We start from the raw sequence: 56,828 nt of genomic DNA on the forward strand, positions 1-56,828 counted from the left end.
GGCCATCGAGCCGGGTTTTTTATTGGCGCCGCCCGTCACGGGCGGCGGTGCGGTCACGCACGTTTTTCCGCGCGATGTTCGTCGAAGAAGTCCTGCACGACCGCGATCTCGCGGGTGCGCTTGAACGGCGGCAGGCTCTGCCAGATCCGGCGCCCGTAAGGCTTGTCGACGAGCCGCGTGTCGCAGATCATCAGCACGCCGCGATCCGTCTCCGCGCGAATCAGGCGGCCCGCGCCCTGCTTCAGCGTGATCACGGCCTGCGGCAGCTGGTGAACCGCGAACGGGCTCAGGCCCTTCCTGGTCAGCGCATCGAGCCGCGCGGCCAGCACCGGATCGTCGGGCGGCGCGAACGGCAGCTTGTCGATCACGACGAGCGACAGTGCGTCGCCGCGCACGTCGACGCCTTCCCAGAAGCTCTGGCTGCCGACGAGGATCGCATTGCCGTACGAACGGAAGCGATCGAGCAGTTCGGTGCGGCTGGCATCGCCCTGCACCAGCAGCGGCGTGTTCCAGCCGCGCGACTCGATCACGTCGCGCAGCTTCGACGCGATCCGGTCGACCGCGCGCAGCGTCGTGCACAGCATGAAGACGCCGCCGCCCGACGCCTCGATCGCCGGCAACGCAGCATCGAACACGGCGTCGGTAAACGCCGGCGATGACGGCTGCGGCAGGTTGCGCGGCACGTACAGCAGACCCTGCGTCTGATAGTCGAACGGGCTCGCAAGCGTCATCGAGCGCCGCGAGCTGAGGCCCATCTGGGCCGCGTAGTGCGTGAAGTCGCCGCGCACCGACAGCGTCGCCGACGTGAACACCCACGCGCGCGGCACGCCGGCGCGCTGCTTCGCGAAAATCGGCGCGACCGACAGCGGCGTTTCGTGCAGCTGGACGGTATGCGCGAACACTTCGACCCAGCGCACCTTCTCGTTCGGGTCGTCGGCGGCCGCCTTGTCGCCGGCCGCGGCGGCATCGGCCTTCCCTGCCTTCCCGGCCGCTTCCGCCGCACCGGGCGCGACCCAGCCCGCGAGCAGGTCCTGCAGCTCGCGTGCGCGCCGCAGGCACGCGCCGAGCGACTCGGCCCGCTCGGCCTGGCTCGCGAGCGCCGAGGCAAGCGCATCGAGCGCCACTTCGAGCGCGTCGAGCGCGCCGAACATCGGATGATCGTCGCCCAGTTGCGCGAGCGACATGCGCACGATCTGGTCGTTCGCGAACGCGAGGCGCAGGTCGCGCGCCGCACGTTCGAGATCGCCGCCGAGCTTCACCCACTCGACCGCATCGCGCGCATGGCTCAGGCCTTCGGCGACCGTGTCGCGCGCGAGTTCGAGGATCTGCGTGGTCGACAGCGTCTCGCCGAAGAACAGCGTGGCCGTCTCCGGCAACTGGTGCGCTTCGTCGAAGACCACCGTGTTCGCGTTCGGCAGCAGCTCGGCCATCCCGGTGTCGCGCAGCATGATGTCCGCGAAGAACAGGTGATGGTTGACGACGACGATGTCGGCCTGCTGCGCCTCGCGCCGCGCCTGCATCACGAAGCATTCCTTGTAATGCGGGCACTCCTGGCCGAGGCAGTTGTCGCGTGTCGACGTGACCATCGACCACACGGGCGCCGTCTCGGGCACGCTCGCGAGCTCGGCCTTGTCGCCGCTCTTGGTGATCTTCGCGAACCGGACGATTTCCTGCAGGTACGCGGTGTCCTGCCGCGACGGCAGGCGGCCGTTGTCGGCCGTGCGCTGCAGGTAGTAATGGCACAGGTAGTTCGAGCGGCCCTTGAGCATCGCGACCGTCACCGGCACCGCGAGCGCGTTGCGCACCGTCGGGATGTCGCGCTGGAACAGCTGGTCCTGCAGGTGCTTCGTGCCGGTCGACACGATCACCTTGCCGCCCCACAGCATCGCGGGCACCAGGTACGCATAGGTCTTGCCGGTTCCGGTGCCGGCCTCGACGATCAGCGTATTGTCGCTGGCGTCGCTGTCGGCGGCTGCGCCGTCCGCGGCGGACTCGGCCGCCTGGTCGCCCTCGCCGAGGCGGCGCGCCGGCCGCTTGCGGGTCTCGAAGATTTCGGGCTCGGGCATCCGGCGCGCGGACGCCTCCATCGCGGACGCGACCGCGCGCGCCATCTCGATCTGCGACTGGCGCGGGTGATAGCCGTCGAGCGCGCGCGCAAGCAGTCCGCCTTCGCCGAAGATCGTGTCGAGTTCGTCGACGCGCTTGCGGCTCAGCTCGAAGGTGCCTTCGGGCGCACGAACGCGCCCGGCGGACGACGCGTCACGCCGGGCATCGGGATTGGCTTCAAGCGGTGAATTCAAGGCAAGCGTTCCTGTGTCCAGCGCCCGGGCGGCGCCGGCGCTCGCCAGGCCGCGCTCAGGCGCGCTTATCCGGTTCCAGCTGCGATTGCAGCAAAATGATTTTGTCCTTGGCCGCCAGCTTTTCCTTCTTCAGCCGGTGCAGCGTGATGTCGTCGATGTCGGAGTGTCCTTCCTTCAGCTCGATCTCCCGAGCGAGCTGCTGGTGCTGCTCCTGCAATGCTGCCAAACGGTTGTGCAATTCCTGCTGCTGTTCCGTGGGACGGTTTTGCATATGCGCCTCCTCATCGAAGCAGCGCGCCGACTGGCGTGCCGGCACGCACGAGACTGACTCCGGATCAATCCAACCCGTTACTGCCCCTGCTGTTGCTGCTGCTTGGCCTTGTCGGCCGCTTCCTGCTGACGCCGCTCGACATCGGCCTTGTGCTGGGCGGCTTCCTTCTGCTTCTGCTCGTAGCGCGTGGCGTTGTCCGCCCGCTCCTGCGCCTTCTGCGCGCCTTGCTGGCGCGCCTGGTCGAGCTTGTGCTGGAAATCCGCCTGCTTCTGGTCGTATGCCTGCTTGTTCGCGGCGCGCTGCGGCCCTTCCGCGCCGCGCTGCGCCTGCTTCAGTGCATTCTGCTCCTGCTTGTCGCGGAACGCAGCCGCGTTCGCCGCATCGTTCGCCGCGCGCTGCGGCGCTTCCGCCGCATTCTGCGCCTGCTTCAACGCCTGCTGCTGGTCGCGCTGCTGCGCCCGCACCGCGCGCTGTTCGTCGTCGAGCGCGAGCTGCTCCTGGCGGATGCTCGCCCGCTCCTCGCGCATCTGGTCGCGCGCATTGCCGAGACAGTGATTGACGAAGAACTTGCTGTAGCAATCGTGCTCCGCCACGGCATAACGATAATCGTTTTCCGCGGAACGTTGATTGAGCACTTTTTGACGGGCGTCAAAATCCTGCGTGGCGGAGGCCGTGACGGGCGCGGCGGCAGCGGCGTCCGGCGCGCTTGCGCCCGATGCCTGTGCGTACGCGACGGTAGACCCGGCGGACAAAGCCGCGACAAGCGCTGCGCCGAGCGCGACGAGAGAAATGCGGGAAGTTGGCAACGTCGTAGGAAAGCTGCGGGACATGTGTCAAATTCTATCACCCCCGGCTGGACGCTCCGCCATTTATGGCAAAATGCCCCGCTTCACTCACCCGCGGCATCGGGTCCGGCGGGCCCAGCGAGCCCGTCATGCAGCCCGCCGCGCGCGGCCTGCCGGCCCGCGCCGCGATTTCAGCAGGCAGATCATCCACGACATGACGGAAACCGTAGCACTCAAGATCGTACAGCGCATCGCCACCGAACTGTCCGTCCAGCCGCGCCAGGTCGCGGCGGCAGTGCAACTCCTCGACGAAGGCTCGACCGTTCCGTTCATTGCCCGGTACCGCAAGGAAGTGACCGGCAACCTGGACGACACGCAGCTGCGCCAGCTCGAGGAACGCCTCCTGTATCTGCGCGAGCTCGAGGATCGCCGCGCGGCGATCCTGTCGAGCATCGACGAACAGGGCAAGCTGACCGACGAACTGCGCGCCGCGATCGACGCGGCCGACAGCAAGCAGGTGCTCGAAGACCTTTATCTGCCGTACAAGCCGAAGCGCCGCACGCGCGCGCAGATCGCCCGCGAAGCCGGCCTCGAGCCGCTCGCGCAGGCACTGCTCGCGAATCCGCTGCTCGACCCGCAGACGGAAGCCGCCGCATACGTCGACGCCGACAAGGGCGTCGCCGACGTGAAGGCCGCGCTCGACGGCGCGCGCGACATCCTGTCCGAACAATTCGGCGAAACGGCCGAACTGCTCGGCAAACTGCGCGACTACCTGCACAGCCAGGGCGTCGTGTCGTCGGCGGTCGTCGAAGGCAAGGAAAACGAGGAAGGCGAGAAGTTCCGCGACTACTACGACTACGCTGAAACGATCCGGACCGTGCCGTCGCACCGCGCGCTCGCGCTGTTCCGCGGCCGCAACGCCGGCGTGCTGACCGTCAAGCTCGGGCTCGGCGGGGAACTCGACGCGCAGGTCCCGCATCCGGGCGAAGCGATGATCGCGCGCCATTTCGGGATCGCGAACCAGAGCCGCCCGGCCGACAAGTGGCTGTCCGACGTGTGCCGCTGGTGCTGGCGCGTGAAGGTACAGCCGCACATCGAAAACGAACTGCTCACGCAACTGCGCGAAACGGCGGAAGCCGAGGCGATCCGCGTGTTCGCCCGCAACCTGAAGGATCTGCTGCTGGCCGCGCCGGCCGGCCCGAAGGCCGTGATCGGTCTCGACCCCGGCCTGCGCACGGGCGTGAAGGTCGCCGTGGTCGACCGCACCGGCAAGCTGCTCGCGACCGATACGATCTACCCGCACGAGCCGCGCCGCGACTGGGACGGCTCGCTCGCGAAGCTCGCGCGCATCGCCGCGCAGACGCAGGCCGAGCTGATCAGCATCGGCAACGGCACCGCGTCCCGTGAAACCGACAAGCTCGCGAGCGAGCTGATCTCGAAGCACCCCGAACTGCGGCTGCAGAAGATCGTCGTGTCGGAAGCCGGCGCGTCGGTCTACTCGGCGTCCGAGCTGGCCGCGAAGGAATTCCCGGAACTCGACGTGTCGCTGCGCGGCGCCGTGTCGATCGCCCGCCGCCTGCAGGACCCGCTCGCCGAGCTCGTGAAGATCGAGCCGAAGGCGATCGGCGTCGGCCAGTACCAGCACGACGTGAACCAGCGCGAACTCGCCCGCTCGCTCGACGCGGTCGTCGAGGATTGCGTGAACGCGGTCGGCGTCGACGCGAACACCGCATCGGTCGCGCTGCTCGCACGCGTCTCGGGCCTGAACGCCACGCTCGCACGCAACATCGTCGACTTTCGCGACGCGAACGGGCCGTTCCCGTCGCGCGACCACCTGCGCAAGGTGCCGCGCCTCGGCGACAAGACCTTCGAACAGGCGGCCGGCTTCCTGCGCATCAACGGCGGCGAGAATCCGCTCGACCGCTCGTCGGTCCACCCGGAAGCCTATCCGGTCGTCGAACGGATCCTCGCGAAGATCAGCAAGCGGATCGACGACGTGCTCGGCAGCCGCGACGCGCTGTCGGGCCTGTCGCCGACGGAATTCGTTGACGAACGTTTCGGCCTGCCGACCGTGCGCGACATCCTGTCCGAACTCGAAAAACCGGGTCGTGACCCACGCCCCGAATTCAAGACCGCAACGTTCCGCGATGGCGTCGAGAAAGTGTCCGACCTGATGCCGGGCATGCTGCTTGAAGGGGTCGTGACGAACGTCGCGGCATTCGGTGCGTTCGTCGATATCGGCGTGCACCAGGACGGCCTCGTCCACGTGTCCGCGATGTCGACGAAGTTCATCAAGGATCCGCACGAGGTCGTGAAGGCCGGCCAGGTCGTCAAGGTCAAGGTGCTCGACGTCGACGTGAAGCGCCAGCGCATTTCGTTGACGATGCGCCTCGACGACGAAGCGGCCGTGCCCGGCATCGCGCCGCGTGGCGGCCAGGATCGCGGCAATGCCGGCCGCGGTGCGGCCCGTCCGCAACGTTCGCGCGAACCGGAACCGGCCGGCGCAATGGCCGCCGCGTTCGCGAAGCTGAAGCGCTGAGCACGCGAAGGCTGTTGACGCATGAAAAAACCCGCCTTTCGGCGGGTTTTTTCATGGTTTCGGCGAGCGCGCTGCCGGACCGGCACGGGCCGCCTGCGCGGCCCGCGCGTCGGTCAGATCTCGATCTTGGTGCCGAGCTCGACGACGCGGTTCGCCGGGATCGAGAAGAAGTCGGTCGGCTTCGCCGCGTTCTGGTGCATCCATGCGAACACGCGCTCACGCCAGATCGACATGCCCGGCAGATGCGTCGGCACGACCGTTTCACGCGCGAGGAAGAACGACGTGTCCATCAGTTCGAACGTCATGTCGTGCGTGCGGCCGAATTCCTCGAGCACGGCCTTCACGTCCGGCGTCTCGTTGAAGCCGTACTCGGCCTTGACGATGTACAGGCCGCCGCCCGTGTCGCGCGAGCTCAGGCGCTTGTCGTCGCGCACGTACGGAATGTCGCGCGTGACGAACGTCAGGAAAATGGTCCGCTCGTGCAGCACCTTGTTGTGCTTCAGGTTGTGCAGCAGGCTGACGGGCACGAGCTTGTCGTTGCCGGTCAGGTAGATCGCGGTGCCCGACACGCGGTGCGGCGGATGCGCGAGCAGCCCCTGCAGGAACGGCTCGAGCGGGATACCGTCGGCGGCCGTACGCTCCTTGACGATGTGGCGGCCCTTGTACCAGGTCATCAGCAGGAAGAACAGCAGCGCGCCGATGCCGAGCGGCAGCCAGCCGCCCTGCGCAACCTTCAGCAGGTTCGCGCCGAAAAAGCCCAGGTCGACCGCGAGGAACACGGCGATGATCGCGCCGACGAGCAGCCGGTTCCAGTTCCACACCTTCACCATCACGACAGCCGCAAGCACGGTCGTGATCACCATCGTCGCCGTCACCGCGATGCCGTACGCGGCCGCGAGGTTGTCGGAGCTCTTGAAGCCGATCACGATGCAGAGGATCACGAACAGCAGCAGCCAGTTCACGACCGGCACGTAGATCTGGCCGATCGCCAGTTCGGACGTATGCAGCACCTTCATGCGCGGCACGTAGCCGAGCTGGATCGCCTGCGACGTCAGCGAATACGCGCCCGAGATCACGGCCTGCGAAGCGATCACGGTCGCGACCGTCGACAGCACGACGAGCGGCAGCAGCGCCCAGTCCGGCGCCAGCAGGAAGAACGGGTTCTCGATCGCCTTCGGATTCTGGATCAGCAGCGCGCCCTGGCCGAAGTAGTTCAGCACGAGCGACGGCATCACGAGCCCGTACGCGGCGATGCGGATCGGCTTTGCGCCGAAGTGGCCCATGTCCGCGTAGAGCGCTTCCGCACCGGTCAGCACCAGCACGACCGAACCCAGCACGACGTACGCCTGCAGCAGGTGGTCGGCCATGAACGACGCCGCGTAATACGGGTTGATCGCCGCGATGATGCCCGGCACGCGCACGATGTGATACACGCCGAGTGCCGCGATCACGATGAACCACAGCACCATGATCGGCCCGAACAGCCTGCCGACCAGCGCGGTGCCGTGACGCTGGATCCAGAACAGCGCGATCAGGATCACGATCGTGATCGGCAGCACGAGGTGGGACAGATGCGGCGTCGCGATCTCGAGACCTTCGACCGCCGACATCACGGAGATCGCCGGCGTGATCACGGCATCGCCGTAGAACATGCACGCACCGAAGATCCCGAGCGCCATCAGCGCGCCCGCGACACGGGTTTTCGAGTCGAGCGGCCGCAGCGACAGCGCCATCAGCGCGAGCACGCCGCCCTCGCCGTTGTTGTCGGCCCGCATCACGAACATCAGATACTTGATGCCGACCACCAGGATGATCGCCCAGAACAACAGCGAGATCACCCCGAGAATCGAGCCTTCGGTGAGCGGAATGCCGTGCGCGGGGCTGAACGCCTCCTTCAGCGAATACAGCGGGCTCGTGCCGATGTCGCCGAACACGACGCCGATGGCCGCTATCGCAAGCGCCCGCATCGAATGTTGGTGCGTCGAATGCGCATGGGCTGCGTTGGTCGCCTGGATCGTGTCGTTCATATGAAGCGTAATAATCGGGTCCGGTTCGGACAAAACGAGCGCTATTCTACTCGCGCCCCCCTGAAAAACCGTCCTGCCTTGTTGCCCTTAAACCACGTGATCCACGCTGCGCATGCAATCCTGCGCAAGCTGTGGCAGGGCTGCCATCATAGCCGGGGCCGCGCCGTCTGCCTACCGCGCGTGCCGATCGCCGTGCCTGCCGGCCCGGCGCGCCCATAAAAAAACGGCGCCGCAAGCGGCGCCGTACAAGGCTTTCCTTCGATCGGCCGGCCGCTTACGCGCCCGAACCGTCGCGCTGCGCGCGACCGCGCTTGATCCACGCCTCGATGTTGTGCGGACGAACCGTGTCCCACTCTTCGAACGGCTGATGAATCCACGGATTCGTCGGCAGAAACTGCGTGTGATAGTCCGGCTTGACCTTCGAGCAACCCTTGTACCAGAGCACGGCCGAGCGTACGGCCGTGACCGACGGATAGCGCTCCTTCAGGTGCTCCTGCACGCGCGCGAGCGTGACGCCCGAATCGACGAGATCGTCGACCAGCAGCACGTTGCCCGCGAGGTTGCCGCGCGTCATCGTGATGTACTGCGCGATGTCGAGCTCGCCCTGCTCGGTGCCGGCCGCTTCGCGGTACGAACTCGTCGCGAGGATCGCGAGCGGGACGTCGTAGATGCGCGACAGTTGATCGCCGACGCGCAGACCGCCGCGCGCGAGGCACAGGATCTGGTCGAACTTCCAGCCCGATTCATGCACCTGGAGCGCGAGCAGCTCGATCAGACGATGGTATTCGTCCCAGCCTACCCACAGGTTCTTGTCGTCGTTGCGCGGATCGGTCATCAAGTCTGCCGCCGTCATCGTGATTTGCTGCGTCATGCTGGGAATTACACCTTGAACGGATGGCGGAGCAGAATCGTTTCGTCGCGATCCGGACCCGTCGAAACCATGTCGACCGGCACGCCGGCCACTTCCTGGACACGCGTCAGATATGCCTGCGCATTCGCCGGCAGTGCGTCCCACGTCTTGATGCCGACGGTGCTTTCCTTCCAGCCGGCGAACGTTTCGTACACGGGCTCGCAACGCGCGACGTCGGCCGCACCGCGCGGCAGGATGTCCACGTCCTTGCCGTCGATCTTGTAGCCGACGCACAGCTTGACTTCATCGAGGCCGTCGAGCACGTCGAGCTTCGTCATGCACAGACCCGACACGCCGTTGATCTGGATCGAGCGGCGCAGCGCCGCTGCGTCGAGCCAGCCGGTGCGGCGCGGACGGCCGGTAACCGAGCCGAATTCCTTGCCGACGTTCGCCAGCGTGACGCCGACCTGGTCCTGGCGCTGCGGGTTGTCCGCGTCGTACAGCTCGCTCGGGAACGGGCCCGAGCCGACGCGCGTGCAGTACGCCTTCGTGATGCCGAGGATGTAGTTCAGCTTCTGCGGACCGACGCCGGCACCGGCCGATGCCGCACCCGCGACGCAGTTGCTCGACGTGACGAACGGATAGGTGCCGTGGTCGATGTCGAGCAGCGTGCCTTGCGCGCCTTCGAACAGCAGGTTCTGACCGGCGTTGTTCGCGTCGTACAGGCGGCGCGACACGTCGGCCACCATCGGCTTCAGGCGATCGGCATAGCCGAGCATCGTGTCGAGCGTGGCCTGGAAATCGACGGCCGCGCCACCCAGGTACTGGGTCAGCACGAAGTTGTGGAAATCGAGGTTTTCGCGCAGGCGGTCGGCGAAGGTTTTCGCGTCGAACAGGTCCTGCACGCGCAGCGCACGGCGGCCGACCTTGTCTTCGTATGCCGGGCCGATGCCGCGGCCGGTCGTACCGATCTTGCCGGCGCCCTTGCGCGCTTCGCGCGCCTGGTCGATCGCGATGTGGTACGGCAGGATCAGCGTCGTGGCTTCGGAGATGAACAGGCGATCGCGCACGTTCACGCCAGCCTCTTCCAGCTCGCCGATTTCCTTGAACAGTGCCTCGGGGGACAGGACGACGCCGTTGCCGATGTAGCAGGCGACGCCTTCACGCATGATGCCCGACGGAATGAGGCGCAAGATGGTCTTCTTGCCGCCGATGATGAGGGTGTGGCCGGCGTTGTGACCGCCCTGGAAACGCACGACGCCCTGAGCGTGGTCCGTCAGCCAGTCGACGATCTTGCCCTTGCCTTCATCACCCCATTGCGTTCCCACGACGACGACATTGCGCCCGGGAGTCACGTTCACTGCGCTGGCAGACATGTTGATTCGTTAGCTGGTTAAAAACGTATTCTACCTATGTTCGCGGGCGATTCCGAATTTTTCCGTTTCGCTTCAACGATATGCACGCCGAACGACGGCCCGCGAACGCCTGTTTAACGGGGTTCGACCACCCAGGCGCCGTCACGCTCGACGAGCGAACGGTCGCACGCGAACTCGTCGAGCACGTGGTCGTGCCCCGGCAATGCCTGGATCACGACCTCGCCCGCATCGCGCAGCGCCGCGACGGCCGCGCTCAGCGCGTCGTCCTGCGCCCACGGCGCGAGAATCGCGGTGCCGCGCGCCTCGACCGGCGAAATCCGCGCGAGCTCGCGCAGGTCGAGCGAGAAGCCCGTCGCCGGGCGGGCGCGGCCGTAGGCCTGGCCCACGTGGTCGTAACGGCCGCCGCGCGCGATCGCGTTCGGCACGCCGTCGATGTAGGCCGTAAACATTGCCCCGCTGTGATACGCGTAGCCGCGCAGGTCAGCGAGATCGATCGCCACCTCGACACCCTTCGCCTGGGCCGCGAGCTGCGCGAGATCGTCGAGCGCGCGCGTGATCTCGGGCAGCACCGGCAGCCGTGCACGCGCCTCGTCGAGCACGCTCGCGTCGCCGTACAGATGCGGCAGCGCGCGCAGCGCCGCGCGCGTGTCGGCGCCGAGATCGTCGGTGAGCTCGTTCAGCAGCGGCACGTCCTTGCCCGACAGCGCGTCGTACAGCGCCTCGCCGCGCTCGGCGGCCTGCGCGTCGCGCGCGAGCAGCGCCGCGAGCACGCCTGCGTGGCACAGATCCAGACGGATGCGCGACAGCCCCGCGAGATGCAGCGCATCGAGCATCAGCTGCTGGATCTCGAGATCGGCTTCCAGCCCGGCATGCCCGTAGATTTCGGCGCCAATCTGGATTTGCTCGCGCGTCGCATGCAGGCCGCGCGGACGCGTATGCATCACGTGGCCCGCATAGCAGAGGCGCGTCACGCCCTGGCGGTTCAGCAGGTGCGCGTCGATGCGCGCGACCTGCGGCGTGATGTCGGCGCGCAGGCCGAGCGTGCGGCCCGACAACTGGTCGACCAGCTTGAAGGTACGCAGGCGCAGGTCGGTGCCGCCGCTCGTCAGCAGCGACTCGAGGTATTCGAGCAGCGGCGGCATCACCATTTCGTAGCCGTACGAACGGAAACGGTCGAGCAGCCTGCGGCGCAGCTCCTCGATCTTGCGCGCTTCCGACGGCAGTACGTCGGCGATATTCTCGGGAAGTAACCAGGTCGACATCGGTACGGTCCTACGACGGGAAACAGGGCGCGACACGCGCGCCGCGAGATGAATCGGAAATCGGAAATCGGGCGGAACGAACGGCGGGTGCGCCGTCCGGGGTCAGGTGGCGAGCAGCAGCAGGACGAGCCCGAGCGCCATCACGATGAGCCCGCCGATCCGGATATGATGCGGCGGCCGCTCCGCTATTCTACGAAACGTGTCGCGCCAGGCGACGGGAAACACGAAGGGGAACGCCCCCTCGATGATCAGCATCAGTGCTACCGCGAGCAACAACGAGCCAGCCAGATCCATGCGAGCGACGGCGCCGCTCGACGCGGCGCCCCAAGGTCAGTGTTTGCGGGGAGCGGGTGCCGCCGGTGCGGCACCGCCCGTCGGGCTGCGCATGAAACGGAAAAACTCGCTGTCGGGATCGACGACGATGATGTCGTTGCGCTTGAAGGTATTCCGGTAAGCCTGCAGGCTCGCGTAGAACTGATAGAACTGCGGATCGCGGCCGAACGCATCGGCGGCGATCGACGCGGCCTTCGCGTCGCCCTCGCCCTTGATCGTCTGCGCGGACTTGTACGCATTCGCGAGCACGGCCTGCTGTTCGCGTTCCGCGTCGGCCTTGATCTGCTCGACATCGGCGGCGCCATTCGCGCGCACCTGCGCGGCCTGGTCGCGAAGCGCGGCGATCATCCGCTGATAGACGGCATCCGTCTGCGCAGCCGGCAAGTCGACGCGCGTCAACTGCACGTCGACCACGTCGACGCCGAAGCCCGATGCCGTCGCGCGCACCGCGTCGCGCGCCGCATTGGCAATGTCGCGCTGCCCGCCGAGCGCGTCGTCGAGCGCGCGCTTGCCGAACGCGTCGCCGAGTGCGCTCTTCAGCGCGCCGGCCAGACGCTCGGCCGCCGCCGCCGGGTCGCCGCCCGTCGCCGCAAAATACTTCATCGGATCGCTGATCCGGTACTTGACCGCATACGCGACGAGCAGGTCGTGCTTGTCTTCGGTCGCCAGTTGCAGCGGATCCGACGACTCGAGCGACTGCAGGCGCGTGTCGATCAACGTCGCCGTCTGCAGCGGCGGCGGCAGCTTGAAATGGATGCCGGGGCCCGCGAGTTCGGGCTGCGCGCCGTCGCGGCCCGACAGTACGGCCGCATGGCGCGGGTCGACGGTCAGGACGGTCGACGACGCCGCGAAGGCGACGATCACGATTGCGACGACGAGCGCAATGATTCGATTCATGTTCTGCGCTCCCCGTTACTTCGTATCGTCTTCACGCGAGCGGCTGCGAAACGCTTCGCGCGATCGCAGCACGTCGCTGCCCGGTGCGGGCGCCGCCGCGGCCGAAGCCGCGCTCGCGGGTGCGCTCGCCGCAACGGCGGCCGGGGCCGACGCCGCGTCGGGCGCGGAGGCGCCGGCGGGTGTCGCGGCATTCGTCGCATTCGCGGCGTTTTGTCGCCCCTGCTCGACGAGCTTGTCGAGCGGCAGGTACACGACGCTGTTGCCGCCCTTGTTGCCGACGAACACCTTCGTCGCGTTCGAATAGATTTCCTGCATCGTCTCGAGGTACATCCGCTCGCGGATCACCGCGGGCGCCTTCGAATACTGCGCATAGACCTGCTTGAACCGGTCGGCGTCGCCGTCGGCCTCCGTCACCACGCGATCGGCATACGCCTTGGCCTCGTCGACGAGTTTCGCGGCATCGCCCTGCGCCTTCGGCAGCAGGTCGTTCGCGTACGCCTGCGCGGCACGCTTCGCGGCCTCGCGGTCATCGCGCGCCTTCGCGACTTCGGCGTACGCGGCCTGCGTCTGCTCGGGCGCCGCGACGCTCTGCATCGTGACGGCCGTGACCTCGAGCCCCGACTGGTAGCGATCGAGATCGCGCTGGATCGCGGTGGACAGCTGCTCGCGCAGCGCGTCGCGGTCCTGGTTCAGCATGTCGGCTGCGCTGCGCGTGCCGACGATCGCGCGCACCGCGGCCTGGGCGGCCTGCGACACGCTGCGCTCGGGATCGACGCTGCGGAACAGATAATCGGTTGCCGAACGAATCCGGTACTGGACGACGAAGCGCACGTCGACGATGTCGGCGTCGCGCGTCAGCATCGCCGCTTCCTTCACGTTCGCGAGACGCACGACGTTGTTGCGGCCGATCTCGATCGAACGGACCTGCGACGTGTCGACGATCTCGTGCGACGCGAACGGATACGGCGCGCGCCAGTGCACGCCCTGGCCGACCGTGCCGGACAGCTTGCCGAACTGCAGCACGACACCCGTCTGGCCGTCCTGCACGACGAACAGCCCGCTGCCCGCGTAGACCGCGACCAGCACGCCGATCACGATGCCGACGCCGACACGCGCGGCCCGGCCGTTGTCGGGCCGGAAGCCGTTGCCGCCCTTGCCGCCGAACAGGCCGCTCAGTCGCCGGTTGAAGTTGCGCCACATCTCGTCGAGATCGGGCGGACCGTCGCCGTCGCCACCGGGCGGACGCTTCGATTCGTTCGCACGCGGACGGGATCCGTCGTTGCCCTTGCCTTCGCCGCGTCCCCAGCGGGGATCGTTGATCGACAGCAAGGCGCGCATCCGCCGCCAGGTACTCCGCTCGTTGTATTCGTTCACCAGAGTTTGTTCACCAGATTAGACGCCGGCGAGCCGGCCGGGACCGGTTAGCGCCCCTGTTCGGAAATCGTGTGGTCTTCGTGTGGTTCAGCGGGTGCGCCGTCGAGCGCGCCGTTGGGTAACGTCGCGCCGGAAAGGTGTTCCGCGGAGGCAATTTCGGCGATGGCGGCACGCAACGTATCAAGACCTTGACCGGTGCGCGCGCTCAAAAAGACGCGCGAAATATTACCATACTCGTCCCGCTCGACCGCGTCGCCGCGGGCCGCCAGCTCGGGCACGGCGTCGATCTTGTTGAACACCAGCACCTGCCGGATCGTGTCCGCGCCGATCTCGTGCAGCACGCCGTTCACCTGCTCGATCTGTTCGAGGCGCACCGCGCTCGACGCGTCGACCACGTGCAGCAGCAGATCCGCATGGATCGTTTCCTCGAGGGTCGCGCGAAACGCGGCCACCAGCTGGTGAGGCAGTTCGCGAATGAACCCGACCGTATCGGACACGACGATCTGGCCGGCCTCGTCGCCGAGGTACACGCGCCGCGACGTCGTATCGAGCGTGGCGAACAGCTGGTCGGCCGCATAGGCCTGCGCTTTCGTCAGCGCATTGAACAGCGTCGACTTGCCCGCGTTCGTGTAGCCGACGAGCGACACCGACATCGTGCCGCTGCGCGCGCGCTGGCGACGCTGCGTGCTGTGCTGCCGGCGCAGCCGGTCGAGCCGCGACTTCAGCATCTTGATGCGCTCGCCGATCAGCCGGCGGTCGGTTTCGAGCTGGGTTTCACCGGGGCCGCGCAGGCCGATACCGCCTTTTTGCCGCTCCAGGTGGGTCCACGCGCGAATCAGTCGGGTCGACAGATATTGCAGCTGCGCGAGTTCGACCTGCAGCTTGCCTTCGTGGCTGCGGGCGCGCTGGGCGAAGATATCGAGGATGAGGCTCGTGCGATCGACCACCCGCCTGTTAAGCGCCTGCTCCAGATTACGTTGCTGGGCCGGTGCCAGTGCGTGGTTGAAGATGACGATTTCGACGTTGTGCGCATCGCAGGCAAGCCGCAATTCTTCGGCTTTGCCGCTGCCGATGAACATCTTGGCATCGGGGCTGGCGCGACGACCCGTGAGGGTGACGGCGGGACGGGCCCCCGCACTGGAGGCGAGAAGACTGAGTTCTTCGAGACTGGCTTCGAAATCGGTCTTGCCGAAGTCGATGCCGACGAGCGCTGCGTTGATCAAATTATCGGGTGTCAAGATAAGGCGGCTGGCATCGGTCGCTCGCGGCGACCGGATGCCGGCCGCTGCGATGGGTTAGGACGAGGCTTCCGCGTCCGGGTGGAAATTCACCGGGCGCGCCGGCACGACCGTCGAGATGGCGTGCTTGTAGACCATCTGGGTCACCGTATTACGGAGCAACACGACGTACTGGTCGAACGATTCAATGTTCCCTTGCAGCTTGATGCCGTTGACGAGATAGATCGAAACGGGAACGTGCTCTTTGCGCAGTGCGTTCAAAAACGGGTCTTGTAACAATTGCCCTTTGTTGCTCATGGCGTACTCCATCTTTTTTTGCAGGTTGATCTGGATTGGCGACGAAGAAAAAGAGATCCGGCGCCAATCGCTACACTATAGCTGATTTTGTCTGCCCCGCCCGGGCCTAGGCCATGCGGCCTATACGTTGCAGGACGTGCGTGGCAGACGTGCTTCAGCCCTTGTCCGCGTACGGGTTGTTCGACGAACGGAACTCTATGCGCAATGGAGTCCCGGTCAGTGAGAAAGTTTCGCGGAATCGGTTTTCGAGGTAACGCTTGTAGGTTTCCGTCACCGCGTCGAGCGCGTTGCCGTGGATGACGATCAGCGGCGGATTCTGGCCGCCCTGGTGCGCGTAGCGCAGCTTCGGACGCACCGGGCCGCGACGGCGCGGCTGCTGGAACTCGACGGCCTCGATCAGCGCGCGCGTGAGCTTCGGCGTCGGCAGTTTCGCCATCGCCGCCGCGTACGCGTCGTCGACCGAGCGCATCAGCGCGCCGATGCCCGTCTTCTTCGCGGCCGAAATGTAGTGCGATTTCGCGAAGTCGAGGAACTTCAGCTTGCGGGTCAAATCCGCTTTCGCGCGATCGCGCGCGTGGTCGTCGAGACCGTCCCACTTGTTGACGCCGATCACGAGCGCGCGGCCCTGCTCGACGACGAAGCCGGCGATGTGCGCGTCCTGGTCGGAAATGTCCTGCTGCGCATCCAGCAGAAGAATGACGACGTTCGCGTCCGAGATCGACTGCAGCGTCTTCACGACCGAGAACTTCTCGATCGCCTCGAACACCTTGCCGCGGCGCCGCAGGCCCGCGGTGTCGATCAGCGTGTATTTCTTGCCGTTCCGTTCGAAGTCGACGTAGATCGAATCGCGCGTCGTGCCCGGCATGTCGAACGCGATCACGCGGTCCTCGCCGATCAGCGCGTTCACGAGCGTCGACTTGCCGACGTTCGGCCGGCCGACGATCGCGATCTTGATGCCGCGCGACGGATCGTCCTCGTCCGCTTCCTCGGGCTGGCCCGCGTACGCGACTTCCAGCGCCTCGTTGATCATGTCGGTCACGCCGTCGCCGTGCGCGGCCGAGATCGCGCGCGGATCGCCGAGCCCGAGCTCGTAGAAGTCCGTCGCGACCGCGGTGTACTTCATCCCCTCGGCCTTGTTGACGACCAGGAAGATCGGCCGGCCGGTCTTGCGCAGGTAGTCGGCGATCGACTTGTCCTGCGGCGCGAGCCCGTTACGGCCGTCGACGATGAACACGACGACGTCGGCTTCCTCGACGGCCTGCCGCGTCTGGCGTGCCATCTCGTGCAGGATGCCGTCCTTCGCGACGGGCTCGAAGCCGCCGGTATCGACGACCAGGTACGGCCGTGCACCGACCCGCCCTTCGCCGTAATGGCGATCGCGCGTCAGGCCCGGCAAGTCGGCGACCAGCGCATCGCGCGAGCGCGTGAGCCGGTTGAACAGCGTGGATTTCCCCACATTGGGGCGCCCAACGAGGGCAATGACCGGTTTCATCTGTGTTTTCTACGGTGATGCGCAGCAGCGGGAGGCCCGCTGCTGCGGGCGGCTGCGCTGAATGAAAATATCACGAATTCGCGCCGCGCCGGATGCGCGCGCCGGGCGCGCGTTGCGCGCCGTCGTCTTTCGTTTCGAACTGCCTTTCAAATACCGAGCGGCCGGGGACACCGGCCGCCTTCATGTCGCGCGACCGCGGCGCGCGGGACAGGCCCGCCGCACCGCGATTGCGCCTGTTGCGTGCGCGTCAGCGCGGACGGAACCCGTACAGGCCGCCATCCTTAGTCTGCACGACGAGCGTATTGCCCGCCAGGACCGGCGCCGAGGTAATCGCGCTGCCGTCGGTCTTCATTCGGGCGATGAAGCTGCCGTCCTCGCGCGACAGGAAGTGCACGAAGCCCTTGTAGTCGCCCATCACGACCGCATGGCCGAGCAGGTAGGGCACGCCGACGTCGCGGCTCTTCAGCTTGTCGTTTCGCCAGAGCTGGTTGCCGCTCGCCGCGTCGTAGGCCGTCACGACCGACCAGTCGTCGCCGCCGGCAACGACCGAATCGTCCTGCGCGAGACCGCTGCGGCTCGAGAACGCCTTTTCCCACAGCGGACGGCCCGAGTTCGCGTCGAAGCAGCCGAGCTGCCCCTGGAACGTGACCGCGCACGCTTCGGCACCCACGAGCGTCGGCGGACCGCTGACGTCGTTGATGCGCTCCACTTCGGTCACACCCTTCGGGAACGACACGGGCGTCTGCCAGAACGGTTCGCCCGACTGCAGGTTGATCGCGACCAGACCGCCGCCGGGGAAGCCCGCCAGCACGGCCGCATCGCCCGCGAACGTCATGCCGGCCGACACGCGCAGGTTCAGCGGCACCGCGCGGTTGCGGTAGTTCCACTTCTGCTCGCCCGTCTGCGCGTTGAACGCGATCACCTGGCCGTCGATCGTGCGCACGATCACGAGGCCGTTGCCGACCAGCGGCGGCGAGAAGATCTCGCCCTGCACGCTCGTCTTCCACAGCTGCTTGCCGTCGGGGCCGAGCACGAACACACCGCCCTTCAACGCGCCGACCGCGGTCAGGTTACCGTCGCTGCCGACCCCGGCCGACAGGTCCGAACCGACCTTCGCGCGCCACAGCGTCTGGCCCGTCTTCGCGTCGACCTTCTCGACCGAACCGTTCTCGCCCGCCGCGTAGACGGCGTCGCCCACGGCCACCGGCGAGAACAGGTAGCGCCCGCCCTTGCCGACGCTCGCCTTCCAGACCTGTTGCACGTCCATGACGGGCTTGAACTCGGTGAGCGGCGTCGGCACGCGGCGCGCGTCCTTCGACGACGAGCAGGCCGCCAATGCCAGGACAGCCGCCGCGCAGGCTACGGGCACAGCGTAACGTTTCAGCAAATTCATCGGTTAGCGAAGCAGAGTTAAGAGGTTGAGGGGGCCGGGATCAGCCGCCGAGCGCATCGAGCTTGAACTGCACGAGCTGGCGCGCGGACTGGTCGTCCTTCGACAGGCCGTCGAGCGCGAGCTTGTACGCAGCGCGCGCGTCGTCGGTCTTGCCTTGCGCCGCAAGCAGATCGCCACGGCGATCGGCCACGAGGCCCTTGAATGCATCGACCGGCGTGCCCGACAGCAGCGCGAGGCCCGCGTCGTACGCCTTCTCGTCGAGCAGCAGCGCCGCGAGACGCAGCCTCGCGATCTGCTTGTACTCGTCGTCCTTGGCGTGATCGACGGCCCATTGCAGCTGTGCCTTCGCGCCGGCGGCGTCGCCGGCCGCGTACAACGTCTTCGCGGCCGACAGCGCGGTCATCTGCGCATACGGCGTGCTGCCGAACTTGTCTTCCATGTCGGCGGCCGCGCGGGCCATCGTCGCCTTGTCGTTCGCGGCGGCGGCCTTCTGCACCTGCTCGTACAACCCGGAAGCCTCGGCGGCCTGACGGCGCTGCCAGTAATTCCAGCCGTTGAAACCGGCCGCGACGACCAGCGCCGCGAGCACGATCCACGTGGTGAGGTTGCCCCAGCGGGCCCACCACGCCTTGAGACTTTCAATCGATTCTTGTTCGTCGTGATAACTCATCGGCGAGCGATTCCTTCCTTTTCAGGCTTTTCTTGTCGAGCGAATGCCAGCGCGATCAGTCGTCGCCGTCTTCGGCGGATGCAACCATCGCATTGATTAGGAATTCGGTCAAGCTTTCGACCGGTACGGTCTGCTGAGCGTTCTTTTCCCCTTCGTCGCCCGCACCGCGCAGCGCTTTCACGCCCGCCGTGCCGTTCGCGACCTCTTCTTCGCCGAAGATCACCGCGAACGCGGCGCCGCTCGCATCGGCCCGCTTCATCTGCGACTTGAAGCTTGCCGGCGCGCCGTCGGCGCTGCAGTGGAAAATCACGTCGAGGCCCGTATCGCGCAGACGCTCGGCCGCGATGAACGCCTGTTCGCGCGCGGTCTCGCCCTGATGCACCACGTACACGTCGACACCTTCCTGCTCGGGTGCGAGATCCTCTTCCTTCAGCAGCTCGAGAATGCGCTCGATGCCCATCGCCCAGCCGCATGCGGCGGTCGGCTTGCCGCCGAGCTGCTCGATCAGCGGATCGTAGCGGCCGCCGGCCGCCACCGTGCCCTGCGCGCCGAGCTTGTCGGTCACCCATTCGAACACGGTCAGGTTGTAGTAGTCGAGGCCGCGCACGAGACGCGGGTTGATCCTGAACGGGATGTTGTTCGCGAGCAGCAGGCGCTGCAGCCCTTCGAAATGGGCACGCGATTCATCGCCGAGGAAGTCGATCAGCTTCGGCGCGTTCTCCACGATGTCCTGCAGCGCCGGGTTCTTCGTGTCGAGCACGCGCAGCGGGTTCGTATACAGGCGGCGCTGCGCATCGGCGTCCAGCGCGTCGACGTGCTGCTCGAGGTACTTGATCAGCTCGACGCGGTGCGCGGCACGCTCTTCGGCGAGGCCGAGCGAATTGATCTCGAGCTTGATGCCGGTCAGCCCGAGGTCGTCCCACAGGCGCTGGCACATCATGATGATCTCGGCATCCGCATCCGGGCCCGCGAAGCCGAGCGCCTCGACACCGACCTGGTGGAACTGGCGGTAGCGGCCGCGCTGCGGACGCTCGTGACGGAACATCGGGCCGATGTACCACAGGCGCTTCGGGCCGTCGTACAGCATGTTGTGCTCGATCGACGCGCGCACGACGGCGGCGGTGTTTTCCGGGCGCATCGTCAGGTTCTCGCCGTTCAGCGCGTCGGTGAAGCTGTACATCTCCTTCTCGACGATGTCCGTGACTTCGCCGATGCCGCGCGTGAAGAGCTGCGTGTGTTCGACGATCGGCGTGCGGATGTTCTGGTAGCCGTACGCGCGCAGCAGCGATTTCACGGTAGCTTCGAAGAACTCCCAGAGGCCGGCATCCTGCGGGAGGATGTCGTTCATGCCCTTGACGCCGGTGAGCTTCTCGATCTTGCGTTTCTGTTCAGTCATCGTTCGTGTGTGTGGACGAATTTAGTTCAGGGCCTCGGTGCGGCCGTAATTGCGTGCGACGTAGTCGCTGACGATCTGCTGGAATTCCTCGGCGATCCGCTCGCCGCGCAGCGTCTTGACCTTCTCGCCGTCGATGAAGACGGGCGCGGCCGGGTTCTCGCCCGAACCCGGCAGGCTGATGCCGATGTTCGCGTGCTTCGACTCGCCCGGGCCGTTGACGATGCAGCCCATCACCGCGACGTTCATCTTCTCGACGCCCGGATACTCCTTGCGCCAGGCCGGCATCTGCTCGCGCAGGTAGGTCTGGATCTGCATCGCGAGTTCCTGGAACAGCGTGCTCGTCGTGCGGCCGCAGCCCGGGCACGCGATCACCATCGGCGCGAACGAGCGCAGGCCCATCGTCTGCAGGATTTCCTGGCCGACGATCACTTCACCCGTGCGCGACGCGCCCGGTTCCGGTGTCAGCGAAATGCGGATCGTGTCGCCGATCCCTTCCTGAAGCAGCACGCCGAGGGCGGCCGTCGACGCGACGATGCCCTTCGAGCCCATGCCGGCCTCGGTCAGGCCGAGGTGCAGCGCGAAGCCGCAGCGGCGGCCGAGTTCACGGTACACGGCGATCAGGTCCTGCACGCCGCTGACCTTGCACGACAGCACGATGCGGTCACGGCCGAGGCCCAGTTCGACCGCGCGCTCGGCCGAGCCGATCGCCGACTGGATCAGTGCCTCGTACATCACGCTCTGCGCATCCCACGGCTGCGAACGCGCGCCGTTCTCGTCCATCATGCGCGCGAGCAGGTCCTGGTCGAGGCTGCCCCAGTTCACGCCGATCCGCACCGGCTTGTCGTACTTCGCGGCGGCTTCGATCATCTGTGCGAACTGCGTGTCGCGCTTCGCGCCCTGGCCGACGTTGCCCGGGTTGATCCGGTACTTCGACAGCGACTCCGCGCAGCCCGGGTAGTCGCGCAGCAGCAGGTGGCCGTTGTAGTGGAAATCGCCGACGAGCGGGACGGTCACGCCCATCCGGTCGAGCTGCTCGCGGATCGCCGGCACGGCGGCCGCGGCCTCCGGCGTATTGACCGTGATGCGCACCAGTTCCGAGCCCGCGTTCGCGAGTTCCTTGATCTGGATCGCCGTGCCGATCGCGTCGGCCGTGTCGGTATTCGTCATCGACTGCACGCGCACCGGCGCGGCGCCGCCGATCGTCACGAGCTGCCCGCCCCAACGAACATCCACCGCATGCGACACGCGACGCGGCTGATGCCCGCCGAACACCGGCTCGGTTGAACAAATCTGACTGCTGCGTGGGGATTGAGCTTCGGATTGCATCGATAGATCCATTTACGCGGAATGCGCCGCGAGGCGGCGCATGAATTGAAAAAGCGCCGTGCCCTTGCGGCCCGTCCAGGACGGGCCTGCGTCACGGCGCTTGACGTCAGGGCAGCGTGAACCGCGCCACGTTACCCCGCGCTGCCGAATATTTTGCCGGATCGACAGGTTTTCCGTCGAACGCGACCGCATCAAGACCTGCCTTGTTGCCGATCGTGACCTTGAACGGCCCGTCGCCGGCGACCTGCTTCGTCTCGCCGGCCCGCACCAGCGCCGAGAACAGCTCCTTGCCGTTCTTGTCGCGCACGCTGAACCAGCAATCCTGCTTGACCTTCAGTTCGACCATCGACTGGCCGGCCGCCACCACGACGCTCGCGGGCTGAGCCGGCACGGCCGCGCCGCTCGCCGCGGCCGTCGCGACGACGGGTTGCGACGCAGGCGCCGCGGCCGGAGCCGGAGCCGGAGCGGCCGACGCAACCGCCTGCGGGGCCGCGGCGGATGCCGCAACCGGTGCCGGGGCGTCGTTGCCGGCGGCCGTCGACGCGCCACCCGCGACCGCCTCTTCGGCGGAAGACGCCGCCGGCGCGCTGGCTGCCGATGCATGTTCGGTGTCGCCGCCGCCCTTGAAGCGCGCGAGCCAGCTCGACGAATCGCCGCCAGTGTGCCACATGAGTACCGCGATCACCGCGACGACGACGATCGCCGTCCCCCACAGCCACGGGTGATGACGCGACGACCCGCCGAGCGGAATCGACACGCGGCCGCGCGGCAGATCCGTCCCCGACGACGCGGGCATCGACAGATCGACTTCCGGCACGCCGCGCTCGCGGCGCAATGCCTGCGCGAACGGCTCCGGATCGACGCCGAGCATCTTCGCGTAGCTGCGCACGACGCCGAGCGCGAACGTCACGCCGGGCAAGTGGCTGATGTCGCCTGCCTCGAGCGCACGCAGCTTCTGCGGAGCAACCTTGAGCCGCGCCGACACGTCGTCGACCGTCCAGCCCTTCGCCTCCCTGAGCTGCGCCAGCCGGCTGCCGACGGCTGCCAGCGTTTCAAGCCCCGCCGGTGCCGGCTTCGCGGCATTCGTCTCTGCGCCGTTTGTCGGCTGCGGCTCACTCATCCTTGTCCTCGCGTCGATTCTTCTTCACTGGCGGGCGCCGCCGGCTCCCGCAACTGTCCATATCATGCGCGGCGCCGAGGCGCCGCGACCGATCGCTATTCGCGTGTTGTACCGCCAAGAAGTTCGGGCATCCCCGGCCAGGTTTCCCTGTCAAACCGCCCGAACTTCGATGATCTTTGCTGCTGCGCCCGTTCGCTCCGCCAGGCGCGTGCGGTCCTTCACGGCGCCGGCCAGCTGGCCGCACGCGGCGTCGATGTCGTCGCCGCGCGTCTTGCGCACGGTCGTGACGACACCCGCGTCAATGAGGACCTGTGCAAAGCGCTTGATCTGCTCCGGCTTCGAGCGGATGAGGCCCGATTCCGGAAACGGATTGAACGGGATCAGATTGAACTTGCAGGGCACGTCACGCGTGACGGCCAGCAATTCGCGCGCATGCGCTTCGGTGTCGTTGACGCCGTCGAGCATGCAGTATTCGAAAGTAATGAAGTCGCGCGGCGCGACTTTCAGATAGCGCTGGCACGCGGCCATCAGCTCACGAAGCGGATGCTTCTTGTTGAGCGGCACGAGCTCGTCGCGCAGCGCATCGTTCGGCGCGTGCAGCGAAACGGCCAGCGCGACCGGCAATTCGGCGCCGAGGCGGTCCATCATCGGCACCACGCCGGACGTCGACAACGTGACGCGGCGGCGCGACAGGCCGTACGCGTTGTCGTCGAGCATCAGCCGCATCGCGGGCACGACCGCGCTGTAGTTCAGCAGCGGCTCGCCCATGCCCATCATCACCACGTTGGTGACGACCCGTTCGGCCTTGCCGTTCGGACCGGGCGCGCGACCGAGCGACGCACGCAGCGCAAACTCGGCCATCCGGAGCTGGCCGATGATTTCAGCTGTCGACAGGTTGCGGGAGAAGCCCTGCTTGCCCGTCGAGCAGAAGCGGCAGTTGACCGCACACCCGGCCTGCGACGACACGCACAGCGTGCCGCGCGTCTCTTCCGGGATGAAAACGGTTTCGACCGCGTTGCCGTTTCCGACGTCGATCAGCCACTTGCGCGTGCCGTCGGTGGAAACGTGATCGCTGACGATATCGGGCATCACGATCGACGCGCGGCCCTTGAGCTTTTCTCTCAGGGACTTCGCGAGATCGGTCATGCCGTCGAAATCGCCGGCGTTGTACTGGTGGATCCAGCGCTGCAACTGCTTGGCGCGGAACGGCTTCTCGCCGAGGCTGCCGCAGTACGCGACAAGACCCTCGGCATCGAAGTCGAGAAGATTGACGGAAGTTTCGCTCGTCATGATGTGCTGCCTTGCCGCGTGCGCTGAATCCTGCCTACTTGTTGCCAGCCAGGGCTTAGCGCGAGTAGACGTTCATTTCCGGGAAGAAGAATGCAACTTCGACCGCAGCCGTTTCGGCAGCGTCCGAGCCGTGCACGGCATTCGCGTCGATGCTGTCGGCGAAGTCGGCGCGGATCGTGCCCTTTTCCGCCTTCTTCGGATCCGTCGCGCCCATCAGGTCGCGGTTCTTCAGGATCGCGCCTTCACCTTCCAGAACCTGGATCATCACCGGGCCCGAGATCATGAAGTCGACGAGGTCCTTGAAGAACGGACGTGCTGCGTGAACTGCGTAGAACTTCTCTGCGTCTGCACGCGACAGGTGTGCCATGCGCGATGCGACGATCTTCAGGCCGGCGCCTTCGAAACGGCTGTAGATCTGGCCGATCACGTTCTTTGCCACCGCATCCGGCTTGATGATCGACAGGGTGCGCTCGATTGCCATAAAAACTCCAAGAAATTAAGAAGTTACAGGTTCAAATGAATCCGCTATTGTAGCACGATCCCGTGTATCATTGCGATTGAACCCTTACACGAGTGAAAGGTTCCGAATCCATATGTTTTTGCGCCGCCCGGCCATTGAAACCTCGCGGCACGGAACGTATCTTAGCCATAGCTGCTCCGGTTTGCTGCGCCGCACACCGCGCGCGCCGAACCGGCCCCGGACGCCCATGCGTTCAATGTTAGGAGAAACCATGAACGACTATCCGTACAATTTCGGCCGCGGCGGCTCCGTCAGCACCGCGGAGGTTCGCAATCGCGTGCTGCGGAACACGTACTGGCTGCTCGCGCTGTCGATGGTGCCGACGGTGCTGGGGGCATGGGTCGGCGTCGCGACGGGCTTCTCGCTGTTCGCGGCCACGAGCCCGATGATGAGCCTGCTCGCGTTCTTCGCGATCGCGTTCGGCTTCATGTTCGCGATCGAACGGACGAAAAACAGCGCGGCCGGCGTGTTCGTGCTGCTCGGTTTCACGTTCTTCATGGGCCTGATGCTGTCGCGGCTGCTGAGCTTCATCCTCGGCTTCTCCAACGGCCCGTCGCTGATCATGCTCGCGTTCGGCGGCACCGGCATCATCTTCGCCGCGATGGCGACGATCGCCACGGTCAGCAAGCGCGACTTCTCGGGGCTCGGCAAGTGGCTGTTCATGGGCGTGATCGTGATCCTGCTGGCCTCGGTCGCGAACATCTTCCTGCAACTGCCGGCGCTGATGCTCACGGTGTCGGTGCTCGCGATCGCGATCTTCTCGGCCTACATGCTGTTCGACGTCCAGCGCGTCGTGAACGGCGGCGAGACGAACTACATCTCGGCCACGCTCGCGATCTACCTCGACCTGTACAACGTGTTCACGAACCTGCTCGCGCTGCTCGGCATCTTCGGCGGCAACCGCAACTGACGTTCGCCGCACACCATGAAAAAACCGGCCCGCGGGCCGGTTTTTTTACGTCCGCCGCCCGCCCGCTCAGTCGCGCTCGAACAGCGCGATCGATTCGACGTGCGACGTATTCGGGAACATGTTCACGACCCCGGCGCCCTTCAGCCGGTAGCCGGCCTCGTGCACGAGCAGCCCTGCGTCGCGCGCGAGCGTCGACGGGTTGCACGACACGTAGACGATGCGCTTCGGCAGCGGGCCTTCGCCGCTCTGCGCGATTTCGGCCAGCGCCTTCGACACCGCGAGCGCGCCTTCGCGCGGCGGATCGATCAGGAACTTGTCGAATGCGCCGAGCGCGCGGAGGTCGTCGCCCGTCACCTCGAACAGGTTCCGGCACGCGAACGTCGTGTGGCCGTCGACGCCGTTCTCGCGCGCATTCGCCAGCGCGCGGGTCGTCAGCGTCTCGCTGCCTTCGATGCCCATCACTTCGCGCGACAGCCGCGCGAGCGGCAGCGTGAAGTTGCCGATCCCGCAGAACAGGTCGAGCACGCGATCGTCGCGCGACGGCGCGAGCAGACGCAGCGCACGCCCCACCAGCACGCGGTTGATCTGATGGTTGACCTGCGTGAAATCGGTCGGCTTGAACGGCATGCGGATGCCGAACTCCGGCAGCGTGTAGTCGAGCGGCACGTCGAGCGGATAGAAAGGCGTGACCGTGTCCGGGCCCTTCGGCTGCAGCCAGAACTGCACCTTGTGCTCGTCCGCGAACGCGCGCAGCAGCGCTTCGTCGTCCGCATTGATCGGCTCCAGCACGCGCAGCACCAGCGCCGTGACTTGCGAACCGACCGCGAGCTCGATCTGCGGCATCCGGTCACGGATCGACAACCCCTCGACCAGCCGGCGCAGCGGCACGAGCATCGCCGACACGTGCGGCGGCAGCACTTCGCAGCTCGTCATGTCGGCGACATAGCTGCTCTTCTTTTCGTGGAACCCGACCAGCACGCCGCCCTTCTTCGCGACGTTGCGCACGGTCAGGCGCGCACGGTAGCGGTAGCCCCACGACGGGCCATGGATCGGCGCGAACATCGTCTCGGCACGCAGCTTCGACAGGTGCCACAGGTTGTCCTCGAGCACGCGCTGCTTGATCGCCACCTGCGCACGCATGTCGAGGTGCTGCATCGAGCAGCCGCCGCAGGTGCCGAAGAATTTGCACTTCGGCTGCGTGCGCAGCACGCTCGGGCGCAGAATGTCGACAACGGTCGCCTGCTCGTAGCTCGGCTTGCGACGGTAGCTCGAATAGGTCACGCGCTCGCCGGGCAGCGCGCCCTCGACGAAGATGACCTTGCCCGGCGTGCCGTCCTCGGTCACCGTGCGGCCGACACCGCGCGCTTCCATGTCGAGCGATTCGATCTCGAGAACCGGGGCAGGCCCGGGCGCGACGGGCGCATTTTTCGATTTGCGCGCAGAAGTGGGGACGGCTTCGGACACCAGCTTTTCCTGACAAAACGTTGAAGAAGGCGAGATTGTAGACGACGAAAGCCCGCATCGCCCGCTTTCGTGGCGCAAGCGTCGATACGGATGCCTCTACCGCGCCGCGTCATGCGGGAACGACCGGCGGGCATGCGCCCCGGACGCCCGCCGCCGGCCCGCATGCGCGACATCTCGCCAGACCACCCGGCGGCACAGGTTCTGCTCGCAGGAGATTCGACCATGCGACTGATCGACTGGAACATTCAATGGGGTCGGGACGCGGACGGCGTCGTCGACCTCCCGCGCACCGTCGCCACCGCCCGCCGGCTCGGCGACTTCGACGTGCTGTGCCTGCAGGAAGTCACGCGCGGCTTCGGCGCCCTGCCCGGCCAGCCGGGCCCCGACCAGTTCGCCGAACTGGCGGCGTTGCTGCCCGGCTATACGATCGTCGACGCGATCGGCGCCGACCTGCCGGCGCTCGAACCCGGCGCGCCGCGCCGCCAGTTCGGCAATGCGATCGCGACGCGGCTGCCGGTCAGGCGCGTGCTGCGCCAGTTGCTGCCGTGGCCGGCCGACGCCGGCGCGCCGTCGATGCCGCGCGTCGCGCTCGATGTCGAGCTGGAGACGCCGTCGGGCCCGTTGCGGGTCGTCACGACACACCTCGAATACTATTCGGCGCGCCAGCGACTCGCGCAGGTCGACGCGTTGCGCGACCGCCACCGCGAGGCCTGCGCGCACGCGGACCGGCCCGCGCCGGCCGAGAACGCCGCAGGGCCGTTCAGCGCCACCGGCCAGCCGCGCGACGCGGTGGTCTGCGGCGACTTCAACAGCGCGTTCGGCAGCGATGCGTACCGGCGCGTGCTGGAGCCGATCGCCGACGCGCCGCCGTTCGTCGATGCGTGGGTCGCCCGGCACCCGGGCCGCACGCCGCCGCCGACCGCGGGCGTCTACGACACGGTGCAATGGTCGGAAGGGCCGCTCGCATGCGATTTCGTGTTCGTGACCGATACGCTGCTGCCGCGCGTCACGCACTGCGAGATCGACGGCGACGTGCGCGCGTCGGATCACCAGCCGGTCGTGCTCGAACTCGATTGATCGCGGCCGCGGCGCGGGCCGCCCGCTTTACACGGTGAAGCCGGCCAGGTATTCGGCCCAATGCGACGCGGGCTCCTGCGCAAGCGCGTTCTTCACGAGCAGGATCTCGTCCGCATATTCGGTCGGCGTCAGGCCGCCGCGCATCAGCTGGAACCGGCAATACAGCAGGTAGGTATTGACGACGTCGGTTTCGCAATAGTTGCGGATTTCCTCGATCCGGCCGTCCTGGAACGCCGGCCACACCTGGCTGCCGTCCATCCCGAGCTTGCCCGGAAAGCCGCACAGCTTCGCGAGCGCATCGAGCGGCGCATTCGCGCGCGCCTGATACATCGCGAGCACGTCCATCAGATCGGTGTGCCGCGAGTGATAGCGCGAGATGTAGTTGTTCCACTTGAATTCGCGGTCGTCCTCGCCCAGGTCCCAGTAGCGCGTCGCGGGGATCCCGTGCACGAGCGCACGGTAATGGAGCACCGGCAGATCGAAGCCGCCGCCGTTCCACGACACGAGCTGCGGCGTGTATTTCTCGATCACGCGATAGAACGACTGGACCAGCGTCGCCTCGTTGTCCTGCGGCGCGCCCAGCGAGCGCACGCGAAACCCGTTGTTGTCGCGGAACACGCACGAGATCGCCGCGATGCGCTGCAGGTGATGCGGCAGGAAATCGCTGCCGGTCTTTTCGCGGCGCGCGGCGAACGCATGTTCGGCCACCGCGGCATCGTCGAGCGTCGCGGGCAGGTCTTCCAGACGGCGAATGCCGTCGACATCGGGAATGGTCTCGATGTCAAAAACGAGAATCGGAGTCATCAGTTACAGAACGGCGTCCTTGCGCACGCCATTGGAGGCGAAGAACCGCTTGAGGCGCACCAGCGCTTCCTGCTGGATCTGCCGCACGCGCTCGCGCGTGAGCCCCATCTCGTCGGCCAGCTCCTCGAGCGTGGCCGGTTCGATGTGGTTCAGGCCGAAGCGGCGCTCGATCACGTGCCGATGCTTGTCGGACAGTCGCGACAGCCACGCGCGCGTCAGCGTCTCGAGTTCGCGGTGCTGCACCTCGGCGTCGGGCGACTGGCTCTGGTCGTCGGGCAACAGGTCGAGCAGGCTGCTTGCGGGATCGAGATCGAGCGGCGCGTCGAGCGACGCCGTGTGCTCGTTGAGCGCGAGGATGTCGGTGACTTCCTCGGCGGTCTTGCCGGTGAGATAGGCGATGTCGTCGATGCTGGCTTCGCGGCGCTCGGCCGCCTCGCCCGTCGACATCGAATTCTTTTCGAGGTGGCGCTTCGCGCGCAGCACCTGGTTCAGTTCGCGGATCACGTGCACGGGCAGGCGCACGGTGCGGGCCTGGTTCATGATCGCCCGTTCGATGCTCTGCCGGATCCACCACGTCGCGTAGGTCGAGAAGCGAAAGCCGCGCGTCGGGTCGAATTTCTCGATCGCGTGCATCAGGCCGAGGTTGCCTTCCTCGATCAGGTCGAGCAGCGGCACGCCGCGGTTCAGGTAACCCTTCGCGATGCTGACGACGAGACGCAGGTTGCGCTCGATCATCACCTGCCGCGCCTCGAATTCGCCCGCCTTCGCGAGACGGGAATAGCGCTGCTCCTCCTCGACGGTCAGGAGCGGCTTCACGCTGATGCGGTTCAGGTAATGCTGGATCGTGTCGGCCGTGAGTTCGGCCTGCAGCAATGCGCGGAAATCGTCGACGTCGGGCGCGGCTTCCGCCCGGCTTTCGCGCTCGTCGTCGCCGTCCGCCTCGGCGTCGCGTGCCTCGAGTTCACGTTCGTTTTCCGCGCCGTCGTCCTCGTCGTCCGTCGAAGCGCCAGCTCGCTCCACCGATGCTTGCGTGGCACGACTGATCTTCTCAGACTCGGCTTGCGGCTCGTGGCGCTTCGATTTCGGCATGGTCGTCTCGGTTATTGAGGCGGCAAATACTTCAGCGGATCGACAGGTTTACCCTGCCGGCGAACCTCGAAATGCAACATCACGCGGTCGGCGTCGCTATTACCCATCTCGGCGATCTTCTGCCCCTTCGTTACCGCGTCCCCCTCTTTTACCATCAAAGCGCGATTGTGTGCATACGCCGTGAGGTAAGTTGCATCGTGTTTGATGATAATGAGGTTGCCGTAGCCACGCAGACCGTTGCCCGAGTAGACGACGCGGCCGTCGGCTGCCGCCTTCACGGTCTCGCCGGACGTGCCGCCGATATTGACGCCCTTGTTCTTCGCGTCGTCGAAACCGTTCAGCACCGGGCCGTGCACGGGCCATGCAAACGTCACGGGGCCGTTCGGCGCCGCTGCCGTATCGCTCGATGCGGCGGCAGCCGGCGGCGTGATCGCCGACGACGAGCCCGCGGCCGGCGTCGCGGGACCGCTGCTGAGCGGCGCGGTCGCGACGGCGGCGCCGGCGATCGGCGCGGCAGCCGGTGCGCCGGCAACCGCGGCACCGCCCGGCGGCGCAACGCGCAGCAACTGGTCGACTTCGATCTGGTTCGGGTTCGTCAGGTTGTTCCAGGTGGCGATGTCGCGATAGTTCTGCCCGTTCTCGAGCGCGATCCGGTACAGCGTATCGCCCGGTTTCACCCGGTAGAAGCCGGGCGGCGGCGGGCCGAGCGGCACCGCGGGCTGCGCGGCGGCGGTCGTGCCGAGCGACCCGGAGCGGTCGACGACGGGCGCGTTGTCGAGCCGCGTCGCACAGGCGGCCAGCAGCGTTGAGAACGCAGCCACACAGATCGCGCGCTGGGCGAACGTGAGCGGTTCCCTGGTTCGGTTGTTTTGCATCGCGCGCAACATACTCATCGGTTTCAAATCACTCCGGATTTTAAAGGGACAAAGAAAACGCGATCAAGCCGTGACTCCCGCCATTGCGCGTGCGCGACGCGCTCGACGAGCGTGAGCACCTGGGGCTGCCCGCTCTGCGCGCCGACCGGCGCGACGAGCCGCCCGCCGATCGCGAGCTGCTCGAGCAGCGCCTGCGGCACGTCGAGCCCCGCCGCCGCGATCACGATCGCGTCGAACGGGCCCGCGGACGGCAGGCCGACACGTCCGTCGCCGTAATGCAGACGGATGTTCGGCACGCGCAGCGGCCGCAGGTTCAGCTTCGCGCGCTCGTAGAGCGGCTTGATGCGTTCAATCGAATACACGTCGCGTGCCACGTGACTCAGCACGGCGGCCTGGTAGCCGCAACCGGTGCCGATCTCGAGGACGCGCTCGAGCGTGCGGCCGGCCATCGCGAGCTCGATCATGCGCGCGACGACCGACGGCTTTGAAATCGTTTGCTGGTGGCCGATCGGCAACGCGGCATCCTCATAGGCCTGCGTCGCGAGCCCCGGATCCACGAACATGTGGCGCGGCACCGCGGCCATTGCATCCAGCACGCGCGCGTCGGTCACGCCGTTCGCGCGCAGGCGTTCGACCATGCGCTCGCGCACACGTTCCGAAGTCAGCGCGAACGCACCGGCCGGCGCGACGCTCGGCGCAGCCGGCTTCGGCATCGCGGGCTTCAGCACGGTCGGTTTCGGTGCGGTCGCCGGCTTCGCGGCGGTCGTGCCGGGCACGGTGCGGGCGACGCCCGTCTTCACCGCCACCGGCTTCAGCACGGCGGCGGACTTGTCGACGGCCTTCGGCACCGCGCTCGCCGCATGGCGTTCGCCGGCCCGGCCCTCCGATTTACGTGGCGCTCGCTTGAGATCTTCGAGCGCGAGCGGGAACCGCTTCGCGCGCTCGCCGCTCATGAAGCCCGCCCTCCTGCGCGCGCCCATTCGCGCGTGGCAGGCAGCATTTGCGTATGCGTGAGATCGAGCTGCAGCGGCGTGATCGATACGAAACCGTTTGCGACGGCGTGGAAATCGGTGCCTTCGCTCGCGTCCAGCGCCGCACCCGCGGCGCCGATCCAGTAGATCGGCTCGCCGCGCGGGTCGGTCTGGCGAATCACCGGCTGGGACGGATGACGCTTGCCGAGGCGCGTGACCTTCCAGCCTTTCAGTTCGTCGTACGGCAGATTCGGAATATTGACGTTCAGCAGCGGCTGACCGGGCAGCGGCTGCGCGAGATAGTGCTCGACGATTTCCGCGGCGATGCGCGCCGCGTCCGCCAGATGGTCCCAGCCCTTGTCGGCGAGCGAGAACGCGATGGCCGGCACGCCGAACATGATGCCTTCGGTGGCGGCCGCAACTGTCCCTGAATAGAGCGTGTCTTCGCCCATGTTCTGGCCGTTGTTGATTCCCGACACGACGAGGTCGGGCCTCGCGTCGGCCATGCCCGTCAACGCGACGTGCACCGAATCGGTCGGCGTGCCGTTCACGTAGAAGAAACCCGTATTCGTCGCGCGCTGCACCGACAGCGGCCGCGACAGCGTAAGGGAGTTCGATGCGCCGCTGCAGTTCTGCTCGGGCGCGATCACCGTGAGGTCGGCCAGCGGCTGCAGCGCGTCGCTGAGCGCGGCGAGACCGGGGGCGAGATAGCCGTCGTCGTTGCTGAGTAGGATTCGCATCCGGCGATTGTAACCGAGGAAAGATGGCGCGAGAGCGACAGTCCGGCGGCTGGCGACGGGCCCGCACGCACGACGCGTGCGCGGTGCGCCGCCGCCTTGCGCGGCGACGTTCCGCGCGTACGGGAAAACGCCGGGCCGCCCGCCGTTTTCCGCCGCGAAGGCGCTCCCCTTGCGGGATGCCCCTCGGGAAAGCCGGGCGCTAAGCGCCCGGCCTCGGGGCGCTCAGATCGCGCCGGCCTCGCGCAGCGCGGCGATCGCCTGCGCGTCGTAGCCGAGGCCGCGCAGCACCTCGTCCGTATGCTCGCCGAGTTCCGGCCCGAGCCAGCGCGTTTCGCCCGGCGTGTCGGACAGCTTCGGCGTGATGTTCGGCAGCGGAATGTCGGTGCCGTCGGCCAGCTTGAAACGCTGGATCATCTGCCGCGCGATGAACTGCGGATCGGTGAACATGTCGGCGGCGCTGTAGATGCGCCCGGCCGGCACGTCGGCCGCGTTGAGCACGACGAGCGCCTCGTCGATCGTGCGCGGCGCGAGCCACGCGGCGATCGCGTCGTCGATTTCCCGCGTGCGCGGCACGCGTCCGTCGTTCCGGGCCAGCGCCGGATCGTCGGCGAGGTCGTCGCGCTCGATCGCCTTCATCAGCCGCTTGAAGATCGGATCGCTGTTGCCGCCGATCACGATGCTGCCGTCGCGGCACGCGTAGGTATTCGACGGCACGATACCCGGCAGCGACGCACCGGTGCGCTCGCGCACCATCCCGTACACGCCGTACTCGGGCACCACGCTTTCCATCATGTTGAACACCGCTTCATACAGCGCGACGTCGACCACCTGCCCCGCGCCGCCGTTCACCTTGCGATGGTGGAGCGCCATCAGCGCGCCGATCACGCCGTGCAGCGCGGCGATCGAGTCGCCGATCGAGATGCCGATGCGCGGCGGCGGCAGATCCGGATAGCCGGTGATGTGGCGCAATCCGCCCATCGATTCGGCGATCGCGCCGAAGCCCGGCCGGTCGCGGTAAGGGCCCGTCTGCCCGTAGCCGGACAGGCGCACCATCACGAGGCCGGGGTTGTCGGCCGACAGCACGTCGTAGCCGAGCCCGAGCTTCTCGAGCAGGCCTGGACGGAAGTTTTCGATCACGATGTCGGCCTCGCGCGCGAGCTGCCGCGCGATCGTCTTGCCGGCATCGGATTTCAGGTTGAGGGTGACCGATTTCTTGTTGCGTGCCTGGACCGACCACCACAGCGACGTGCCGCCCTGCTCCGGATGCAGCTTGCGCCATTTGCGCAGCGGGTCGCCGCCGTTCGGATCCTCGATCTTGATCACTTCCGCGCCGAATTCGGCGAAGAGGCGCGACGCGAACGGCCCCGCGATCAGCGTCCCGAATTCGAGCACTTTGACGCCCGCGAGCGGGCCCTGGCTGGTGCTCATGTGTCTCCCTGGCATGAGGAACGGCGCCGCCGGCCGGCGGCGCCCGCCTTACATCGTGCGGCGGTCGAGCATCGCGCGGGCGATGGTGCCCGCGTCGACGTATTCGAGCTCGCCGCCCACCGGCACGCCGCGCGCGAGGCGCGTGACCGCGAGCCCGCGCGCCTTCAGCGTCTGGCCGAGGTAGTGCGCGGTGGCCTCGCCCTCGTTCGTGAAGTTGGTCGCGAGCACGACCTCCTTGACGACACCGTCGGACGCGCGCCGCACGAGGCGGTCGAAATGGATTTCCTTCGGGCCGATCCCGTCGAGCGGGCTCAGCCGCCCCATCAGCACGAAATACAGCCCGCGGTACGTCATCGTCTGCTCGAGCATGATCTGGTCGGCCGGCGTCTCGACGACGCACAGCAGCGTCGGATCACGCTCCTCGTCGCTGCACACCTCGCAGATCTGCGCTTCCGTGAACGTGTTGCACTTCTCGCAGTGCTGCAGATGCTCGGTCGCGAACAGCAGCGACCGGCCGAGCCGCTCCGCGCCCTCCCGATCGTGCTGCATCAGGTGGTACGCCATGCGCTGCGCGGATTTCGGCCCGACGCCGGGCAATACGCGCAGCGCTTCGACGAGCGCGGACAGGGCGGACGGCTGTTTCATACGGCGGCTGAAAGCTGAACGGGCTTAACGGACTGATGGGGCTGAACCGGCGCTGCGCTCAGAACGGCAGCTTGAAGCCCGGGGGCAGCGGCAGGCCCGACGTCATGCCGCTCATCTTTTCCTGCGACGTCGCTTCGGCCTTGCGCACGGCATCGTTGAACGCGGCCGCGACCAGATCCTCGAGCATGTCCTTGTCGTCCGCGAGCAGGCTCGGGTCGATCGCCACGCGACGCACTTCGTTGCGGCAGGTCATCGTCACCTTGACGAGGCCGGCACCCGACTGCCCTTCGACTTCGATCTGCGCAAGCTGCTCCTGCATCTTCTTCATGTTTTCCTGCATTTGCTGCGCTTGCTTCATCAGTCCGGCGAGGTTGCCTTTCAACATGGGAATACTCCTTCTTGATCGTGTGAAAACCGGCACGCGGCGCGTGCCGGTCAATGTGTGCGGGCGTGATTGTGCCTGTCGCGGAGCGATTCGTTCAATGCAGCGTCGGCGGCGTGCCGTCCGGCGCCGAATCGGCGAGCGGCCGCACCGAGCCTTCGACGATACGCGCGCCGAAGTCACGCACGAGCTGCTGGACGAACGGATCGCCATGGATGTCCTGCTCGGCCTCGCGCTGGCGTGCCGCACGCGCAGCCGCATCGAGCGCCGCCGCGGTACGCCGCGCGGGCCCGACCTCGACCGAGACCTCGACAGGCTTGCCGAGCGCGTCGGCCAGTGCGGCCTTCAGCTTCGCGACCTGGGCGGCGTCCGCATACTGCGGCACCGGGACGGACAGTTTCAACGTCGTCGCATCGACGGCCGTCAGCTCGCTGTTGAACGCGAGCTGATACGCGACGCCCTTCAGCGGCAATCGTGCGGCCAGCGCCGGCCATTCGCCGTCGAAGCCGACCGGATCGAGCGCGATCGCGGGCGGCAGCGGGCGCGTGTCGACCGGCGCGGATGGACGGGCCTCCGCCGGCTTCGGCGCAATGCGCACGTCGTCGGGGCCGCTGTCGAACACGGGCACGAAGCCATCGTCGGCCGCACCGCCGAACATCTCGTCGGCGCTGAGCGGCACGTATTCGTCCGGCGGAATGTCTTCCCACGGCGGCGGAGCCTGACGCGTGTCGGCAGCCTGCGGCGCGCGGGCTGCCGCGCGCGGCGTCGGCACCTGTACGGCAGGACGCGATGCCGCCGGTTTCTCGACGGCCGGCTGGGCCGCCGCCGGCTTCGGTGCGGCGCCCGCCCGCGAACGGTCGGACGACACGCGCATGCCGGCATTACGCAGCACGTCGAGTGCGGCGGCTGCGCCACCGCGGGCCGACGGACGCGCAGCGGGCTCGGCCGGCGCGGCACGCGGCGCCGGTTCGGCAAGAGGCGCAGGTTCGTCGTCGCGCTCGGCGGCGACAACAGGCGGTTCAGGTTCGTTGCGGACGGCCGGCGGCACGTCGCTCGCCGATGCCGCTTGCGGTGCCGGGGTCGCTTCCGGTTGCGGCGCGACCGGAGCTTCGGCCGCAGTCGCTGCCGGCGTCGAAGCAGGCTTCACGGCAGGCGAGGTCGCCGCATCGCCGGATTGGGCCGGCGACGGACGCGCAGCCGGCGCAACCGGAGCGGCAACTTGCGGGCGCGCGGGTTCCGCGGCGGCGGCCGGTGCCGACGGCTTGGGCGCCGCTGCCGACGCCGCCGACGCTGCGGCAGCCGCACGCGGCGCAGGCGCGGGTACGGCACGCGGCACGGCCGGCTGGCCGCCCGGCGCACTGCCGGCGCCGACGGCCGGCTCGAACGCGAGCATCCGCAGCAACGTCATCGTGAAGCCGGCGTATTCATCCGGCGCGAGGCCGAGCTCCGCACGCCCGACCGTCGCGATCTGATAGAACAGCTGAACCTGCTCGGGGCTCAGCGCCTCCGCGAAACGGCGCAGGTCGGCCGCTTCCGGCCACTCGTCGAGTACCGAGCCCGGCGCAAACTGCGCCCACGCGATCCGGTGCAGCAGGCTGGCAAGATCCTGCAGCGCGGTGGAAAAGGACAGGCTGCGCAGCGACATCTCGTCGGCGATCGTGAGGATCTCCGGGCCGTTGCCGGCCGCGAGCGCATCGAGCAGCCGCACCATGTAGGTCTGGTCGAGCGCGCCGAGCATGCCCGACACCGCCGATTCGGTCACTTCGTTCGCCGAATAGGCGATCGCCTGGTCGGTCAGCGACAGCGCATCGCGCATGCTGCCCTGCGCGGCGCGCGCGAGCAGGCGCAGCGCCTGCTGCTCGAACGAGATCTGCTCTTCGCCGAGGATCCGTTCGAGATGCGACACGATGTGCCCGGCCGGCATCTGCTTCAGGTTGAACTGCAGGCAGCGCGACAGCACGGTGACGGGAATCTTCTGCGGATCGGTCGTCGCGAGGATGAACTTGACGTGCGGCGGCGGCTCCTCGAGCGTCTTCAGCATCGCGTTGAACGCGTGATTCGTCAGCATGTGCACTTCGTCGATCATGTAGACCTTGAAGCGCGCATCGACGGGCGCGTACACCGCGCGCTCGAGCAGCGCGGCCATTTCGTCGACGCCGCGGTTGCTCGCGGCATCCATCTCGACGTAGTCGACGAAGCGGCCTTCGTCGATCTCGCGGCACGCGCGGCACACGCCGCAGGGCTGCGACGTGACGCCGGTTTCACAGTTGAGCGCCTTCGCGAAGATCCGCGACAGCGTCGTCTTGCCGACGCCGCGGGTACCGGTAAACAGATAGGCGTGATGGAGACGCCCGCCGTCGAGCGCGTGCGTGAGCGCCCTGACGACGTGCTCCTGGCCGACGAGCGAAGCGAAATCCTTCGGACGCCACTTGCGTGCGAGAACTTGATAGGTCATCGGGAAATTGTATCAGTAACGCTGCGTCGCGCCGACACGCGAAACGGTGCGGAAAACGGGCAAGGCGCAGGTAAAACGGAGAATGACGCAGCGGAGAATGACGCAGAAATAAAAATCGCCCGGCGAACGGGGCGAGAGGAAAGGTGACGAGCCCGACCCTCGGCACTGGCGGAAAACGATTGTGGCTGCTTCGTTCCCGACCTGACCAGGTTCACCGCCCCACCATGCGAGGAGGCCCGTCACGGCATATTCTATCACCGCTTCCGGCCAAATGCGACCGTTTGTTCGCAACAATGCGAACGATCGAGCAAACCGGCGCGCGTGCGCGCATGCCGATCCGGTGCACGGCACGCGGATGCATGCCGTGACTCTTGTATTTTGCGAGCCGGCCTCCACCTTCGGAACACAACGGTCGAACGGCGCGTCGTACCCCTACTCGCGTAGCGGCTACTATCGCCGCCCGCAGCAGATAGCAATTTAGGCTAATATGACGCCCGAACGACCCGCGAGCCGCGCCATGCAGTGCTTACGCCGCTTCCTTCCGGAGAGCGGAGTGACCTGCCGCAGCGGCCGGCAGCCGACAGGCCGCCGGAGCGCCGCAACGCGCCAAGCAGGCAGTCCCCGAACCGTAAGAGGTATTGACCCAATGAGCGAACAGATCAAACACATCAGCGACGCATCGTTCGAACAGGACGTCGTCAAATCCGACAAGCCCGTGCTCGTCGACTTCTGGGCCGAATGGTGCGGCCCGTGCAAGATGATCGCCCCGATCCTCGACGAAGTCGCGAAGGACTACGGCGACAAACTGCAGATCGCCAAGATCAACGTCGACGACAACCAGGCAACGCCCGCGAAGTTCGGCGTACGCGGCATCCCGACGCTGATCCTGTTCAAGAACGGCGCAGCCGCCGCACAGAAGGTCGGCGCACTGTCGAAGTCGCAGCTCACCGCATTCCTGGACAGCCACCTGTAATACCGGCCGTTCCGCGGACGTGTTGTCAACCGACAACACGTCCGCCGTCAAGCCGCCGATCGGCCGCTCAGGCACGAATCGGCGTATGCTAGAATCAAAAAACGTCTACAAGACGCATTAAGTCTCAGAGCGCTTCCGCTCGCCCTCCTCCCTTATTTCTTTTCGTCGCTTCTCCTCCCTGGCGGGTTCTCCGTATGCATTTATCCGAGCTCAAGTCTCTGCACGTGTCCGAACTGATCGAAATGGCCAATGGCCTGGAGATCGAAAACGCGAACCGCCTGCGCAAGCAGGAGCTGATGTTCGCCATTCTCAAAAAGCGCGCCAAGACGGGAGAGACGATCTTCGGCGACGGTACGCTCGAAGTGCTGCCGGACGGCTTCGGCTTCCTGCGCTCGCCGGAAATGTCGTACCTCGCGAGCACCGACGACATCTATATCAGCCCGTCGCAGATCCGCCGCTTCAACCTGCACACCGGCGACACCATCGAAGGTGAAGTCCGCACGCCGAAGGACGGCGAGCGCTACTTCGCGCTGGTGAAGGTCGACAAAGTCAACGGGCAGCCGCCCGAGGCCTCGAAACACAAGATCATGTTCGAGAACCTCACGCCGCTGCACCCGAACAAGCCGCTGTCGCTCGAGCGCGAAATGCGCGGCGAAGAGAACGTCACGGGCCGCATCATCGACATGATCGCGCCGATCGGCAAGGGCCAGCGCGGCCTGCTGGTCGCGTCGCCGAAGTCGGGCAAGACCGTGATGCTCCAGCACATCGCGCACGCGATCAAGCAGAACCATCCGGACGTCATCCTGTTCGTGCTGCTGATCGACGAGCGCCCCGAAGAAGTGACCGAAATGCAGCGCTCGGTCGCCGGCGAAGTGATCGCATCGACGTTCGACGAACCGGCCACGCGTCACGTGCAGGTCGCCGAAATGGTGATCGAGAAGGCCAAGCGCCTCGTCGAAATGAAGCACGACGTCGTGATCCTGCTCGACTCGATCACGCGTCTCGCGCGCGCGTACAACACCGTGATCCCGGCGTCGGGCAAGGTGCTGACGGGTGGTGTCGACGCGAACGCGCTGCAGCGTCCGAAGCGCTTCTTCGGCGCGGCGCGCAACATCGAGGAAGGCGGTTCGCTGACGATCATCGGCACCGCGCTGATCGAAACCGGCAGCCGCATGGACGACGTGATCTACGAAGAGTTCAAGGGCACCGGCAACATGGAAGTGCACCTCGAGCGCCGTCTCGCGGAAAAGCGCGTCTATCCGTCGATCAACCTGAACAAGTCGGGCACGCGCCGCGAAGAAATGCTGATCAAGCCCGAGATCCTTCAAAAGATCTGGGTGCTGCGCAAGTTCATCCACGACATGGACGAAGTCGAGGCCATGGAATTCCTGCTCGACAAGATCCGCCAGACGAAGAGCAATTCCGAGTTCTTCGACCTGATGCGCCGCGGCGGCTGATCGCCCTCGCTCCGCACCGAACGGCCGCCCGCGCGTTTCGCCCGGCGGCCGTTTTTTCGCCCCAACCTGAACGTGAACGTACAGGTTGATCTATAATCGCGCCATCGTCCCGACCGAAGCCCCGCCATCCCGATGCCGAACGACGCCTCCCCCTCGCTGCTCACCGTGAGCGACGCCGCGTCGCGGCTCGGTGTCACGCCGCGCACGCTGAAATATTACGAAGAGCGCGGGCTCGTCACGCCGTCGCGCAGCGGCGGCCGCTATCGCCTGTACGACGACGCCGATCTCGAACGCTTCGCCCGCATCCTGCGGCTGCGCGCGCTCGGCTTTTCGCTGCACGGCATCACCGAGATGCTCAAGCGCCCGCTGGAAGAGACGGGCGACGGCCGGCGCCGTTATTCGGACGCGTCGCTGCGCGACATCCGCTCGGGGCTCGCCGAGCAGATCGACACGCTCGACCGGCGGATCGCGGCCGTCCAGCGCGAGCTGAAGGAAGCCGTCGCGCTGCGCAAGGAACTGCAGCACGACATCGACTACATCGAACGGCGCCTCGCCGGCGAAAACCCCGACGCGCTGATCGCGCAGCGGCAGGCCGAAGCCGGCACGCGACGCACGCGCAAGGACCGGGAATGAACGTCGCGCCGGGCCGCCCGCCGCTGTGGAGCCGCGCGAACCTGCGCGCGGACCTGTTCCCGTGGGCGCTCGCGCTCGTCACCGGCATCGACTATTTCGACAACGCGGCCTTCTCGTTCTTCGCGAGCTACATCGCGGGCGGCATCAACGCGTCGCCCGACGAACTCGTGTGGTCGTCGAGCGCGTATGCGGTCACGGCCGTGCTCGGCATCCTGCAGCAGCAATGGTGGGTCGACCGGCTCGGGCATCGCCGCTACGTCGCCGGCTGCATGCTGATGTTCTCGTTCGGCGCGATCGCGGCCGCGCTCGCCGACACGTCGCTCGAGCTCGCGTTCGCGCGCGGCTTCCAGGGCTACTTCATCGGTCCGATGATGGGCGCCTGCCGGATCCTGATCCAGATCAGCTTCAAGCCGAAGGAGCGGCCGCCCGCCACACGCTCGTTCCTGATCATGATCCTGCTCGGCAGCGCGCTCGCACCGATCGTCGGCGGGCTGCTCGTCGCGCATTCGACGTGGCGCGCGCTGTTCGCGTGCACCGCGCCCGCGGGTATCGCGTTCGCGATTCTCGCGCTCCTCACGCTGCCCGATTCGGGCAGGACGCCCGACGACGAGCGCGGCTCCGGGCATTTCTGGCCGTACGTCGTGTTCGCGCTCGCGCAAGGCGCGCTGCAGATCGTGCTGCAGCAGGTGCACTACCAGCTCTACAGCGGCTCGCCGATGCTGATCCTGCTGACGATCGCGGGCCTCGGCGCGCTCGCGTGGTTCGCCTATCACCAGTGGCACCATCCGACGCCGCTCGTGCGGCTGCATGCGTTTCGCGAGCGCACGTTCCAGGTCGGGCTGCTGCTGTACATGTTCTATTACTACGAGTCGACGGGCTTCAGCTACCTGACCTCCCGCTTGCTCGAAGGCGGGCTCGGCTATCCGGTCGAGAACGCCGGGCGCCTGGTCGGCACGATGTCGCTGATCTCGGCCACCGCGCTGTTCGCCTACCTGCGCTACGCGAAGCACGTCACGCACAAGAAATGGTTCGTCGTGCCGGGGTTCGCGATCGCGATCGCCGCCGCGCTGTGGATGACGCGGATGACGCCGCAGGTCGGCGAAGCCGCGCTGATCGTGCCGCTGCTGCTGCGCGGCCTGTTGCTGCTGTTCATCGTGCTGCCGGTCGCGAACCTCACGTTCCGCATCTTCGCGATCGACGAATACACGCACGGCTACCGGCTGAAGAACATCGTGCGGCAACTGACGATCTCGTTCGCGACGTCGTCGGTGATCATCGTCGAGCAGCACCGGCTGGCCGTGCACCAGACGCGGCTCGTCGAGCGCGCGAACGTGTTCGATCCGCTGTTCCAGCAGACCGTCGACGCCCTCGCGCGCAGCTACGCGGCCGCCGGCCATGCACTGAACGAGGCGCACGCCCTCGCGATCGCATCGATCGCGCGGATGGTCGCGCAACAGGCGTCGTTCCTCGCGTCGCTCGACGGTTTCTATTTCCTCGCGGGCGTCGCGCTGGTCGGCGGCCTCTTCGCGGCATGGCAAAAAGAGATCGATTGAGTTAAAAGACAGGCTTTGGATTCTCCCGCGCTGCCATGCTCTCGAAACTGACCCGCTGGTTCGACGACCGCCGCCGCGACCGCGCGCTGCGCAGCCATCCGATTCCCGATGCGCTGTGGCAGGACACCGTCGCGCGCCTGCCGTTCCTCGATGCGCTGACGCCCGGCGACCTGGGACGGCTGCGCGAGCTGACGAGCCTGTTCATCGCGAAGAAAGCGTTTTCGACCGCGCACGGGCTCGAGCTGACCGACGAGATGATCGTCGCGATCGCCGCGCAGGCGTGCCTGCCCGTGCTGAATCTCGATCTGTCGCTGTACGACGGCTGGGTCGGCGTGGTCGTGTATCCGGGCGAATTCGTGATCCGCAAGACCGTGCAGGACGAAGACGGCGTCGTCCATGAAGTCGAGCAGGACGCGAGCGGCGAAGCGTGGGAAGGCGGACCGGTGATCCTGTCGTGGGAAGACGCGCAGATGACGGACGGCCGCGACGCGTACAACGTCGTGATCCACGAATTCGCGCACAAGATCGACATGGTCAACGGCGAGGCCGACGGGTATCCGCCCCTCTTTCGCCGCTGGCACGCGCCGCACCTCGACGCGCAGGCGTGGGCCGACGTGTTCGAGCATGCGTACGACCAGTTCTGCGCGCGGGTCGATGCGGTGCCGGAGCGCGCGTGGGCCCGCTTCGAGCGCGACTCGCTGATCGATCCCTATGCGGCCGATCACCCGTCGGAGTTCTTCGCGGTGTGCAGCGAGGCGCTGTTCGTGCGGCCGCGCGCGTTCGAGTCCGAATTTCCGGAGCTCTACCGGCTGCTCGCCCGCTACTACCGGCAGGATCCGGCGCGGACGGGCGCCCTCGACGCGTGAAGAAAATTATTCGTCAACCATCTGATTTTCTGGCATAATCGCCGTTTTTCGACCTTAGGCAAGTGGCTCGCGCCGGGCTTGGCGTCGTCTGGTATCGCGCAATGTGCGCAGGCCGGCACGGCAAGCGGCGGGTTGGCTACCGCTCTCACCAAGGAAAGACCATGAAAGAAGGCATCCACCCGAACTACCGCGAAGTCGTCTTCCAAGACATGTCGAACGGCTTCAAGTTCATCACGCGCTCGACGATCCAGACGCGTGAAAACATCGAACTCGACGGCAAGACCTACCCGCTCGCCAAGATCGAAGTGTCGTCGGAATCGCACTCGTTCTACACGGGTCAGCAAAAGATCATGGACACGGCAGGCCGTGTCGAGAAGTTCAAGAACAAGTTCGGCGTTCGCGCCAGCGGCAAGGCGAAGTAAGCTTCGCACCGATCCGGTGGTTGCAACGCACCGGTACCGCACGAAAGGGCAGCCCAGGCTGCCCTTTTTTGTCTCCGCTCGCCGGGAAACACCACATGCCGCACCACACGCCGGCCGGCGCCCGGGCAATCGTCTGACGCGCAACGGCCGGCGCGTCTACAATGCCGGATGCTCGAATCCGGCGCCGTCGGCGCATGACCGCACCGGCCGCCCGCCCATAACAAATCGCACATCTGCATGAAGCCTGTCGTTCGTCTCACCGCCTCCGCCACGCGCGCGCTGCCGCGCTGGCTGCTGCTCACGCTCTGCCTCGTCTACGCGGCGTTCGGCCTGTTCGGCCGCGACCCGTGGAAGAACGAGGACGCGGCGGGCTTCGGCGTGATGTGGACGATGGCGACCGGCGGCTGGCACGACTGGCTGCTGCCGAATCTCGTCGGCAAGTTCATCACGACCGACGGGCCGCTCGGCTACTGGCTCGGCGCGCTGTCGATCCGCGCGCTGGCGCCGTGGGTCGACGCGAGCAACGCGTCGCGCGTCGACACGGGCGTGCTGTTCTGCGTCGCATGCGCGTTCGTCTGGTACGCCGCCTACCTGCTCGGCCGGCGCGCCGAGGTCCAGCCGTTCAAGTACGCATTCGGCGGCGAGCCGGAGCCGCGCGACTACGGCCGCACGCTCGCCGACGGCGCGCTGCTGATCCTCGTCGCGTGCTTCGGGCTCGCGGAACGCGGCCACGAAACGACGCCGCAGCTCGCGCAGTTCGCGTGGATCGCGATGCTCGTGTACGGCATCGTGCGCGGCATCGACAAGCCGATGCAGGGTGCGCTGTGGTGGGGCGTCGCGATCGGCCTCGTCGCCCTGTCCGGCAACCCGGTGCTGGTCGTCGCGCTGCTTGCCGGCACGGCCGCGCTGTGGCTCGTCACGCCGGAGATGCGCAACCTGCGCCTGCCGCTGGTCGGCCTGCCGCTCGCGGCCGCGATCTTCGCGCTGTGGCCGCTCGCCGCGTTCCACGTGGCGCCCGACGACGCCGCGTGGTTCTTCAATCAATGGATCCACGGCAGCCTGATGCGCTTCTCGGGCCCGCCGACCGCGGTGCTCGCCTATGCGGCGAAGAACCTGCCGCTGTTCACGTGGCCCGCGTGGCCGCTCGCAATCTGGGCCTGGTGGAGCTGGGCCGGCATGCGCCGCCGCGCGCACATCGCGATTCCGCTGTCGGTCGTGGTGCCGCTGGTCGCGCTCGTGATCCTGCAGAGCCAGCAGTCGAACCGCATGTACATGCTGCTGCTGCCGCCGCTCGCGGTGCTCGCCACCTTCGCGCTGCCGACCCTCAAGCGCGGTGCGATCAACGCGTTCGACTGGTTCGCGGTGCTGAGCTTCACGATCCTCGGCACCTTCGTGTGGCTAGTGTGGCTCGCGTCGCTCACCGGCTTCCCGCATCCGCTTGCGCGCAACCTCGCGCGCCTCGTGCCGGGCTACGAACCGCACTTCAAGATCCTGTCGTTCGTCTGCGCGGTGATCGTCACCGTGTGCTGGTGCCTGCTCGCGCGCTGGCGCATCTCGCGCCAGCCGAAGGTGCTGTGGCGCAGCGTCGTGTTGTCGGGCGCGGGCACCACGCTGATGTGGGTGCTGCTGATGACGCTGTGGTTGCCGATCGTCAACTACGGCCGGACCTACAGCGACGTCGCGCAACAGATCGCATCGCATCTGCCGAAAGACTATGAGTGCATCGCGCCCGTGCGGCTCGGCGATGCGCAGATCGCAACCTTCGCGTACTTCGGCGACATGCACTTCGAATTCTCGGGCGACTGCGACGTGATCCTGCGCCAGGACCGCGCGGACTTCGGCGAGCCGAGCGCGATGTCGCAATACGTGTGGCGTCTCGTGTGGGAAGGCCGCCGCGTGGCCGACCGCGACGAGCGCTTCCGCCTGTACGAGCGCATCGAGCGGCCGACGACGCCCGTCAAGCGCCGCGGCCCGCGCCACCGGACGGTCGATTGACGATGTTCGCCGACATCCGCCGGATCGTCGGTCTCGCGTGGCCGGTGCTCGTCGGCCAGCTCGCGATCATCGCGTTCGGTGTGATCGACACAGCGATGGTCGGCCGCTACTCGGCCACCGACCTGGCCGCGCTCGGGCTCGGTTCGTCGATCTACGTGTCGGTCTACATCGGGATGACGGGCATCCTGTCCGCGCTGCAGCCGATCACCGGGCAGTTGTACGGCGCGCGGCGCTACGCCGAGATCGGCGAGGAAGTCCGCCAGGCGCTGTGGCTCGCGGTGATGCTCGCGGTACCCGGCTTCATGCTGCTGCATTTTCCCGAACCGCTGCTGCACATCGCCCACGCGCCGCCCGCCCTGCACGACCGCACGGTCGATTACCTGCGGATCCTGTCGTACGGCCTGCCGGCGAGTCTCGTGTTCCGGATCTACAACGCGCTGACCAACGCGGCCGGCAAGCCGCGCCTCGCGATGATCCTGCAGATCGGCGCGCTGCTGCTCAAGTTCCCGCTCAACGTGTGGTTCATCTTCGGCGGGTTCGGCATGCCGGCCCTCGGCGGTCCCGGTTGCGGGCTCGCCAGCACACTGATCAACTGGGCGCTCGCGCTGATCGGCTTCACGCTGCTCGCGAAGCTCGAGGTGTTCTCGCCGCTTGCGATCTTCTCGCGCTTTTGCTGGCCGGTATGGGCGCGCCTGAAGGCGATCCTGAAACTCGGCGTGCCGATGGGCCTGTCGTACCTGATCGAGGTCACGTCGTACACGTGCATGGCGCTCTTCATCGCGCAGTTCGGCACGACGACGCTCGCCGGCCACCAGATCGCCGGCAACATCGGCGCGGTGCTGTACATGACGCCGCTGTCGATCGGCGTCGCGGCGTCGACGCTCGTCGCGCGCGCACTCGGCGCCGGTCGCGCGGACGAGGCGCGCCTGCTCGGCCGGCACAGCGTGATGCTCGCGTGCGGAATCGCGGCCGCGTACGGCGTGCTCGTGTTCACGCTGCGTCCGCTGATCGTCGGCGGCTACACGCCGAATCCGGCCGTGGCCGCCGCCGCGCTGCCGCTGGTCGCGATCGTCACCTGCTACCACTTCTTCGACGCGCTGCAGATCACGTCCGCATTCGTGCTGCGCGCGTACAAGGTCGCGGTCGTGCCGACCGTGATCTATGCGGTCGCGCTGTGGGGCGTCGGACTCGGCGGCGGCTACCTGCTCGGCTTCGACGTCGGCGGCCTCGCACCCGCCTGGCTGACCGGCGCGCGCGGCTTCTGGTTCGCGAACACGGTCAGCCTGATGCTCGCGGGCGCGGGCCTCGCGCTCTACCTGCGCCACGTCAGCCGCGCGCAACCGGCAGGCAGCGCGTGACGCACTGCCCGTGGCCTACGCGTCCTCCAGCACGTCGGCCGCATGATAAGACGATCGCACGAGCGGGCCGGCAACGACTTCCCTGAAACCGAGCGCCAGCCCCTCGTCGCGCCACGCGGCGAACGCGTCGGGGCTCACGTAGCGCCGCACCGGCAGATGATGCGCGGACGGCGCGAGGTACTGGCCGAGCGTCAGCACGTCGACCTCGTGCGCGCGCAGGTCGCGCAGCGTGTCCCGCACCTCGTCGTCGCGCTCGCCGAGCCCGAGCATCAAGCCCGATTTCGTCACGAGCGTCGGCCGCGCGGCCTTCGCCCGCGCGAGCAGTTCGAGCGAGCCGCGATAGTCGGCGCCCGGCCGCGCCGCGCGGTACAGCGACGGCACCGTCTCGATGTTGTGATTGAACACGTCCGGCCACGCCGACGACAACGCATCGAGCGCACGCGCGACGCGGCCGCGGAAATCGGGCGTCAGCACTTCGACGCCGATGCCCGGCACGCTCGCGCGCACCGCCGCGATGCAGGCGGCAAAATGCGCGGCACCGCCGTCGCGCAGGTCATCGCGATCGACCGACGTGATCACGACGTAGCGCAGTCCGAGCGCCGCGACCGCGTCGGCGAGCCGCGCGGGCTCGTCGGGATCGAGCGGCTCGGGACGGCCGTGCGCGACGTCGCAGAACGGGCAGCGCCGCGTGCACAGCCCGCCCATGATCATGAAGGTCGCGGTGCGCTGCGCGAAGCATTCGCCGATGTTCGGGCACATCGCCTCCTCGCAGACGGAATGCAGCCGGTGATCGCGCAGCACGGCCGCCATGTCGGCGACCGCCCCGCTCATCATCGGCCGCGCCCGCAGCCACGGCGGCTTCCGCAGCGCCGCGCCGGCCGCGGGCTCGACGCGCACCGGAATGCGCGCGAGCTTGTCGCGGCTCCTCGCGCCCGGCTGGCCGAGCGCGGTGAGGCTGGGTTGTTCGAGCGCGGGGGCCATCGTCAGTCTCCGAGAAACGCGACGATCAGGCGGTTCACGTCGGCAGCCGCCTCCATCTGCACCATGTGGCCGCTGCCTGCGATCACCTCGGCCCGCACGCCGTCCGGCAGGCCCTGCGCATGCCGAGCCGGAATCACCTGGTCGCGCTCACCCCAGATCACGAGCGTGCGCGGCGCGAGCGACCCGACGCGGTCGCGGAACACACGCCGCTGGGCCGCGCCGTCGAACGCGGCGGTCGCGATCTTCTCCAGCGCGGCCTGCACGCCCTCAAGCCGCTTGTACTTGACGAGATCCTCGACCAGTTGCCGCGTGACGAGCGCGTTGTCGGCGAACAACGCGCCGAGGTGCGGCTTCAGCGTATTGCGGCTGTTGCCGGCGACGAAGCCGTCGATGTAGCCGCGGTTGATGTCGGCGCCGAGCCCGGCGCTCGCGATCAGCGTCAGCGACGCCACGCGTTCCGGCGCGCGCTCGGCCGCCGCCATCGCGACCGCGCCGCCCATCGAATGACCGATCAGGTGCGCGCGGTCGATGTGCTGCGCATCGAGCAGCGCGAGCACCGCATCGGCCAGTTCGTCGAGGCTGCCGGTGTCGACCGCCTTGCCCGACTCGCCGTGCCCGGGCAAGTCGAGCGCCCACACGGGCCGGTGCGCGGCGAGCTCCGCATGGTTGAACAGCCAGTTGTTGAGGTCGCCGCCGAAGCCGTGGATCAGCACGGCGGGCGTGCCCGAACCGTCGCCGAGCTTCAGGAACCGGACCGTGCGTCCGCCGATCTGCGCCTTCTCGGGCTGCGGGCCCGCCGCGTCGTCGGCGCTCGCGCTCGGCACGAAATCGCGCTGGAATTCGGCGATCGCCGCATCGATGTCGGCATCGCTTGCCTCGGCCGCGGCCACCACGCCGAGCAGCGCACCGACCGGCAGCGTCTCGCCCTCCTGCGCGACCTGCCGGCGCAGCGTGCCGTCGAACGCGCACTCGACGCCCGACGAGATCTTGTCGGTCTCGACGTCGAGCACTTCGTCGCCCTTCGTCACGCGCTCGCCGATCGCCTTCAGCCAGCCGTTGACCTGCCCCTGCTCCATCGACAGCCCCCACTTGGGCATCGTGATCATGTGAATCGACATCGTGTCAGCTCCTCGTCTTGAGTACCGCCTGCGCGATCGCATCGGCGGACGGGATGTACAGGTCTTCCAGCACGCCGGCGAACGGCGCGGGCGTGTGCGGCGCGGTCACGAGCTCGATCGGCGCCTTGAGCGTTCGGAACGCGCGCTGTGCGACGAGCGCGGCGATGTCGGTCGCGATCGAGCAGCGCGGGTTCGCTTCGTCGACCACCACCACGCGCCCGGTGCGCGCCGCGCTTTCGAGGATCGTTTCCTCGTCGAGCGGCGACGTCGTGCGCAGGTCGATCACGTCGACGTGAATGCCGTCCTTCGCGAGCTTCGCGGCCGCATCGGTCGCGAGATGCACCATCCGGCCGTAGGTGACGATCGTCGCGTCGTCGCCTTCGCGCACGACGTTCGCCTCGCCGAACGGAATCGCATAGGATTCCTCCGGCACGTCGCCTTCGCGCGTGTAGAGCAGCTTGTGTTCGAGGAAGATCACGGGGTCGTTGTCGCGGATCGACTGGATCAGCAGCCCCTTCGCGTCGTAAGGCGTCGACGGGCACACGACCTTCAGCCCCGGAATGTGCGTAAACAACGACGTGAGCATCTGCGAATGCTGCGCGGCCGCTCGCAGCCCGGCGCCGTACATCGCGCGGATCACGACCGGCGTCACCGCCTTGCCGCCGAACATGTAGCGGAATTTCGCGGCCTGGTTGAAGATCTGGTCGAAGCACACGCCCATGAAATCGATGAACATCAGCTCCGCGACGGGCCGCATCCCGCACGCGGCCGCGCCGACCGCCGCGCCGATGTAGCCGCCTTCGGACAGCGGCGTATCGAGCACGCGGCCCGGAAACTTGTGGAACAGCCCCTTCGTCACGCCGAGCACGCCGCCCCATGCGTCGTCCTCGCCCGGCGCGCCCGCGCCGCCCGCGTTGTCCTCGCCCATCACGATCACGCTGTCGTCGCGCGCCATTTCCTGCGCGAGCGCCTCGTTGATCGCCTGCGAATAAGTGATCTTCCTTGCCATGTCTGTCTCCTGGGATATTCGGTTCGCCGTGCCGGCTGCCAGCGGGTGATTCAGGCCGCGCTCACGGGTACGACACGTACACGTCGGCCAGCAGGTCGGCCGCGTCGGGCAGCGGCGCGGCCTTCGCCTGCGCGACCGCGTCGTCGATCAGCGCCTTCACCTGCGCATCGATCGCACGCAGGTCGTCGGTCGTCAGCACCTCGGCACGCACGACGCGCGCTTCGAAATGCTTCAGGCAGTCCTTCTCGTCGCGCAGCTTCTGCACTTCGCCCGGCGCGCGGTAGGTCTGCGCGTCGCCTTCGAAGTGGCCGAAGTAGCGCGTGAACTTCACCTCGACGAGCGTCGGGCCGCCGCCGTTGCGCGCACGTGCGACGGCTTCGCCGAGTGCCTCGTGCACCGCGAAGAAGTCGAAGCCGTCGACGATCACGCCCGGCATCCCGAAGCCGTTCGCACGATCGGCGATGTTGTCGGTCGCGACCGACCAGCTCGACGACGTCGCTTCCGCATAGCCGTTGTTTTCGGCCACGAAGATCGCCGGCAGCCGCCATACCGACGCGAGATTCATCGATTCGAAGATCACGCCCTGGTTCGACGCACCGTCGCCGAAGAAGCACACGCCGACCCCGCCGGTCTTCTTGTGCCTGGCCGCGAGCGCCGCGCCGCACACGAGCGGGCCGCCCGCGCCGACGATCCCGTTCGCGCCGAGCATCCCCATCGACAGGTCGGCGATGTGCATCGAGCCGCCCTTGCCGTGACAGACGCCCGTCTTCTTGCCGTAGATCTCGGCCATCATCCCGTGCACGTCGACGCCTTTCGCGATGCAGTGGCCGTGCCCGCGGTGCGTGGTGGCGACGTAGTCTGCAAGTCCGAGGTGCAGCATCGTGCCGACCGCGGAGGCCTCCTCGCCCGCGTACAGGTGAACGAAGCCGGGAATTTCGCCGGTCGCGAACTCGACGTGCAGGCGCTCCTCGAATTCGCGGATCGTGCGCATCAGCCGGTAGGCGTCCAGCAGCGTGTCCCTGGTGAGCTGTGTCGAAACGGTCATGTGTGTCTCCTGGGTAGGTCTGACTGCGAATGCCGCCGCGGCAACGCCCCGGCGACGGATTGCACGGCTTGCGCCGTCAATGGAACGTGAAGCCGCCGCCGACGTTCACGGCCTGGCCGGTGACGTTGTCCATCGTCGCGAAGAACAGCGCGAGCCGGCCCATGTCGTCGGGCGTCTGCGCGACCATCGCGTCGACCTGCGCGGCCTGTGTGACGTCGACCTTCGCGATCGCCGCGCGACGGCCGAGCGCGCGCACCTCGCGGGCGGTCGCGTCGAGCGCGTCGTCGAGCCGATCGGTCAGCAGGATGTCGGCGCCCGCGCCGGCGAGCGTCAGCGCAATGCCGCGGCCGATGCCGCGCGCGCCGCCGGTCACGATGGCGACCCGGCCTTCGAGCGGGTTTTTCATGGCGATGTCTCCTTGATGATCGTCATGGATGTCGAAATGCCGCCCGGGACAGCGGAAGCTCAGCCGCGCCACGCGCCGGCATCGCGCAACAACTGCCGCGACGACGCGTAACGCAGCGTGCGGCCGACGTCGACCGTCAGCGGCCCGCGCCAGTCGAGCGCGATCTCGTAGCGGTCGCCGCGCGCGACCTCGATCTCGCGCTCGCCGTCGAACGCGAGCGTGCCGTGCTCGAACGGGATCGTCTGCCACGCACCCGGTTCGAGCCGCTCGCAACTGCGCATCACGACGCAATCGACACGTCCGGGTGCGATCGGCGCGACGAGCGGCGTGCCGGCCGTCGCGCCGTCGGCGGCAAAGCGCATCGCGAGCCCGTGCGGCGCGCTGCGCTCGAGCGGCGCCCACGCGCCGCCGAGCGCGGACAGGCCGATGCCGTCCGGCTCCGCAAAAGTCAGGTAGAGCGTGTCGATGTCGTCGGGCGCCGAGATCGCGCGCGCGCCGATGAAGCGCTGGCGGGCCGCGCACACGTCGACGAGCGCGATCTCCTCGCGTCCCGCGTTCGCGCCCGCGACGCATCGCACGACGAGCCGCTTGTTGCGCGTGAACGCGACCTCCGCCGGCACGGCGCCGGTCGCGGCGAGTCCTGCCGCGACGCCCGCGACGGTCGCCTCGCGCTGTTCGGGAAACGCGTTGTTGGTGCCGGTGGACAGCGCGACGAGCGGCGTCGCGCCGCAATGCGCGGCGACCGCGCGGTGGGTGCCGTCGCCGCCGAGCACGACGATCAGCGCGACTTCCATCCGGCGCAGGTATGCGGCGCCGGCCTGCGTGTCGGCGACGGTGTCCGAGATCGGCAGGTCGACGAATTCGACGTCGGGCCAGCGCTCGTGCGGCGCGACCGCGCGATGCGTCTCGAGCGCACGCATCAGCAGCGTCGCGATGCCCGTCTTGTCGCGCAAGGTCAGCACGCGCTCGACGCCCATCGCGCCGAGGCCGGCGAGCAGGCGCACGACCATGTTGGCCTTTTCCGCCGTCGGGAATACGGATGCATGCGTCGTCAGACGGCGAATGTCGCGCCCCGATGCGGGGTTCGCGATCACGCCGACGGTCACGGGCGTCGTCACGGGCTTGTCTCCATCCAGTGGACCGGCGCTCGCGCGCCGGGCCTGCATGTGTCGTCCGCCGTCATCGAGGGCAGCGGATCGTCGTCGCCGACGCGATCGCGCCGGACTTGCCCGTGACATCTGCAAGCGGCGTGCCACCGTGTGTGCAATGACCGCGGAACCCGCATGCGGACTGGCTCGGCGGGGATGCCTGTCATCGGCACCGGCTGCCGTGACGGCCCGACGCGCCGCGAAACCGCCGGTGCGTCTCACGCCGCCGATCTCCCGGCGCGCCGGTTTCGGCACCTTCATCCGGGTTGCGATTTCGCCGGCAAGCCACGCGGATCACGGCGCGGCGCGCGATGCCGTGCGCCGGACCACCGTTGCGCGTGGCATGTCCACGCGTCTCAAGCGCGTCTCAAGCGCGCGAGACCGGCTGAGATACCGCTGAGACGAACGTCTCATGCCGCGCGCGTGCTGCGATGCAATGTGATCCGCGCAAGCGGATGTGCTACAAGAACATCGAATTCCCCGCCGTACGGAACCGGAGCCGACCATGCCCTACGCCGTCCCCCAGGCCCAGCACGCCGACCGTGTGCTCGGCGCGCTCGCCGGACGCCTGCCCGCGCCCGCCGATTCCGCGCGTCTCGTGTCGTCGTGGCAGCGCTCGCTCGAGCGCTACGCGCTCGACCCGGCGTCGTCGATCGGCCCGCGCGTGCTGACCGCGGCCGAGCTGCGCGAGGTGCGCGACAAGGAGGAGGCCTTCCTGCGCGCATCGGGCCAGTGCCTGACGCGGCTGCACGACATGATTCGCGTCGCCGACTATTGCGTGATGCTGACCGACGCGCACGGCGTGACGATCGACTACCGGATCGACCGCGAACGCCGCAACGACTTCCGCCATGCGGGGCTGCACATCGGCTCGTGCTGGTCGGAGAGCGAGGAAGGCACCTGCGGCGTCGCGAGCGTGCTGACCGATCTCGCGCCGATCACCGTGCACAAGACCGATCACTTCCGCGCGGCGTTCACGACGCTCACCTGCAGCGCGGCTCCGATCTTCGCGCCGGGCGGCGAACTGATCGGCGTGCTCGATGCGTCGGCTGTCCAGTCGCCCGACGGCCGCGACAGCCAGCGTCTCGTGTACCAGCTCGTGCGGCAGAGCGCGGCGCTGATCGAGGACGGGTATTTCGTGCACAGCACCGCGCCGCACTGGATATTGTTCGGGCATCCGAATCGTCACTACGTCGAAGCGCAGCCCGAATGGCTGATCGCGTTCGACGAATGCGGCAATATCGTCGCCGCGAACCGGCAGGCGCGCGACGCGCTGCCGGCGCTGCGCGAACCGCGCCACATCGACGAGATCTTCGACGCGACCGAGATGCCGCTGCGCGACGCCGCGCGGCTCGATGCGATCGTCGCGCTGCGGTTGCGCGCGACCGGCACCCCGCTCTATGCGCGGCTGCGCGCGCCGCTGCGGCGCGCCGGCCGCGAACCCGGCACGGCATCGCGCCGCCCCGGCACCGCGCAGCGCCACGTCGGCGCGCTGACGCCGTTCCTGCACAGCAGCGACGCGCGCGTCGCGCGGCAGGCCGAACTTGCGCTGCGGGTCGCGAGCAAGCGGCTGCCGATCCTCGTGCTCGGCGAAACCGGCGCGGGCAAGGAAGTATTCGCCCGCGCGATCCACGACGCCGGTGCGCGGCGCGCGCGGCCGTTCGTCGCGGTCAACTGCGGCGCGCTGCCCGAGGCGCTGATCGAAAGCGAGCTGTTCGGCTACGCGGCCGGCGCGTTCACCGGCGCGCGCAAGCATGGCGCGCGCGGCAAGATCGCGCTCGCCGACGGCGGCACGCTGTTCCTCGACGAAATCGGCGACATGCCGCTCACGCTGCAGACACGCCTGCTGCGCGTGCTCGCCGACGGCGAGGTCGTGCCGCTCGGCAGCGATACGCCGGTACGCGTCGATCTCGACGTGATTTGCGCGACGCACCGCGATCTCGCACAGATGGTGGCCGACGGCACGTTCCGCGAGGATCTGTATTACCGGCTGAGCGGGGCGACGTTCGAGCTGCCGCCGCTGCGCGAGCGCGCGGACGTGCGCGACGTGATCGCCGCGGTGTTCGCAGAAGAGGCGCAGGCGACCGGCCACGTGCTCACGCTCGACGCGACGCTCGCCGAGCAGTTCGCCGCGTCGCCGTGGCCCGGCAACGTGCGGCAGTTGCGCAACGTGCTGCGCTATGCGTGCGCGGTGTGCGACGGCGCACGCGTGACGCGGCGCGACCTGCCGGCCGATCTCGCCGCACAGCTCGGCGCCGGCCCGGCCGGCGCGCTGCCGGACGACGAACGCGGCCGCATCGTCGCGGCGCTGACCGCGCATCGCTGGCGGCCCGACGCGGCCGCGCAGGCGCTCGGCATCTCGCGGGCGACGTTGTACCGGCGGATCGCGAAACACCGGATCGTCGCACCCCACCGCCTCTGATGCCGCCAGCGCATCGGCATGCTTCGCATCACGCGGCGTGCGCGACCGCTTCGGTCGTGCCGCCATCCCGGCCGGCCGCTTCATCGCGCCGCGCGAACACCTCGTGCGCGGCGAACAACGCGTTGAGGGCAGCCGGAAACCCCGCGTAGACGGCCATCTGCATGAACACCTCGACGATCTCGTCGCGCGTGCAGCCGACGTTCAACGCGGCCTCGACATGCACCTTCAATTGCGGCTGCGCGTTGCCGAGCGCGGCCAGCGCGGCGATCGTCGCGATCTCGCGCGCCTTCAGGTCGAGCTGCGGCCGGCTGTAGATGTCGCCGAAACCGAACTCGACAAGCAGCCGCCCGAAGTCCGGTGCGATCGGCGCAAGCGCCGCGATCACGCGTTCGCCCACTTCGCCGTCGATTTCCTTCAGCTTGTTCCAGCCGCGCGCATAGCGATCTTCAACGAGTCGTTCCATGGTGTCCGTCCTGTTCCGGTAATGATTGAGTCGGGTTCGCCCGTCGTTCCGTCTCGCGTTCCTGCGTCTCGTAGTACGCGATCTTGTCGCCGATCGCGTCGAGGCTCGCCTGCAGCTCCGCGATATGCGCGCGCACCGCGTCGCGATGCGCGGCCAGCAAGCGCCGCCGCGCACCGAACGTCGATTCGCCTTGCGCACGCAGCGCCGCGAACTGCTGCATCTGCGCGATCGGCATGCCGGTCGCCTTCAGGCGCATCACGAAGGCAAGCCAGTCAAGGTCGGCCGGCGCATAGAGCCGGTGCCCGGCCGCCGTGCGCGAAATCGCGCGCAGCAGGCCGGCCTGCTCGTAATACCGCAGCGTATGCGTCGACACGCCGGTCAGTTCGGCGACTTGCCCGATCGTGAGCGGACCGGCGGCGGAAGATCTGGATACGGTTTTCGACATGGCAGGAACAAGGTTAGGAGTTAGAGTTCACTCTAAGTCAAGCATTGTCGAACGACCAAGTCCGACAAGATAAAATCGCCGCCGCACACACCGTAAAGAATGGTCAAAACCGCCGCCCGGCACGGCTTTCCTTCTTTACAGCGACGCAAGCCTTCAGCAAGATTCCGTCAGCCTGTCTTAAAAAGGGCACGCATTTGTCCTATGCTTAACGGCGACGCCCGGCCGGGTCTCGCCCCGTCGTCCGTTGCAACAGCCATTCATCCGTCAGAACCAGGGAGCCTTTGCCATGCTGAAAAAGCTGCTGATGCTGTTCGTCGCGCTATCGCTGTCGCTTGCCGCCGGCCTCGCCGCGGCCGTCGAAGTCAACACGGCCGACCAGACCGCGCTCGAATCGGTGAAGGGCCTCGGGCCCGTGAAGTCGAAGGCGATCATCGACGAGCGCACCAAGAACGGCCCGTTCAAGGATGCGGACGATCTCGCGAACCGCGTGAAGGGTCTCGGCACGAAGTCGGTCGGGCATCTCGAGGAAAACGGCCTGACGATCGGCGGCGCGTCGACGCCGCCGAAGGGCGTGAAGCTGTCGAAGCCGGCCGCGACGACGCCGGCGACCACGTCGGCCACGACGTCGGCAGGCACCGCACCGACGTCGACGACCGCGACGGCCGGCACGACGGCGACGGCACCGGCGACGGCACCGGCCGCGAGCGCACCGGAAGCGGCGACCAAGCCGGCCAAGAGCAAGCGCGCATCGAAGAAGGACAAGGCGGCCGCAGCCGCGGCGGCATCCGCCGACGCGGGCGCGAGCGCGCCGGCCGCAGCGTCGTCCACGAAGGCGACGAAGGGGTCGAAGAAGAAGAGCAAGAAGGACAAGGCAGCCTCCGCCGCCGCGGCGTCGGGTGCCTGATGTGCGCCGCGCGCGCGACGGCGTGCGCGCGGCA

Annotated in this window: 50 protein-coding genes, 1 other RNA gene and 1 pseudogene; 13 read left to right on the forward strand and 39 right to left on the reverse strand. The window is 67.5% G+C overall.

Annotation, left to right across the window (positions count from 1 at the left end; translation table 11 throughout):
• Positions 1 to 53: 53 nt before the first annotated feature.
• From U5771_RS22205 to U5771_RS22215, 3 genes are all read right to left on the reverse strand, one after another.
• A complete protein-coding gene (locus U5771_RS22205; RefSeq protein ID WP_322025958.1) occupies positions 54 to 2,300 on the reverse strand; it encodes an ATP-dependent DNA helicase in 2,247 nt (748 codons plus the stop codon).
• Positions 2,301 to 2,355: 55 nt separating this feature from the next.
• Entirely contained in the window at positions 2,356 to 2,571 is a 216-nt protein-coding gene (locus U5771_RS22210) for a YdcH family protein (RefSeq protein ID WP_006755091.1), read from the reverse strand.
• 77 nt (positions 2,572 to 2,648) lie between these two features.
• The gene (locus tag U5771_RS22215) at positions 2,649 to 3,401 is read right to left on the reverse strand and encodes a hypothetical protein (protein WP_322025959.1); all 753 of its coding nucleotides are present in this window, start codon (positions 3,399 to 3,401) and stop codon (positions 2,649 to 2,651) included.
• A gap of 169 nt (positions 3,402 to 3,570) precedes the next feature.
• Between U5771_RS22215 and U5771_RS22220 the strand changes: the two genes are divergently transcribed.
• A complete protein-coding gene (locus U5771_RS22220; protein ID WP_322025960.1) occupies positions 3,571 to 5,895 on the forward strand; it encodes a Tex family protein in 2,325 nt (774 codons plus the stop codon).
• Between the two features lie 113 nt (positions 5,896 to 6,008).
• Here U5771_RS22220 and U5771_RS22225 read toward each other — a convergent pair whose 3' ends face one another.
• The 17 genes from U5771_RS22225 to ndk all read right to left on the reverse strand — a co-directional run bounded on the left by U5771_RS22225 (position 6,009) and on the right by ndk (position 24,717).
• Positions 6,009 to 7,922, reverse strand: a complete 1,914-nt coding sequence (locus U5771_RS22225; protein ID WP_322025961.1) for a potassium transporter Kup — start codon at positions 7,920 to 7,922, stop codon at positions 6,009 to 6,011.
• Between the two features lie 274 nt (positions 7,923 to 8,196).
• Positions 8,197 to 8,793 (reverse strand): phosphoribosyltransferase, encoded by a 597-nt coding sequence (locus U5771_RS22230; RefSeq protein ID WP_322025962.1) that lies wholly within the window; start codon positions 8,791 to 8,793, stop codon positions 8,197 to 8,199.
• Between the two features lie 8 nt (positions 8,794 to 8,801).
• Positions 8,802 to 10,148 carry an adenylosuccinate synthase gene (locus tag U5771_RS22235; RefSeq protein WP_044848883.1) on the reverse strand — a complete coding sequence of 449 codons (1,347 nt, stop codon included), beginning with the start codon at positions 10,146 to 10,148 and terminating at the stop codon, positions 8,802 to 8,804.
• 113 nt (positions 10,149 to 10,261) lie between these two features.
• On the reverse strand, positions 10,262 to 11,410 hold the full coding sequence (locus tag U5771_RS22240) for an ATP phosphoribosyltransferase regulatory subunit (RefSeq protein ID WP_322025963.1): 1,149 nt from the start codon (positions 11,408 to 11,410) through the stop codon (positions 10,262 to 10,264).
• A gap of 102 nt (positions 11,411 to 11,512) precedes the next feature.
• On the reverse strand, positions 11,513 to 11,704 hold the full coding sequence (locus U5771_RS22245) for a DUF2065 domain-containing protein (RefSeq protein ID WP_009687995.1): 192 nt from the start codon (positions 11,702 to 11,704) through the stop codon (positions 11,513 to 11,515).
• Positions 11,705 to 11,740: 36 nt separating this feature from the next.
• Positions 11,741 to 12,640, reverse strand: a complete 900-nt coding sequence (locus U5771_RS22250) for a protease modulator HflC (RefSeq protein ID WP_322025964.1) — start codon at positions 12,638 to 12,640, stop codon at positions 11,741 to 11,743.
• A gap of 15 nt (positions 12,641 to 12,655) precedes the next feature.
• Positions 12,656 to 14,014, reverse strand: a complete 1,359-nt coding sequence (hflK, locus tag U5771_RS22255; RefSeq protein WP_322025965.1) for an FtsH protease activity modulator HflK — start codon at positions 14,012 to 14,014, stop codon at positions 12,656 to 12,658.
• Positions 14,015 to 14,061: 47 nt separating this feature from the next.
• Positions 14,062 to 15,237: a GTPase HflX gene (gene hflX / locus U5771_RS22260; protein ID WP_322025966.1), complete on the reverse strand. Its 1,176-nt coding sequence runs from the start codon at positions 15,235 to 15,237 to the stop codon at positions 14,062 to 14,064.
• A 72-nt stretch (positions 15,238 to 15,309) separates the two neighbouring features.
• The gene (gene hfq / locus U5771_RS22265) at positions 15,310 to 15,549 is read right to left on the reverse strand and encodes an RNA chaperone Hfq (RefSeq protein WP_006399927.1); all 240 of its coding nucleotides are present in this window, start codon (positions 15,547 to 15,549) and stop codon (positions 15,310 to 15,312) included.
• 154 nt (positions 15,550 to 15,703) lie between these two features.
• Positions 15,704 to 17,041, reverse strand: coding sequence for a ribosome biogenesis GTPase Der (der, locus tag U5771_RS22270; RefSeq protein ID WP_044848985.1), 1,338 nt, complete (start codon positions 17,039 to 17,041; stop codon positions 15,704 to 15,706).
• A gap of 247 nt (positions 17,042 to 17,288) precedes the next feature.
• Entirely contained in the window at positions 17,289 to 18,434 is a 1,146-nt protein-coding gene (gene bamB / locus U5771_RS22275; RefSeq protein WP_322025967.1) for an outer membrane protein assembly factor BamB, read from the reverse strand.
• Between the two features lie 40 nt (positions 18,435 to 18,474).
• On the reverse strand, positions 18,475 to 19,104 hold the full coding sequence (locus tag U5771_RS22280; protein ID WP_322025968.1) for a tetratricopeptide repeat protein: 630 nt from the start codon (positions 19,102 to 19,104) through the stop codon (positions 18,475 to 18,477).
• A gap of 55 nt (positions 19,105 to 19,159) precedes the next feature.
• Positions 19,160 to 20,500, reverse strand: coding sequence for a histidine--tRNA ligase (gene hisS / locus U5771_RS22285; protein ID WP_322025969.1), 1,341 nt, complete (start codon positions 20,498 to 20,500; stop codon positions 19,160 to 19,162).
• A gap of 21 nt (positions 20,501 to 20,521) precedes the next feature.
• Positions 20,522 to 21,826 carry a flavodoxin-dependent (E)-4-hydroxy-3-methylbut-2-enyl-diphosphate synthase gene (gene ispG / locus U5771_RS22290; protein WP_321805566.1) on the reverse strand — a complete coding sequence of 435 codons (1,305 nt, stop codon included), beginning with the start codon at positions 21,824 to 21,826 and terminating at the stop codon, positions 20,522 to 20,524.
• A 106-nt stretch (positions 21,827 to 21,932) separates the two neighbouring features.
• Positions 21,933 to 22,946, reverse strand: coding sequence for a helix-turn-helix domain-containing protein (locus U5771_RS22295; RefSeq protein ID WP_322025970.1), 1,014 nt, complete (start codon positions 22,944 to 22,946; stop codon positions 21,933 to 21,935).
• Positions 22,947 to 23,096: 150 nt separating this feature from the next.
• The gene (rlmN, locus tag U5771_RS22300) at positions 23,097 to 24,236 is read right to left on the reverse strand and encodes a 23S rRNA (adenine(2503)-C(2))-methyltransferase RlmN (RefSeq protein ID WP_014896906.1); all 1,140 of its coding nucleotides are present in this window, start codon (positions 24,234 to 24,236) and stop codon (positions 23,097 to 23,099) included.
• Positions 24,237 to 24,291: 55 nt separating this feature from the next.
• Positions 24,292 to 24,717, reverse strand: a complete 426-nt coding sequence (gene ndk / locus U5771_RS22305) for a nucleoside-diphosphate kinase (RefSeq protein ID WP_011352265.1) — start codon at positions 24,715 to 24,717, stop codon at positions 24,292 to 24,294.
• A gap of 250 nt (positions 24,718 to 24,967) precedes the next feature.
• Here ndk and U5771_RS22310 point away from each other — a divergent pair, with 250 nt between their 5' ends.
• Entirely contained in the window at positions 24,968 to 25,666 is a 699-nt protein-coding gene (locus tag U5771_RS22310) for a Bax inhibitor-1/YccA family protein (protein ID WP_006761414.1), read from the forward strand.
• A gap of 66 nt (positions 25,667 to 25,732) precedes the next feature.
• Here the strand turns inward: U5771_RS22310 and rlmD are convergent, their stop codons facing one another.
• On the reverse strand, positions 25,733 to 27,130 hold the full coding sequence (rlmD, locus tag U5771_RS22315; RefSeq protein WP_322025971.1) for a 23S rRNA (uracil(1939)-C(5))-methyltransferase RlmD: 1,398 nt from the start codon (positions 27,128 to 27,130) through the stop codon (positions 25,733 to 25,735).
• Positions 27,131 to 27,352: 222 nt separating this feature from the next.
• Here rlmD and U5771_RS22320 point away from each other — a divergent pair, with 222 nt between their 5' ends.
• Complete coding sequence (locus U5771_RS22320) at positions 27,353 to 28,207, forward strand: endonuclease/exonuclease/phosphatase family protein (protein ID WP_322025972.1); 855 nt, start codon at positions 27,353 to 27,355, stop codon at positions 28,205 to 28,207.
• Positions 28,208 to 28,234: 27 nt separating this feature from the next.
• On the opposite strand, the gene U5771_RS22325 is transcribed toward U5771_RS22320, so the two are convergent.
• The 10 genes from U5771_RS22325 to ffs all read right to left on the reverse strand — a co-directional run bounded on the left by U5771_RS22325 (position 28,235) and on the right by ffs (position 37,837).
• The gene (locus tag U5771_RS22325) at positions 28,235 to 29,011 is read right to left on the reverse strand and encodes a 3'-5' exonuclease (protein ID WP_322025973.1); all 777 of its coding nucleotides are present in this window, start codon (positions 29,009 to 29,011) and stop codon (positions 28,235 to 28,237) included.
• A gap of 3 nt (positions 29,012 to 29,014) precedes the next feature.
• Positions 29,015 to 30,100 carry an RNA polymerase sigma factor RpoS gene (rpoS, locus tag U5771_RS22330; protein ID WP_322025974.1) on the reverse strand — a complete coding sequence of 362 codons (1,086 nt, stop codon included), beginning with the start codon at positions 30,098 to 30,100 and terminating at the stop codon, positions 29,015 to 29,017.
• 11 nt (positions 30,101 to 30,111) lie between these two features.
• Positions 30,112 to 30,993, reverse strand: a complete 882-nt coding sequence (locus U5771_RS22335; protein ID WP_322025975.1) for a peptidoglycan DD-metalloendopeptidase family protein — start codon at positions 30,991 to 30,993, stop codon at positions 30,112 to 30,114.
• A 5-nt stretch (positions 30,994 to 30,998) separates the two neighbouring features.
• Positions 30,999 to 31,928, reverse strand: a complete 930-nt coding sequence (locus U5771_RS22340; RefSeq protein WP_322025976.1) for a protein-L-isoaspartate(D-aspartate) O-methyltransferase — start codon at positions 31,926 to 31,928, stop codon at positions 30,999 to 31,001.
• Positions 31,925 to 32,686: a 5'/3'-nucleotidase SurE gene (gene surE, locus U5771_RS22345; protein WP_322025977.1), complete on the reverse strand. Its 762-nt coding sequence runs from the start codon at positions 32,684 to 32,686 to the stop codon at positions 31,925 to 31,927. The genes U5771_RS22340 and surE overlap by 4 nt, the downstream gene beginning before the upstream one ends.
• A 222-nt stretch (positions 32,687 to 32,908) precedes the next feature.
• Positions 32,909 to 34,114, reverse strand: coding sequence for a CaiB/BaiF CoA-transferase family protein (locus tag U5771_RS22350; RefSeq protein ID WP_322025978.1), 1,206 nt, complete (start codon positions 34,112 to 34,114; stop codon positions 32,909 to 32,911).
• A gap of 48 nt (positions 34,115 to 34,162) precedes the next feature.
• Positions 34,163 to 34,759, reverse strand: coding sequence for a recombination mediator RecR (gene recR / locus U5771_RS22355; RefSeq protein ID WP_044847271.1), 597 nt, complete (start codon positions 34,757 to 34,759; stop codon positions 34,163 to 34,165).
• A 58-nt stretch (positions 34,760 to 34,817) separates the two neighbouring features.
• On the reverse strand, positions 34,818 to 35,144 hold the full coding sequence (locus tag U5771_RS22360; protein ID WP_006755698.1) for a YbaB/EbfC family nucleoid-associated protein: 327 nt from the start codon (positions 35,142 to 35,144) through the stop codon (positions 34,818 to 34,820).
• A 94-nt stretch (positions 35,145 to 35,238) separates the two neighbouring features.
• A complete protein-coding gene (locus U5771_RS22365) occupies positions 35,239 to 37,596 on the reverse strand; it encodes a DNA polymerase III subunit gamma/tau (RefSeq protein WP_322025979.1) in 2,358 nt (785 codons plus the stop codon).
• Positions 37,597 to 37,738: 142 nt separating this feature from the next.
• Positions 37,739 to 37,837: signal recognition particle sRNA small type (ffs, locus tag U5771_RS22370), an RNA gene on the reverse strand.
• Positions 37,838 to 38,242: 405 nt separating this feature from the next.
• Here ffs and trxA point away from each other — a divergent pair.
• The 8 genes from trxA to U5771_RS22410 all read left to right on the forward strand — a co-directional run bounded on the left by trxA (position 38,243) and on the right by U5771_RS22410 (position 46,853).
• Positions 38,243 to 38,569 carry a thioredoxin TrxA gene (gene trxA / locus U5771_RS22375; RefSeq protein WP_006402348.1) on the forward strand — a complete coding sequence of 109 codons (327 nt, stop codon included), beginning with the start codon at positions 38,243 to 38,245 and terminating at the stop codon, positions 38,567 to 38,569.
• A 194-nt stretch (positions 38,570 to 38,763) separates the two neighbouring features.
• Entirely contained in the window at positions 38,764 to 40,026 is a 1,263-nt protein-coding gene (gene rho / locus U5771_RS22380) for a transcription termination factor Rho (protein ID WP_006478662.1), read from the forward strand.
• 132 nt (positions 40,027 to 40,158) lie between these two features.
• Entirely contained in the window at positions 40,159 to 40,659 is a 501-nt protein-coding gene (locus tag U5771_RS22385; RefSeq protein WP_322025980.1) for a MerR family transcriptional regulator, read from the forward strand.
• A complete protein-coding gene (locus U5771_RS22390; protein WP_322025981.1) occupies positions 40,656 to 42,212 on the forward strand; it encodes an MFS transporter in 1,557 nt (518 codons plus the stop codon). Before U5771_RS22385 ends, U5771_RS22390 begins: the two co-directional genes overlap by 4 nt.
• 35 nt (positions 42,213 to 42,247) lie before the next feature.
• Positions 42,248 to 43,078 (forward strand): M90 family metallopeptidase, encoded by an 831-nt coding sequence (locus U5771_RS22395; RefSeq protein ID WP_322025982.1) that lies wholly within the window; start codon positions 42,248 to 42,250, stop codon positions 43,076 to 43,078.
• 161 nt (positions 43,079 to 43,239) lie between these two features.
• Complete coding sequence (locus U5771_RS22400) at positions 43,240 to 43,500, forward strand: type B 50S ribosomal protein L31 (RefSeq protein WP_006753671.1); 261 nt, start codon at positions 43,240 to 43,242, stop codon at positions 43,498 to 43,500.
• Positions 43,501 to 43,737: 237 nt separating this feature from the next.
• Positions 43,738 to 45,495 carry a glycosyltransferase family 39 protein gene (locus tag U5771_RS22405; protein WP_322025983.1) on the forward strand — a complete coding sequence of 586 codons (1,758 nt, stop codon included), beginning with the start codon at positions 43,738 to 43,740 and terminating at the stop codon, positions 45,493 to 45,495.
• A gap of 2 nt (positions 45,496 to 45,497) precedes the next feature.
• Positions 45,498 to 46,853 carry an MATE family efflux transporter gene (locus tag U5771_RS22410; protein WP_322025984.1) on the forward strand — a complete coding sequence of 452 codons (1,356 nt, stop codon included), beginning with the start codon at positions 45,498 to 45,500 and terminating at the stop codon, positions 46,851 to 46,853.
• A gap of 15 nt (positions 46,854 to 46,868) precedes the next feature.
• Here the strand turns inward: U5771_RS22410 and lipA are convergent, their stop codons facing one another.
• The 6 genes and pseudogenes from lipA to U5771_RS22440 all read right to left on the reverse strand — a co-directional run bounded on the left by lipA (position 46,869) and on the right by U5771_RS22440 (position 52,530).
• Entirely contained in the window at positions 46,869 to 47,834 is a 966-nt protein-coding gene (gene lipA / locus U5771_RS22415; protein ID WP_322025985.1) for a lipoyl synthase, read from the reverse strand.
• A gap of 2 nt (positions 47,835 to 47,836) precedes the next feature.
• Positions 47,837 to 48,952: an acetoin dehydrogenase dihydrolipoyllysine-residue acetyltransferase subunit gene (locus U5771_RS22420; RefSeq protein WP_322025986.1), complete on the reverse strand. Its 1,116-nt coding sequence runs from the start codon at positions 48,950 to 48,952 to the stop codon at positions 47,837 to 47,839.
• A 4-nt stretch (positions 48,953 to 48,956) separates the two neighbouring features.
• Complete coding sequence (locus U5771_RS22425; RefSeq protein WP_044847261.1) at positions 48,957 to 49,961, reverse strand: alpha-ketoacid dehydrogenase subunit beta; 1,005 nt, start codon at positions 49,959 to 49,961, stop codon at positions 48,957 to 48,959.
• A 61-nt stretch (positions 49,962 to 50,022) separates the two neighbouring features.
• The gene (locus U5771_RS22430) at positions 50,023 to 51,006 is read right to left on the reverse strand and encodes a thiamine pyrophosphate-dependent dehydrogenase E1 component subunit alpha (RefSeq protein WP_322025987.1); all 984 of its coding nucleotides are present in this window, start codon (positions 51,004 to 51,006) and stop codon (positions 50,023 to 50,025) included.
• Positions 51,007 to 51,157: 151 nt separating this feature from the next.
• Positions 51,158 to 51,412, reverse strand: a pseudogene (locus U5771_RS22435) (SDR family NAD(P)-dependent oxidoreductase); the annotation flags it as partial.
• Positions 51,413 to 51,471: 59 nt separating this feature from the next.
• Entirely contained in the window at positions 51,472 to 52,530 is a 1,059-nt protein-coding gene (locus U5771_RS22440) for an ATP-NAD kinase family protein (protein WP_322025989.1), read from the reverse strand.
• A 535-nt stretch (positions 52,531 to 53,065) separates the two neighbouring features.
• Here U5771_RS22440 and U5771_RS22445 point away from each other — a divergent pair.
• Positions 53,066 to 54,982, forward strand: coding sequence for a sigma-54-dependent Fis family transcriptional regulator (locus U5771_RS22445; protein ID WP_322025990.1), 1,917 nt, complete (start codon positions 53,066 to 53,068; stop codon positions 54,980 to 54,982).
• A gap of 28 nt (positions 54,983 to 55,010) precedes the next feature.
• On the opposite strand, the gene U5771_RS22450 is transcribed toward U5771_RS22445, so the two are convergent.
• Positions 55,011 to 55,445 (reverse strand): carboxymuconolactone decarboxylase family protein, encoded by a 435-nt coding sequence (locus U5771_RS22450; protein WP_322025991.1) that lies wholly within the window; start codon positions 55,443 to 55,445, stop codon positions 55,011 to 55,013.
• Positions 55,429 to 55,890 (reverse strand): MerR family transcriptional regulator, encoded by a 462-nt coding sequence (locus U5771_RS22455; protein WP_322025992.1) that lies wholly within the window; start codon positions 55,888 to 55,890, stop codon positions 55,429 to 55,431. Before U5771_RS22455 ends, U5771_RS22450 begins: the two co-directional genes overlap by 17 nt.
• Before the next feature lie 286 nt (positions 55,891 to 56,176).
• On the opposite strand from U5771_RS22455, the gene U5771_RS22460 reads away from it, so the two are divergent.
• A complete protein-coding gene (locus tag U5771_RS22460) occupies positions 56,177 to 56,794 on the forward strand; it encodes a ComEA family DNA-binding protein (RefSeq protein ID WP_322025993.1) in 618 nt (205 codons plus the stop codon).
• Positions 56,795 to 56,828 lie beyond the last annotated feature (34 nt).

The sequence above is a fragment of the Burkholderia sp. BCC1977 genome (genome assembly GCF_905339595.1).
Lineage (GTDB): Bacteria > Pseudomonadota > Gammaproteobacteria > Burkholderiales > Burkholderiaceae > Burkholderia.

Bases quoted from the DNA above. Each gene is read 5' to 3' on its own strand.
- U5771_RS22210 (WP_006755091.1), bottom strand. From the start codon at position 2,571: ATGCAAAACCGTCCCACGGAACAGCAGCAGGAATTGCACAACCGTTTG.
- U5771_RS22215 (WP_322025959.1), bottom strand. From the start codon at position 3,401: ATGTCCCGCAGCTTTCCTACGACGTTGCCAACTTCCCGCATTTCTCTC.
- U5771_RS22220 (WP_322025960.1), top strand. From the start codon at position 3,571: ATGACGGAAACCGTAGCACTCAAGATCGTACAGCGCATCGCCACCGAA.
- U5771_RS22225 (WP_322025961.1), bottom strand. From the start codon at position 7,922: ATGAACGACACGATCCAGGCGACCAACGCAGCCCATGCGCATTCGACG.
- U5771_RS22230 (WP_322025962.1), bottom strand. From the start codon at position 8,793: ATGACGCAGCAAATCACGATGACGGCGGCAGACTTGATGACCGATCCG.
- U5771_RS22235 (WP_044848883.1), bottom strand. From the start codon at position 10,148: ATGTCTGCCAGCGCAGTGAACGTGACTCCCGGGCGCAATGTCGTCGTC.
- U5771_RS22240 (WP_322025963.1), bottom strand. From the start codon at position 11,410: ATGTCGACCTGGTTACTTCCCGAGAATATCGCCGACGTACTGCCGTCG.
- U5771_RS22245 (WP_009687995.1), bottom strand. From the start codon at position 11,704: ATGGATCTGGCTGGCTCGTTGTTGCTCGCGGTAGCACTGATGCTGATC.
- U5771_RS22250 (WP_322025964.1), bottom strand. From the start codon at position 12,640: ATGAATCGAATCATTGCGCTCGTCGTCGCAATCGTGATCGTCGCCTTC.
- hfq (WP_006399927.1), bottom strand. From the start codon at position 15,549: ATGAGCAACAAAGGGCAATTGTTACAAGACCCGTTTTTGAACGCACTG.
- der (WP_044848985.1), bottom strand. From the start codon at position 17,041: ATGAAACCGGTCATTGCCCTCGTTGGGCGCCCCAATGTGGGGAAATCC.
- bamB (WP_322025967.1), bottom strand. From the start codon at position 18,434: ATGAATTTGCTGAAACGTTACGCTGTGCCCGTAGCCTGCGCGGCGGCT.
- U5771_RS22280 (WP_322025968.1), bottom strand. From the start codon at position 19,104: ATGAGTTATCACGACGAACAAGAATCGATTGAAAGTCTCAAGGCGTGG.
- hisS (WP_322025969.1), bottom strand. From the start codon at position 20,500: ATGACTGAACAGAAACGCAAGATCGAGAAGCTCACCGGCGTCAAGGGC.
- ispG (WP_321805566.1), bottom strand. From the start codon at position 21,826: ATGCAATCCGAAGCTCAATCCCCACGCAGCAGTCAGATTTGTTCAACC.
- U5771_RS22295 (WP_322025970.1), bottom strand. From the start codon at position 22,946: ATGAGTGAGCCGCAGCCGACAAACGGCGCAGAGACGAATGCCGCGAAG.
- rlmN (WP_014896906.1), bottom strand. From the start codon at position 24,236: ATGACGAGCGAAACTTCCGTCAATCTTCTCGACTTCGATGCCGAGGGT.
- ndk (WP_011352265.1), bottom strand. From the start codon at position 24,717: ATGGCAATCGAGCGCACCCTGTCGATCATCAAGCCGGATGCGGTGGCA.
- U5771_RS22310 (WP_006761414.1), top strand. From the start codon at position 24,968: ATGAACGACTATCCGTACAATTTCGGCCGCGGCGGCTCCGTCAGCACC.
- U5771_RS22320 (WP_322025972.1), top strand. From the start codon at position 27,353: ATGCGACTGATCGACTGGAACATTCAATGGGGTCGGGACGCGGACGGC.
- U5771_RS22325 (WP_322025973.1), bottom strand. From the start codon at position 29,011: ATGACTCCGATTCTCGTTTTTGACATCGAGACCATTCCCGATGTCGAC.
- rpoS (WP_322025974.1), bottom strand. From the start codon at position 30,100: ATGCCGAAATCGAAGCGCCACGAGCCGCAAGCCGAGTCTGAGAAGATC.
- U5771_RS22335 (WP_322025975.1), bottom strand. From the start codon at position 30,993: ATGAGTATGTTGCGCGCGATGCAAAACAACCGAACCAGGGAACCGCTC.
- U5771_RS22340 (WP_322025976.1), bottom strand. From the start codon at position 31,928: ATGAGCGGCGAGCGCGCGAAGCGGTTCCCGCTCGCGCTCGAAGATCTC.
- surE (WP_322025977.1), bottom strand. From the start codon at position 32,686: ATGCGAATCCTACTCAGCAACGACGACGGCTATCTCGCCCCCGGTCTC.
- U5771_RS22350 (WP_322025978.1), bottom strand. From the start codon at position 34,114: ATGAGCACCAGCCAGGGCCCGCTCGCGGGCGTCAAAGTGCTCGAATTC.
- recR (WP_044847271.1), bottom strand. From the start codon at position 34,759: ATGAAACAGCCGTCCGCCCTGTCCGCGCTCGTCGAAGCGCTGCGCGTA.
- U5771_RS22360 (WP_006755698.1), bottom strand. From the start codon at position 35,144: ATGTTGAAAGGCAACCTCGCCGGACTGATGAAGCAAGCGCAGCAAATG.
- U5771_RS22365 (WP_322025979.1), bottom strand. From the start codon at position 37,596: ATGACCTATCAAGTTCTCGCACGCAAGTGGCGTCCGAAGGATTTCGCT.
- trxA (WP_006402348.1), top strand. From the start codon at position 38,243: ATGAGCGAACAGATCAAACACATCAGCGACGCATCGTTCGAACAGGAC.
- rho (WP_006478662.1), top strand. From the start codon at position 38,764: ATGCATTTATCCGAGCTCAAGTCTCTGCACGTGTCCGAACTGATCGAA.
- U5771_RS22385 (WP_322025980.1), top strand. From the start codon at position 40,159: ATGCCGAACGACGCCTCCCCCTCGCTGCTCACCGTGAGCGACGCCGCG.
- U5771_RS22390 (WP_322025981.1), top strand. From the start codon at position 40,656: ATGAACGTCGCGCCGGGCCGCCCGCCGCTGTGGAGCCGCGCGAACCTG.
- U5771_RS22395 (WP_322025982.1), top strand. From the start codon at position 42,248: ATGCTCTCGAAACTGACCCGCTGGTTCGACGACCGCCGCCGCGACCGC.
- U5771_RS22400 (WP_006753671.1), top strand. From the start codon at position 43,240: ATGAAAGAAGGCATCCACCCGAACTACCGCGAAGTCGTCTTCCAAGAC.
- U5771_RS22405 (WP_322025983.1), top strand. From the start codon at position 43,738: ATGAAGCCTGTCGTTCGTCTCACCGCCTCCGCCACGCGCGCGCTGCCG.
- U5771_RS22410 (WP_322025984.1), top strand. From the start codon at position 45,498: ATGTTCGCCGACATCCGCCGGATCGTCGGTCTCGCGTGGCCGGTGCTC.
- lipA (WP_322025985.1), bottom strand. From the start codon at position 47,834: ATGGCCCCCGCGCTCGAACAACCCAGCCTCACCGCGCTCGGCCAGCCG.
- U5771_RS22420 (WP_322025986.1), bottom strand. From the start codon at position 48,952: ATGTCGATTCACATGATCACGATGCCCAAGTGGGGGCTGTCGATGGAG.
- U5771_RS22425 (WP_044847261.1), bottom strand. From the start codon at position 49,961: ATGGCAAGGAAGATCACTTATTCGCAGGCGATCAACGAGGCGCTCGCG.
- U5771_RS22430 (WP_322025987.1), bottom strand. From the start codon at position 51,006: ATGACCGTTTCGACACAGCTCACCAGGGACACGCTGCTGGACGCCTAC.
- U5771_RS22445 (WP_322025990.1), top strand. From the start codon at position 53,066: ATGCCCTACGCCGTCCCCCAGGCCCAGCACGCCGACCGTGTGCTCGGC.
- U5771_RS22450 (WP_322025991.1), bottom strand. From the start codon at position 55,445: ATGGAACGACTCGTTGAAGATCGCTATGCGCGCGGCTGGAACAAGCTG.
- U5771_RS22455 (WP_322025992.1), bottom strand. From the start codon at position 55,890: ATGTCGAAAACCGTATCCAGATCTTCCGCCGCCGGTCCGCTCACGATC.
- U5771_RS22460 (WP_322025993.1), top strand. From the start codon at position 56,177: ATGCTGAAAAAGCTGCTGATGCTGTTCGTCGCGCTATCGCTGTCGCTT.